45 protein-coding genes (1 of these 45 running past the window's edge) are annotated in these 57225 nt (G+C 72.9%); 18 read left to right on the plus strand and 27 right to left on the minus strand.

The genetic code is table 11. The annotated features are described in order from the left end of the window. From K7G61_RS05070 to K7G61_RS05085, 4 genes are all read right to left on the minus strand, one after another. A protein-coding gene (locus K7G61_RS05070; protein WP_225845371.1) for an ADP-ribosylglycohydrolase family protein crosses the window boundary here: on the minus strand, positions 1 to 801 show its 5' portion. 303 nt of this gene lie to the left of the window's left edge; 801 of the gene's 1104 nt are visible here — the first part of the coding sequence; its start codon is at positions 799 to 801; its stop codon lies beyond the left edge, outside the window. Positions 802 to 1081: 280 nt separating this feature from the next. After that, the gene (locus K7G61_RS05075) at positions 1082 to 2290 is read right to left on the minus strand and encodes a phosphodiester glycosidase family protein (RefSeq protein WP_374204057.1); all 1209 of its coding nucleotides are present in this window, start codon (positions 2288 to 2290) and stop codon (positions 1082 to 1084) included. Between the two features lie 384 nt (positions 2291 to 2674). Next, positions 2675 to 5260 carry a bifunctional FO biosynthesis protein CofGH gene (locus K7G61_RS05080; protein WP_225845372.1) on the minus strand — a complete coding sequence of 862 codons (2586 nt, stop codon included), beginning with the start codon at positions 5258 to 5260 and terminating at the stop codon, positions 2675 to 2677. Positions 5261 to 5393: 133 nt separating this feature from the next. Continuing rightward, positions 5394 to 6221 (minus strand): TIGR03619 family F420-dependent LLM class oxidoreductase, encoded by an 828-nt coding sequence (locus K7G61_RS05085; RefSeq protein ID WP_225845373.1) that lies wholly within the window; start codon positions 6219 to 6221, stop codon positions 5394 to 5396. Between the two features lie 222 nt (positions 6222 to 6443). Between K7G61_RS05085 and K7G61_RS05090 the strand changes: the two genes are divergently transcribed. Continuing rightward, positions 6444 to 8012 carry a CehA/McbA family metallohydrolase gene (locus K7G61_RS05090; protein WP_225845374.1) on the plus strand — a complete coding sequence of 523 codons (1569 nt, stop codon included), beginning with the start codon at positions 6444 to 6446 and terminating at the stop codon, positions 8010 to 8012. A 120-nt stretch (positions 8013 to 8132) separates the two neighbouring features. On the opposite strand, the gene K7G61_RS05095 is transcribed toward K7G61_RS05090, so the two are convergent. Beyond that, on the minus strand, positions 8133 to 8933 hold the full coding sequence (locus K7G61_RS05095; protein ID WP_225845375.1) for an AMP-binding protein: 801 nt from the start codon (positions 8931 to 8933) through the stop codon (positions 8133 to 8135). Between the two features lie 445 nt (positions 8934 to 9378). Between K7G61_RS05095 and K7G61_RS05100 the strand changes: the two genes are divergently transcribed. Together K7G61_RS05100 and K7G61_RS05105 are read left to right on the plus strand one after the other, a co-directional pair. Then, positions 9379 to 12312 carry a BTAD domain-containing putative transcriptional regulator gene (locus K7G61_RS05100; RefSeq protein ID WP_225845376.1) on the plus strand — a complete coding sequence of 978 codons (2934 nt, stop codon included), beginning with the start codon at positions 9379 to 9381 and terminating at the stop codon, positions 12310 to 12312. 158 nt (positions 12313 to 12470) lie between these two features. Beyond that, positions 12471 to 12671: a hypothetical protein gene (locus K7G61_RS05105; protein WP_225845377.1), complete on the plus strand. Its 201-nt coding sequence runs from the start codon at positions 12471 to 12473 to the stop codon at positions 12669 to 12671. A gap of 722 nt (positions 12672 to 13393) precedes the next feature. On the opposite strand, the gene K7G61_RS05110 is transcribed toward K7G61_RS05105, so the two are convergent. Further along, a complete protein-coding gene (locus tag K7G61_RS05110; RefSeq protein ID WP_225845378.1) occupies positions 13394 to 15919 on the minus strand; it encodes a PQQ-binding-like beta-propeller repeat protein in 2526 nt (841 codons plus the stop codon). A gap of 252 nt (positions 15920 to 16171) precedes the next feature. Further along, positions 16172 to 16966, minus strand: coding sequence for a VOC family protein (locus K7G61_RS05115; RefSeq protein WP_225845379.1), 795 nt, complete (start codon positions 16964 to 16966; stop codon positions 16172 to 16174). A gap of 318 nt (positions 16967 to 17284) precedes the next feature. Here K7G61_RS05115 and K7G61_RS05120 point away from each other — a divergent pair, with 318 nt between their 5' ends. From K7G61_RS05120 to K7G61_RS05130, 3 genes are all read left to right on the plus strand, one after another. After that, the gene (locus K7G61_RS05120) at positions 17285 to 17932 is read left to right on the plus strand and encodes a TetR family transcriptional regulator (protein ID WP_225845380.1); all 648 of its coding nucleotides are present in this window, start codon (positions 17285 to 17287) and stop codon (positions 17930 to 17932) included. An 826-nt stretch (positions 17933 to 18758) separates the two neighbouring features. Further along, entirely contained in the window at positions 18759 to 19679 is a 921-nt protein-coding gene (locus K7G61_RS05125) for a trypsin-like serine protease (RefSeq protein ID WP_225845381.1), read from the plus strand. Between the two features lie 79 nt (positions 19680 to 19758). Further along, complete coding sequence (locus K7G61_RS05130) at positions 19759 to 20928, plus strand: NAD(P)/FAD-dependent oxidoreductase (RefSeq protein WP_225845382.1); 1170 nt, start codon at positions 19759 to 19761, stop codon at positions 20926 to 20928. Positions 20929 to 21023: 95 nt separating this feature from the next. Here the strand turns inward: K7G61_RS05130 and K7G61_RS05135 are convergent, their stop codons facing one another. Further along, positions 21024 to 22352 carry an MFS transporter gene (locus K7G61_RS05135; protein ID WP_374204058.1) on the minus strand — a complete coding sequence of 443 codons (1329 nt, stop codon included), beginning with the start codon at positions 22350 to 22352 and terminating at the stop codon, positions 21024 to 21026. 71 nt (positions 22353 to 22423) lie between these two features. Between K7G61_RS05135 and K7G61_RS05140 the strand changes: the two genes are divergently transcribed. After that, complete coding sequence (locus K7G61_RS05140) at positions 22424 to 23566, plus strand: GlxA family transcriptional regulator (protein WP_225845384.1); 1143 nt, start codon at positions 22424 to 22426, stop codon at positions 23564 to 23566. A gap of 170 nt (positions 23567 to 23736) precedes the next feature. Here K7G61_RS05140 and K7G61_RS05145 read toward each other — a convergent pair whose 3' ends face one another. The 3 genes from K7G61_RS05145 to K7G61_RS05155 form a co-directional block, all read right to left on the minus strand. Continuing rightward, positions 23737 to 24147, minus strand: a complete 411-nt coding sequence (locus K7G61_RS05145) for an ATP-binding protein (protein WP_225845385.1) — start codon at positions 24145 to 24147, stop codon at positions 23737 to 23739. A 360-nt stretch (positions 24148 to 24507) separates the two neighbouring features. Continuing rightward, positions 24508 to 25014, minus strand: a complete 507-nt coding sequence (locus K7G61_RS05150; RefSeq protein ID WP_225845388.1) for an O-acetyl-ADP-ribose deacetylase — start codon at positions 25012 to 25014, stop codon at positions 24508 to 24510. 117 nt (positions 25015 to 25131) lie between these two features. Then, entirely contained in the window at positions 25132 to 25536 is a 405-nt protein-coding gene (locus tag K7G61_RS05155) for an STAS domain-containing protein (protein WP_225845573.1), read from the minus strand. Positions 25537 to 25843: 307 nt separating this feature from the next. Between K7G61_RS05155 and K7G61_RS05160 the strand changes: the two genes are divergently transcribed. Together K7G61_RS05160 and K7G61_RS05165 are read left to right on the plus strand one after the other, a co-directional pair. Continuing rightward, a complete protein-coding gene (locus K7G61_RS05160; RefSeq protein WP_225845390.1) occupies positions 25844 to 26419 on the plus strand; it encodes a sigma factor in 576 nt (191 codons plus the stop codon). Then, positions 26416 to 27813, plus strand: coding sequence for a maleylpyruvate isomerase N-terminal domain-containing protein (locus tag K7G61_RS05165; protein WP_225845391.1), 1398 nt, complete (start codon positions 26416 to 26418; stop codon positions 27811 to 27813). Before K7G61_RS05160 ends, K7G61_RS05165 begins: the two co-directional genes overlap by 4 nt. A 27-nt stretch (positions 27814 to 27840) precedes the next feature. Here the strand turns inward: K7G61_RS05165 and purU are convergent, their stop codons facing one another. Beyond that, the gene (purU, locus tag K7G61_RS05170) at positions 27841 to 28716 is read right to left on the minus strand and encodes a formyltetrahydrofolate deformylase (protein ID WP_225845396.1); all 876 of its coding nucleotides are present in this window, start codon (positions 28714 to 28716) and stop codon (positions 27841 to 27843) included. A 177-nt stretch (positions 28717 to 28893) separates the two neighbouring features. After that, positions 28894 to 29340 carry a hypothetical protein gene (locus K7G61_RS05175; RefSeq protein WP_225845397.1) on the minus strand — a complete coding sequence of 149 codons (447 nt, stop codon included), beginning with the start codon at positions 29338 to 29340 and terminating at the stop codon, positions 28894 to 28896. A 160-nt stretch (positions 29341 to 29500) separates the two neighbouring features. Here K7G61_RS05175 and K7G61_RS05180 point away from each other — a divergent pair, with 160 nt between their 5' ends. Then, positions 29501 to 30763, plus strand: coding sequence for an ABC transporter substrate-binding protein (locus K7G61_RS05180; protein ID WP_374204059.1), 1263 nt, complete (start codon positions 29501 to 29503; stop codon positions 30761 to 30763). A 235-nt stretch (positions 30764 to 30998) separates the two neighbouring features. Here the strand turns inward: K7G61_RS05180 and K7G61_RS05185 are convergent, their stop codons facing one another. After that, on the minus strand, positions 30999 to 32552 hold the full coding sequence (locus K7G61_RS05185) for a hypothetical protein (RefSeq protein WP_225845400.1): 1554 nt from the start codon (positions 32550 to 32552) through the stop codon (positions 30999 to 31001). A gap of 312 nt (positions 32553 to 32864) precedes the next feature. Beyond that, positions 32865 to 34244, minus strand: coding sequence for a transcriptional regulator (locus K7G61_RS05190; RefSeq protein WP_225845402.1), 1380 nt, complete (start codon positions 34242 to 34244; stop codon positions 32865 to 32867). A 348-nt stretch (positions 34245 to 34592) separates the two neighbouring features. On the opposite strand from K7G61_RS05190, the gene K7G61_RS05195 reads away from it, so the two are divergent. Beyond that, positions 34593 to 35207 (plus strand): bifunctional DNA primase/polymerase, encoded by a 615-nt coding sequence (locus K7G61_RS05195; RefSeq protein WP_225845574.1) that lies wholly within the window; start codon positions 34593 to 34595, stop codon positions 35205 to 35207. A gap of 285 nt (positions 35208 to 35492) precedes the next feature. Next, on the plus strand, positions 35493 to 35672 hold the full coding sequence (locus tag K7G61_RS05200) for a hypothetical protein (RefSeq protein WP_225845403.1): 180 nt from the start codon (positions 35493 to 35495) through the stop codon (positions 35670 to 35672). Between the two features lie 205 nt (positions 35673 to 35877). Here the strand turns inward: K7G61_RS05200 and K7G61_RS05205 are convergent, their stop codons facing one another. From K7G61_RS05205 to K7G61_RS05215, 3 genes are all read right to left on the minus strand, one after another. After that, on the minus strand, positions 35878 to 36366 hold the full coding sequence (locus tag K7G61_RS05205) for a hypothetical protein (RefSeq protein ID WP_225845404.1): 489 nt from the start codon (positions 36364 to 36366) through the stop codon (positions 35878 to 35880). 273 nt (positions 36367 to 36639) lie between these two features. Then, complete coding sequence (locus tag K7G61_RS05210) at positions 36640 to 37644, minus strand: alpha/beta fold hydrolase (protein WP_225845405.1); 1005 nt, start codon at positions 37642 to 37644, stop codon at positions 36640 to 36642. Between the two features lie 358 nt (positions 37645 to 38002). After that, the gene (locus K7G61_RS05215; RefSeq protein ID WP_225845406.1) at positions 38003 to 38695 is read right to left on the minus strand and encodes a metal-dependent transcriptional regulator; all 693 of its coding nucleotides are present in this window, start codon (positions 38693 to 38695) and stop codon (positions 38003 to 38005) included. Between the two features lie 140 nt (positions 38696 to 38835). Here K7G61_RS05215 and K7G61_RS05220 point away from each other — a divergent pair, with 140 nt between their 5' ends. Further along, positions 38836 to 39633 (plus strand): SIS domain-containing protein, encoded by a 798-nt coding sequence (locus K7G61_RS05220; protein WP_225845407.1) that lies wholly within the window; start codon positions 38836 to 38838, stop codon positions 39631 to 39633. Positions 39634 to 39699: 66 nt separating this feature from the next. On the opposite strand, the gene K7G61_RS05225 is transcribed toward K7G61_RS05220, so the two are convergent. Together K7G61_RS05225 and pdxH are read right to left on the minus strand one after the other, a co-directional pair. Further along, the gene (locus K7G61_RS05225; protein ID WP_225845409.1) at positions 39700 to 41067 is read right to left on the minus strand and encodes a PAS domain-containing protein; all 1368 of its coding nucleotides are present in this window, start codon (positions 41065 to 41067) and stop codon (positions 39700 to 39702) included. 418 nt (positions 41068 to 41485) lie between these two features. Then, the gene (gene pdxH / locus K7G61_RS05230; protein WP_225845575.1) at positions 41486 to 42121 is read right to left on the minus strand and encodes a pyridoxamine 5'-phosphate oxidase; all 636 of its coding nucleotides are present in this window, start codon (positions 42119 to 42121) and stop codon (positions 41486 to 41488) included. A 280-nt stretch (positions 42122 to 42401) separates the two neighbouring features. On the opposite strand from pdxH, the gene K7G61_RS05235 reads away from it, so the two are divergent. Next, positions 42402 to 43502, plus strand: a complete 1101-nt coding sequence (locus K7G61_RS05235; protein WP_225845410.1) for a citrate synthase 2 — start codon at positions 42402 to 42404, stop codon at positions 43500 to 43502. 55 nt (positions 43503 to 43557) lie between these two features. Here K7G61_RS05235 and K7G61_RS05240 read toward each other — a convergent pair whose 3' ends face one another. Further along, positions 43558 to 46392, minus strand: a complete 2835-nt coding sequence (locus K7G61_RS05240) for an FAD-binding and (Fe-S)-binding domain-containing protein (RefSeq protein WP_225845412.1) — start codon at positions 46390 to 46392, stop codon at positions 43558 to 43560. Positions 46393 to 46506: 114 nt separating this feature from the next. Here K7G61_RS05240 and serC point away from each other — a divergent pair, with 114 nt between their 5' ends. Then, a complete protein-coding gene (serC, locus tag K7G61_RS05245) occupies positions 46507 to 47625 on the plus strand; it encodes a phosphoserine transaminase (RefSeq protein WP_225845414.1) in 1119 nt (372 codons plus the stop codon). Between the two features lie 235 nt (positions 47626 to 47860). Here serC and K7G61_RS05250 read toward each other — a convergent pair whose 3' ends face one another. Beyond that, positions 47861 to 48898: an esterase-like activity of phytase family protein gene (locus K7G61_RS05250; RefSeq protein WP_225845415.1), complete on the minus strand. Its 1038-nt coding sequence runs from the start codon at positions 48896 to 48898 to the stop codon at positions 47861 to 47863. A gap of 47 nt (positions 48899 to 48945) precedes the next feature. Between K7G61_RS05250 and K7G61_RS05255 the strand changes: the two genes are divergently transcribed. Both K7G61_RS05255 and K7G61_RS05260 read left to right on the plus strand, forming a co-directional pair. Then, positions 48946 to 49626: an SGNH/GDSL hydrolase family protein gene (locus tag K7G61_RS05255; protein WP_225845416.1), complete on the plus strand. Its 681-nt coding sequence runs from the start codon at positions 48946 to 48948 to the stop codon at positions 49624 to 49626. Positions 49627 to 49807: 181 nt separating this feature from the next. Beyond that, positions 49808 to 50803: an aldo/keto reductase gene (locus K7G61_RS05260; RefSeq protein ID WP_225845417.1), complete on the plus strand. Its 996-nt coding sequence runs from the start codon at positions 49808 to 49810 to the stop codon at positions 50801 to 50803. 144 nt (positions 50804 to 50947) lie between these two features. Here the strand turns inward: K7G61_RS05260 and thpR are convergent, their stop codons facing one another. From thpR to K7G61_RS05275, 3 genes are all read right to left on the minus strand, one after another. Continuing rightward, complete coding sequence (gene thpR / locus K7G61_RS05265; RefSeq protein ID WP_225845418.1) at positions 50948 to 51544, minus strand: RNA 2',3'-cyclic phosphodiesterase; 597 nt, start codon at positions 51542 to 51544, stop codon at positions 50948 to 50950. Then, the gene (locus K7G61_RS05270; protein ID WP_225845419.1) at positions 51541 to 52911 is read right to left on the minus strand and encodes an MFS transporter; all 1371 of its coding nucleotides are present in this window, start codon (positions 52909 to 52911) and stop codon (positions 51541 to 51543) included. Before K7G61_RS05270 ends, thpR begins: the two co-directional genes overlap by 4 nt. Positions 52912 to 53107: 196 nt before the next feature. Then, a complete protein-coding gene (locus K7G61_RS05275; RefSeq protein ID WP_225845576.1) occupies positions 53108 to 53485 on the minus strand; it encodes a MarR family winged helix-turn-helix transcriptional regulator in 378 nt (125 codons plus the stop codon). A gap of 189 nt (positions 53486 to 53674) precedes the next feature. Here K7G61_RS05275 and K7G61_RS05280 point away from each other — a divergent pair, with 189 nt between their 5' ends. Then, positions 53675 to 53899, plus strand: coding sequence for a ribbon-helix-helix protein, CopG family (locus tag K7G61_RS05280; RefSeq protein WP_225845420.1), 225 nt, complete (start codon positions 53675 to 53677; stop codon positions 53897 to 53899). A gap of 73 nt (positions 53900 to 53972) precedes the next feature. Here the strand turns inward: K7G61_RS05280 and K7G61_RS05285 are convergent, their stop codons facing one another. Both K7G61_RS05285 and K7G61_RS05290 read right to left on the minus strand, forming a co-directional pair. Next, complete coding sequence (locus K7G61_RS05285) at positions 53973 to 55379, minus strand: hypothetical protein (protein ID WP_225845421.1); 1407 nt, start codon at positions 55377 to 55379, stop codon at positions 53973 to 53975. A 203-nt stretch (positions 55380 to 55582) separates the two neighbouring features. Next, complete coding sequence (locus K7G61_RS05290) at positions 55583 to 57037, minus strand: NCS2 family permease (RefSeq protein ID WP_225845422.1); 1455 nt, start codon at positions 57035 to 57037, stop codon at positions 55583 to 55585. Between the last annotated feature and the right edge of the window lie 188 nt (positions 57038 to 57225).

The following is a 57225-nucleotide window of genomic DNA, read 5'->3' on the forward strand; positions in this document are numbered from 1 at the left end:
CGTCCAGCCCTGGCCGAGCGCCTCGACGCGCTGCGGTGACGGCATCCCTTGGCGTACGGCGCCCAGCGCGCTCTGCAGCGCGTCGGTCGTCTCCTGGTGGCCGGGACGGGCGCCCAGCAGCGCCAGGGCGTGCTGCACCGAGCCGTCCAGCGCCTCGCCCCGGGCCAGGCCGTGCACGATCACGGCGAAGGCGCCTGCCGCGAGCTGGCCCGTAGGGTGTCCGTGGGTCTGCGCGGCGCACTCGACGGCGAGCTGGAAGACCAGGTGGGGCTCCCAGCCGACCAGCAGCCCGAAGGGGGCCGAGCGCATCACCGTGCCGCACCCTTTGGAGCCGGGGTTCTTCGGCTCGTCCAAAGTGCCCATGCGGTCGTCGGCGAGGCCGCTGAGGCAGGCGCCGCCCGGGGCGCGCCGCGCGTAGAGCCACTCCTCGCGGGAGAGCCAGCCGGCGTCCTTGCGGCGCTCGTCGGGCCCCCACTCGGTCTGGGTGGCCGCCCAGCGCCGGTAGGCGCGGTGGATGTCGGTCGGCGGGTGCCAGGCGCCGGTGTCCCGCCGGACCTGGGCCCGTATCAGCCCCTCCATCGTGAACAGGGTCATCTGCGTGTCGTCGGTGACCGCGCCGCGTCTGCCGTACGCCGGTACGTAGTCGGTCACGCCCTCGGGGCCGTGATCCCGCTGGATCGCCTCCAGCGACTCGAACTCCACCCCGGCGCCCAGTGCGTCCCCGATCGCGCCGCCGAGCAGACAGCCGCGTACGCGGCTGCGGAAATCCTGCTGCTGCGCGCGTCCCCAGACTGCGGTCAATGCGGTCCCCTTCGATCAGCCCCCGATCTGAACCCGTACTGCGCCTGCACGATATCCGACGTCAGCGGGGAGGGAAGGGGGGCCGCGGATAGGCGGGACTTGTCCGCGAATCCCCGCCATCGGGGGGATGGCGGGGATTCTCCCCGGCGTAAGAGGGGCGCGTATTCGGCGCTTTCCGGGGCGCGCTCACCGGGAATTACCCGGCGCGCTATTGCGGTGCCGCCGTGCGGAAGTCCTGTGGAGTTCCTGTGCAGATTTCCGCAACGTGCCCGGACGCCGGTCAGCGGGGCGCGAATACCCCGATCGCGTTGGCCACGGGGCGCTCGGCGCCGCCCGAAGGATGGTTGCGGACGGTCACGGAGGTGGCGCCGGGGTCGCGGGCCACCAGAGTGGTGGAGCCGCCGCCGTCCAGGTTGAGGGCGTCGTCCGCGCCCATCCTGTGCAGGACGGCGGCGAGTTCCGCGATGGTCAGGCCCGTGCCGGACTCGGTGGAGCCGTCCAGGGCGAGCAGGTAGAGGGTGTGGCCGTCGTCGCCGAATCCGGCCGCGGTCCTTGTCGCCGCCGTCTTGGTGTCCAGGCCTGGCAGCGGGGCGCCGTCGCGCAGCACCGGGAAGCCGCCGACCGCGAAGACGTAGGGGACTGCGGTCGCGGTCGGCGCCAAGTCCTCGTCGACGCCGACCGGGTCGCCGACCCGCAGGGTACGCAGCGTGTCGGCGCCCGCGTCCCGGCCGAGCAGCACGGTGGTGCCGCGCGGGATCGCCCCCGCGCCGGGGGTCGCTGCGGTGGCGGCCACCCGCCCTTGCCGCACCACGACCTCGTAGGTGTCCGTACTGCAGCCCGCGGCGCGCGAGGTGTCGCTGCCGCACACGGCCCGCTGCCGGGAGACGGCCCCCCAGTCGGCGGTGTACGCGCCGATGCCGCCGACGGGGAGGGCGTACTGGTTGAAGCCGCCCAGCGCATAGGTGCCGCGCGGGGTGCGCACCTGGCCCTTCAGCTTCAGCCGGTCCAGGCGCATCCGACGGTCGACGCCCATGCCGAGGACGTCCTCGGTGGTCTCGCCGGGCGGCATGGCGGGCCCGAACCGCTGGGCGTTCGGGACGGCGGCCTTCAGGGCGCGGCCGGAGGCGATCTCCGGGCCGTCCGAGGAGCCGGTCGGCGCGACGCCGGGGTGCTGGCTCTCGGTGATGTCGAAGAAGTCCCCGTTGACCGCGCCCACCGCTCCCTTTGCGCCGGCCATCCCAGAGACCGCCTCACGGGCGCCCACCGCGCCCGGGGTCAGCAGGTCGACCCGCACCTGGGGGTCGGTGAGGTCGGCGACCAGCACGTGCCCGTGCACGGTCCCCTGGGATCCCGTCACGGTGAACTGGCGGTAGTCCACGCCGTGCGCGAGACGCTCGGTGCGGTCGTACGGGAACGGGCTGTCGGCGCTCGCGGTGGTCGCCGCCGCCACTCCCCCGGCGGCCAGGGAGAGGACGGCCGCGGTGACCACCGCCGGCCGTGCCCGGTGACGGCCTCTGCCGCGGGACCGCCCGCCGTCAGCCGGCCGGGCCGCGGGCCGCACCGGGGGCCGCGGGGCTTGCGCCGGGCCGCGCGTGCCGCTCGCCGAGCCGGGGCCGCACGCCGAGCCGGGGCCGCACGCCGAGGACGCCGAAACCAATGAGGCGGGCGGACCCGCCGTTCCGCCCTCGGTCCGCCCGCTTCCGCCGCCGATCGCCATGTGTCCCCCAATGGGCGCGCCATGTCACCTCTGCCGTCCAGGACTTCATCACGTCCGGCCGGGCGCGGCCAAGGAACGCGGGCGTACGGCCTTGTGACGGTCCGCCGAATTCACCGGGTCGGCGGCGCGTGCCAATGGTCGGACCTGTGCGGGCCGTCAGTCTTCGAGCACGGGGAGGAGTTCGGGCAGATGGCCGTCGGAGGCGAGCGCGGCGGCGACGCGCTCGGCCGGCACCTCGCCGTAAAGGGTGGTGCGCGGACGTGCGGGCCGCCCGGCGGCCTCGGCTATCGCCACCAGGTCGCGAACGGAGCGGTAGGAGCCGTAACCGGAACCCGCCATCCGGGAGATGGTCTCCTCCATCAGGGTGCCGCCCAGGTCGTTGGCGCCCGAGCGCAGCATCTCGGCGGCGCCTTCGGTGCCGAGCTTGACCCAGCTCGTCTGGATGTTGGTGATGTGCGGGTGGAGCAGGAGGCGGGCCGCCGCGGTCACGGCGCGGTTGTCGCGGGCGGTGGGGCCGGGGCGGGCGATGCCGGCCAGGTAGACGGGCGCGTTGGTGTGGATGAACGGCAGGGTGACGAATTCGGTGAAGCCGCCGGTCTCCTGCTGGATGCGGGCCAGCAGCCGCAGGTGCCCGAGCCAGTGGTGGGGCTGGTCCACGTGCCCGTACATCATGGTCGACGAGGAGCGGATGCCCAGTTCGTGGGCGGTGGTGACCACCTCCACCCAAGTGGCGGTCGGCAGTTTGCCCTTGGTGAGGACCCAGCGCACCTCGTCGTCGAGGATCTCGGCCGCGGTGCCGGGGATGGAGTCCAGACCCGCCTCCTTGGCGGCGGCCAGCCAGTCGCGGACGGACATGCCGGTACGGGTGGCGCCGTTGACGACCTCCATCGGCGAGAAGGCGTGCACGTGCATGCCCGGGACGCGCTGCTTGACCGCCCGGGCGATGTCGAAGTAGGCGGTGCCCGGCAGGTCGGGGTGGATGCCGCCCTGCATGCACACCTCGGTCGCGCCGACCTGCCACGCCTGTTCGGCGCGGTCGGCGACCTGGTCGAGGGAGAGGGTGTACGCGTCGGCGTCCGTGCGGCGCTGGGCGAAGGCGCAGAAACGGCAGCCCGTGTAGCAGACGTTGGTGAAGTTGATGTTGCGGGTGACGACATAGGTGACGTCGTCGCCCACGGTCGCCGCGCGCAGGTCGTCGGCGATGCGGCACAAGGCGTCGAGGGCGGGCCCGTCGGCGTGCAGGAGGGCGAGCGCCTGGGCGTCCGTGAGGCGGGTGGGATCGTCGGCGGCGGTGGACAGCGCCTCCTTGACGTCGGCGTCCACCCGGTCGGGCACCAGTCCGGGCGCGGCCTGCTCGCGCAGCTCCGCCCAGTCGCCGTACACCTCGTCGAAGTCCTGGCGGCGGTCGCCGGTGCGGCCTTCGGTGTCGATGGTGCGGTGCAGGTCGGTACGGCCGGTGCCGCCGCCGGCCGCCGGGAAGGCGTCCTCGGGCTCCTGCCAGGGCAGGCCCCGCGGAACGACGCCTTCGCGGGCCAGTCCGGTGACGGGGTCGGCGAGGGCGCTCACGTGCGGCAGCAGCCGCGGGTCGAGCCAGGGTTCGCCGCGCTGCACGAACTCCGGGTAGATGGTGAGCCGTTCCTTCAGGGTGAAGCCGGCCCGGGCGGTCCGCGCGGCCAGGTCGTCGATCTGCGGCCAGGGGCGCTCGGGGTTGACGTGGTCCGGGGTGAGCGGGGAGACCCCGCCCCAGTCGTCGATGCCCGCTTCGATGAAGCGCTCGTACTCGCCGTCGACCAGGTTCGGCGGCGCCTGGATGCGGGCGGCGGGACCGAGCACCACCCTGGCGACGGCGATGGCGGCGGCCAGCTCCTCCAGTTCGGCGTCGGGCATGCCGCGCATGGCGGTGTCCGGCTTGGCCCGGAAGTTCTGCACGATGACTTCCTGGACGCCGTGGTAGCGGCGGGCGGCGCGGCGGATGGCGAACAGCGACTCGGCGCGCTCCTCGTAGGTCTCGCCGATGCCGATGAGGACGCCGGTGGTGAACGGCACGTTGGAGCGGCCGGCGTCCTCCAGGACGCGCAGCCTTACGGCGGGCTCCTTGTCGGGCGAGCCGTAGTGCGGCATCCCGGGCTGCGACCACAGGCGGGTGGCGGTGGTCTCCAGCATCATGCCCATGGAGGGCGCCACCGGCTTCAGCCGCTGCAGGTCGGTCCAGGACAGCACCCCTGGGTTGAGGTGCGGCAGCAGGCCGGTCTCCTCAAGGACGCGGATCGCCATGGCCCGCACATAGGCGAGCGTGTCGTCGTAGCCATGGGCGTCGAGCCACTCACGGGCCTCGGGCCAGCGGTCCTCGGGCCGGTCGCCGAGGGTGAAGAGCGCTTCCTTGCAGCCCATGGCGGCGCCGCGGCGGGCGATGTCCAGCACTTCGTCCGGCGACAGGTACAGGCCGTGCCCCTCGCGGCGCAGCTTGCCGGGCACGGTGACGAAGGTGCAGTAGTGGCACTTGTCCCGGCACAGCCGGGTGAGCGGCACGAAGACCTTGCGGGAGTACGTGATCACGCCCGGGCGGCGGGCGGCCTCCAGCCCGGCGTCCCGCACCCTCGCGGCGATGGCGGCCAGGCGGCTCAGGTCGCCGCCGCGCGCCTGGAGCAGCACCGCTGCCTCCGCGGTGTCGAGGGCGACGCCTGCCTCGGCGCGGTGCAGGGCGCGGCGCATGGCGTTGGCGGCGGGCGGCGGCGAGGTCATTCCCCGAGCATAGGTTGCCCCGCCGACAGTCCGTGGGCGGTACGGGGTTGTGGGCCCGCGGGGCGCTGTCGGCAATCTCACGCGTCCACGTGGCCGGCCGGGGAATAGACGGGGCGACAAGCGGGCGATCGCCTCACAGGTACCGCGCGTAGTCGTCGAGGACGCGCAGCACCTCCGGGGCGGGCCCGGCGGGCAGTTGGAGGAGGGCTTCCTCGACGCCGAGGTCGCGGAGGCGGGCCAGCTTTTCCGGGGTCGGGCGTACAGCGGTCGGCACCACCAGCGGTCCGTCCGGGCCGCGGCCGGCGTCCCGCCACGCCTCCCGCAGCCTGGGCAGCGACTCGGCCAGGCCGCTGCCTCCGATGGGCATCCAGCCGTCGCCGTAATCCGTAACATGGGCGAACGTCCGGGCGCCCGCGCCGCCTCCGACCAGGGTGCGCACCGTGCCGCCGGCCGGCTTGGGCCACGCGTGGCTGGCCTGCACCGAGGCGAGATCACCCGTATAGGCGGCTGGTTCGGACGACCACAGGGCGCGCATCACATGCATGTGGTCGCGCACCAGATCGCGTCTGCGGGCCCAGACGACTCCATGGTCCGCCGCCTCCTCCACGTTCCAGCCGAAGCCGACGCCCAGGGTGAAGCGCCCGCCGGACATGTGGTCCAAGGTGGCGATCTGCTTGGCCAGCACGATCGGGTCGTGCTGGGCCACCAAGGTGATCGCGGTGCCCAGTTCCAGCGTCCTGGTGACGGCCGCGGCCGCCGCAAGGGCGGCGAACGCGTCCAGGGTGCGGCCGTACTCCTCGGGCAGCGGCTCGCCCGCCGGATAAGGCGTCGCCCTGGAGACGGGGATGTGGGTGTGCTCAGGCAGGTACAGGCCGGCGAAGCCGCGCTGCTCCAACTCCTGCGCGACATGTACCGGTGTGATCGTCTGATCTGTCAGGAAGATGGTGGCTGCCAGGCGCAATTGCGGTCACTCCTCCGGGTGAGGGGCTGAGGGTCCGGCCGGGGGTGGTGGGCGGTGGACGTCGAAGGCAAGGGCGGGTGGGGGCGGAGGTAAGGGCGAGTGGGTGCCGTAGCGGATGGTACGGGTGGAACGGAGGGGACATCGGGTACTGGCCCACTTCCCGCAGCCTGCCGCACAGGGTGGCGCCACGCTCCCGTCACCCGCCGGGGTGACGGTGGCGGAATGGACCGACGCGACGTACTCAAGCTCTCCGCTCTCGCCGGCGCCGCCGGCGTCCTCACCCTGGCTCCCGTGGACTTCGCGGCGGCAGCCGGCCCCGGCTCCCCGTCCAGCGGCGACCGCACGCCGACCGCCGGCGGCGGCGACCTCACCCGTACCGTCACCGGTCATCTGCCCACCGGGACGGCGGACTTCGTGTACCTGCCGGTCGAGGTGCCGCCCGGGGTACGGCAGATCGCGGTGTCGTACACCTACGACCGGCCGGGCGTGCCGGCCGGGACGGTCGGGAACGCCTGCGACATCGGCGTCTTCGACCAGCGCGGGATCGAACTGGGCGGCCGGGGCTTCCGCGGCTGGTCGGGCGGGGCGCGCACCGAGTTCGCGATCAGCGGCGACCAGGCAACGCCCGGCTATCTCGCGGGACCGGTGGAGCCCGGCACCTGGCACGTCGTCCTCGGCCCGTACACCGTGGCCCCACAGGGGCTGGACTACTCGGTGACCGTCACCCTCACCCTCGGCCAGGCGGCGAAGCCGGTCGCGCCGGCGTACCCGCCGGACCACGCGCCGGGGCGCGGCCGCGCCTGGTACCGCGGCGACTGCCATCTGCACTCCGTCCACTCCGACGGCAAGCGCACCCTGGAGCAGCTCGCCGCCCTCGCCCGTGCCGCGAGGCTGGACTTCATCAATTCGAGCGACCACAACACCAATGGCGCGCACGCCTACCTGGGCCCGTACGCCGGCAGGGGCACGTCCCCCGGCGAAGGCGACGGGACGGACCTGCTCATCCTCACGGGTGAGGAGATCACCACCCGTAACGGTCATTTCCTGGCCATCGGTGTTGACGCCGGCGAGTGGATCGACTGGCGCTACCGGGCGCGCGACGACGCCTTCGACCGGTTCGCCCGGCAGATCCGGCGCGCGGGCGGCATCGTGGTGCCCGCCCACCCGTACGGCCTCAGCCTGGCCGGCCAGTGGAAGTTCGGCTACGACAACGTCGACGCGATCGAGGTCTGGAACGGCCCGTGGACGCCTGACGACGAGGCGACCCTGCAGACCTGGGACAACCTCCTCACCGGCGCCGCGCGCCGCGGCGACGGCCGCTGGATCCCCGCGATGGGCAACTCCGACGCCCACCGCGACCCCGACGTCGTCGGCCTGCCGCAGACGGTGGTGCTCGCCGACGGCCTGGACCGCCGATCGCTGCTGGCGGGCATCCGGGCCGGCCGCTCCTGGATCGCGGAGTCCGCGGACGTGCAACTGTCGCTCACCGCGGCCGGGCCGCACGGCGAGCACGCGGAGATCGGCGGGCGTCTGGAGGTCGCCCCCGAGGACGAGGTGACCGTGAGTCTGCGGGTCGACGGCGTGCCCGCGGACAGCGTGCTGCGACTGCTGACCGACGAGGGTCAGATGGTGGCCGAGCCGCTGCCCTCGTCGGGCCTCCTGGAGTGGCGGACGACCGCGTCCCTGGCGACGTACGTACGCGCCGAGGTGCGCCACCCGGCACCGGCCGGCAGCGTCCTGCCGGGGGCGCCGGCGGCGCTCACCAACCCGATCTGGCTCGGGCGGCCGTAACGGACGGGGGGCCGGCGGGTGAGCGGTCCGAGGGGCCGTTATGGGGCAAGGCCGTTCCCCACACCTCGGACGCCACCCGCCGGCCGGTCTGTGGCCGTGCGCGAGGGCTCGGCTCGCGTCTCAGCCGCCCACCCTGACGGGGAGCAGGATCCGCCACACCGCGTCCTCGACGCCGTGCACTGCCGCGATCCACCCGACGTTCTCCTCGTCGGTGCCCAGCCGCACCGCCTGGGCGAGTTCGCCCATCACGTCGGACAGGTCGCCGTGTGCCATGGCCGCCTCCAGACGGCCCCCGGCCGCCCCGTCGTCGTGGTAGCGGTAGTAAGCGGGGGCGCCGGGCAGAACGCCGACCGGCTTCCAGTTCTGCGCCAGTCGCCAGACCGGGTCGCCCGCCACCCGTACGCCGTCCGCTTCGAGCACCTGGGTGCGGCCGCGGTCCACGGCCAGGGGCGTCCACAGGTCCGACCCGGTGAGCACCAGGTCCGGCCGGCAGCGCCGCACCGCACGCGCCACGTTGTCGACGGCGCCGGGTGCGGGCAGCACCATGGGTATCGCGGCCATCCCGGCGTACAGGCAGCCGTACAAGGCACCGGCCAGGTCCGGCCCCTGGGGGTACACGAGCATCACGCGGCTGCCCGGCTGCAGCCGGCTGCCCAGGCACGAGGCGATCGCCCGAGCCCGGCGGTCGAGTTCGGCGTAGCTGCAGCCCGCCGTACCGGCGAACGCCGCGCTGGAGTAGGGCAGCGCGGGGACGGCGCCCGGGCGACGGCCGGCGCGGTGGCGCAGCAGAGGCCCCGGCAGCCGGACGACGTCCCCGGACCGTATTCGGGGGCCGCCATTGCCGCCGCCATTGCCGCCGCCGCGCCGACCGCCCGTCCGGCCCGCCCCCTGTTCGGGCCGGTCGTTCCCGTCGCGCGTCATCGCGGCCGTCCCGGCCGCGCTTTCGAAGAGGATCGCCGCCCCTGCGGCGGGATACCCGTCCGCGCCATAGGCGCCCTGCGGGCGGGGACGACCGTGTACGCCCCCCGAAGCGCCCCAAGGGCGCTCGCACCGTTCGCACATGACGCCTCCGTCACCCGCCCTGTCGCGGGCGACACACGGGTACGAACCATCCCCACACAGCACAACCTCCGCGCACGCACAGCCGGAACCTCTGATTCGGACCAAATTTGTCCGTGCGGCCGGATCAGGACCCGGCACGGGGTGACCTGGGCGGCCGGACACGGCAAACTGGCACGGACGGGGCCGGACTTCGGGCTCCACGTGCCATGCGGACACTGTTCCGTTCAGCGATGAACGATAGATATACGCGCGCGTAGCGGGAGCTGGGGGGATTCCGGTTCGCGGAGGCTCAGAGGGGCAGACGATGCAAACCAGGACGGAGCCGGGCAGTTGCCTGCGGTTCGCGGTCCTCGGCCCGGTACGTGCCTGGCGCGGCGACGAGCCGATCGGCACCGGCACACCGCAGCAGAAGGCGCTGCTGGCCGCTTTGCTGCTGCGCGGCGGCCGTACGGCGACCGCCGCGGAACTCGTGGACGCCGTGTGGGGCGAGGCTCCGCCGAACACCGCACTGGCGGCGCTGCGTTCGTACGCCTTCCGGTTGCGCAAGGCGCTGGGCGCCGGCGCCCTGGTCACCGACTCGGGCGGCTACGCGCTGCACGTCGAGACCGACTGTCTGGACCACGCGGTGGCCGAACGGCTGGCCGCAGAGGCCGACAAGGCGCGCGTGTCCGACCCCGAGCACGCCCGCGAACTGCTCACCCGCGCCCTGCAGCTGTGGCACGGCGAGCCTCTGGCGGGCCTTCCGGGCCCGTACGCCGAGACGCAGCGCACCCGGCTGGGCGAGTGGCGCCTGGGCATGCTGGAGACCCGCCTGGAGCTCGACCTGGAGCTGGGGGCGCACGCCGAGGCGGTCTCGGAGCTGACCGCGCTGTCGGCCGAGCACCCGCTGCGCGAACGGCTGCGCTACCTGCTGATGCTGGCCCTGTACCGCAGCGGACGGCAGGCCGAGGCGCTGGGTGTCTACGCCGACACCCGCCGACTGCTCGCCGACGATCTGGGCATCGACCCCTCGCCCGAACTGAGCGAGCTGCACCAGCGCATCCTGGAGGCCGATCCGGCGCTCGCCGCCCCGGCGTCCGCGCACTCCGGCCCGGCCGAGATCGCCCGCCCGGCCCAGCTGCCCGCCACCGTGGCCGACTTCACCGGCCGCGAGGCGTTCGTGCGCGAGCTGGGCCACCAACTGGCCGAGGCCTCGCAGGGCAGCGGCATCATGGCGGTCTCGGCGGTGGCCGGTATCGGGGGCGTGGGCAAGACGACGCTGGCGGTGCACGTGGCGCACGAGGCCCGCGAGCAGTTCCCCGACGGGCAGCTGTACGTGGACCTGCAGGGCACCGAGCCGCGGCCGGCCGAACCCGAGGCGGTGCTGGGCGCGTTCCTGCGGGCGCTGGGGGTGCCGAACCCGGCGATTCCCGAGACGCTGGCGGAGCGGGCGGCTCTGTACCGCTCGACGCTGGACGGGCGGCGGGTGCTGGCGCTGCTGGACAACGCCTATGACGCGGCCCAGATCCGGCAGTTGCTGCCGGGCACCCCTGGGTGCGCGGCCCTGGTGACCAGCCGGGTGAGGATGGTGGACCTGGCCGGCGCCCACCTGGTGGACCTCGACGTCATGTCGCCGGAAGAGGCACTGCAGCTGTTCACCAGGATCGTCGGTGAGGAGCGGGTGGCGTCCGAACGGCAGGCCGCCCTCGACGTGGTGGGCGCGTGCGGCTTCCTGCCGCTGGCCATCCGTATCGCCGCCGCGCGCCTGGCCGCGCGCCGCACCTGGACGGTGTCGGTGCTGGCCAGCAAGCTCGCCGACAACCGCCGCCGCCTGGACGAACTGCGGGCCGGCGACCTGGCGGTCAAGGCCACCTTCGCCCTGGGCTACGGACACCTGTCGGCGGCCCAGGCGCGCGCCTTCCGGCTGCTGTCCCTGCCCGACGGCCCGGACATCTCCCTGGAGGCGGCCGCGGCCGTCCTGGACCTCGACGCCTATGCTGCGGAGGAGCTGCTGGAGGCGCTGGTCGACATCAGCCTCATCGAGTCCGCGGCGCCCGCCCGCTACCGCTTCCACGACCTGCTGCGCCTGTACGCCCGCGAGTGCGCCGAGCGTGACGAGACGCCCGAGGAGCGCTGCGCCGCCTTGTCGCGGCTGCTGGACTTCTACCTGGCGTCGGCCGCGGGGGCGTACGAGCTGGAGAACCCCGGCGACCGCGTCCTGGAGCACCTGGCGCCGACCGCGCGGCCCGGCCTCTCCTTCACCACCCGCGAGAAGGCCCTGAACTGGCTGTTCTCCGAGGCGCAGGGGCTGCTGGCGGCCGTCGAGCAGGCCGCGGGCGGCGGCTGCGAGGGCCCCTCGCGACGGGCCGTCGACCTGCTGCTGGCCGCGTGGGACCTGATGGAGTCCGGCATCTACGCACGGCAGTACGAGCAGGCCGCCCGCGCCCTGGTGACCGCCGCCCATGACTGCGCCGACGCCTTGGTGGAGGGCCGCGCCCGCGTCCTGGTGGCGCAATTGCTGCGGATGACGGGACGGTTCACGGAATCCGACGAGGAGGCGCGCCGCGCCATGATCGTGGGGCTGGCCGCCGAGGACCCGCTGACGTGCAGTTACGCGCCCAATGTGCGCGGCCTGGTGGCACACAAGGACCGCCGTTACGAGGAATGCGCCGCCTACCACACCGCCGCGCTGGAGGCCTTCCGCGCCGACGGCAACCGGCACGGCGAGGCGTCGGCGCTTTCCAACCTGGGCTGGGCCCAGATGGCCCTGGGCAATCCCGACGACGCGGTGGCCACCGGCAGGCAGGTCCTCGCGATACTCCGCGCCCTCGGCTCCGGATTCCGGCTCGGCAACGGCCTGTACGCGATGAGCGTCGCACTGACCGCCACCGGCCGCCTGGACGAGGCGCTGTCCTGCCTCACCGAGGCGCTGCCGGTCTTCCAGGAGGCCCGGCAGCAGTTCTGGGAGGGCATGACGCTCTACCGGCTGGCCGAGGTGCACCTCACGGCGGGCCGCTGGCGGGAGTCGGCCTCCCACGTGGAGCAGGCCCTCGTCATCCTGCGGGAAGTGGGCGGCGAGTGGCGCACGGCCAACGCCCTCACGATGCTCGGTCGTGCCCTCGCGGGCATGGGCCAGTCGGTGCGCGCCCACGCCTGCTGGCACGACGCGCTGGGCGTCTATACGGCGTTGGGGTCGCCGGAGGCGCAGGAAGTGCGGCGGCTGCTCGGCGGCGAGACCTCGGCGTCCGTCGCCGTATAACCGCCCGATCGCCGCGCGGGACGGAACCGTATATCCGTTGATTATCGTCCCCTGCCACGATTCCATCACTGCACATGAGCTGCCCGCCCGGTGGTAAACGGGGGTTACCGCCGGGCGGGCTTGGCACCAGCACGTTCTCAGGAACACAGGAGCGCAGCATGACCATCGAGAACTCGCCGACCGAGCCGACCGAGCCCGTCGCGGCGGCGCCCAAGGGCGGCACTGCCAAGCCCAACAACCAGTACCAGGACATCATCGCGACCGACGTCACGGCCGAGGGCGCCGCGACCACCACGACGACCAAGTCGGGTGGGGCGCAGCCGGACAACCAGTACCAGGACTCCGCTCCCAAGGGCTGACCCGCTCCGGGGCCGCGCCCTGGGCGCTCGCACCTCGCCGTGGGGACGGCGGGGGAGGCGCACTTCCGGCAACTGTCCGGCACTTCAGGGGAGCACCGGGCAAAGCCATTCGTATCGGGGGAAACACACACAGACCATTGGGGAAGCACAGGGGGTCACGGGGGGCAAGGGGGACGAGAAGGACCACGGGGGGCATCGGGGGGAGCCCGGGGGGCCGGATGCGGCAGGGGGACTGAGCGCATCCGGGGGCTGCAGGAGGCTGACCGCGGCGCGGAGGGGGCGCCGCGGTCAGTCGCGTTCGCGGCACATGCCGGGCCGCGCCGGGCGGCGCCGAGGGGCGCTACGGTCAGCCGCGCAGGCGCGCTACCGGGGCATCGCCTGCGGGCGCCGGCCCGCCGCCGACCCGCCGGGCGAACACCGACGATGACGGGCTTTCGCGCCTGCGCGGCCCACGGTGCCGCGGGCTTACGGGGGCGCGCGGACGGCTCACGGAAGCTTTCGGGGAGCTCGCGGCGCTCGGCCCGGAGCTCGCGCCGGGCGCGGAACCGGTGGCCGGAAGCGGCACCGGGCCGGTTTCCCGGGGCGCGGCTCCCCGAGGCTCGGCTCCCGGGGCGCGGCCCGGGGCGCGCGGCGCCGACGGGAGATGCGCGGGACACAGGGGATGCGGGGGATGCGGGGATGCGGTCACGACCCGGGCAGGGCCGCCGACCGCGGGCCCGCGGTCATGCCCGGCGCGGAGCCGCCCCCGTACCTTTCGCCGCGTCCAGGGCGTACACGCAACGGTCCTTGGAGCAGGCGTAGACGACGTTTTCGGCGACCACCGGGGAGCCGGTGATCTCGCCGCCCGTCTCCAGCCGCCAGCGGAGCTGCCCGCCTTGGGCGTCGACCGTGTAGAGGCAGCGGTCCTTGGAGCCGAAGTGCACGCGGCCGTCGGCGACCGCGGGGGACCCCACGATCTCGCCCTGGGCCGCGAATCGCCACCGAGGCGTGCCGCTCACCGCGTCCAGCGTGTAAAGGGCGCTGCCCGCGCCGAGGTGCACCGCGCCCGCGGCGACCAGCACCGGCTCGACCGACTGTCTGGGCTCGGTGGCCACCCGCCACCGGTCGCGCCCGTCAACGGGGTCGAGCGCGTACACCGTGCCGAGGTGGTCGGTCACGTAAACGCCGCCGCCGGACGACGCCGGTCCCGGCACATGGGCGGGGGGCGCGAACATCACCACGGGCGCGTCGAAGTGCCACCGCTTCGCGCCGGTGCGCTCGTCCAGCGCGAGCACTCGCGTCCCCGCGGTCAGGTGGACGACGCCGTCCGCCACCACCGGCCGCGTCGGCACGGCGCCCGCCGCCGCCGGCTCACCCACCGGATACGCCCACAACTCGGCGCCGCTCAGAGCGTCCACGGCGTGCAGCCTGCCGCCGCCCTGGTAGTACACCGTGCGGCCCACGACGGTCGGCCCGGCGTCCGGCGACTCGTACTCCGCCTGACCGCCGGCACGCTGCCACCGCAACGCTCCGGTCGCCGCGTCCCACGCCTGCACGCCGCCGCCGCGCGTGCCGGTGACCACGGTGCCGGCGTCGGCCCGCACCGAGTACACCCAGCCGTCGGCGGCCGCCCGCCAGCGCTCGGCGCCGTCGGCCGCGTCGAGCGCGAACAGGCCGGGGCCGTCCGAGGCGTGGATCCGGCCACCTGCCACCGCCATCGTCCAGGCCACGTCCCGCGTCTTGAACTGCCGCCGCCCGCTGGCGACATCGAGGGCGTGCACCTCGAACGACGTCACGTACAGCAAGCCGCCCGACACCACCGGCGTTCCCCAGACGTCGTTGGACATCCGGAACCGCCACGGCCGCCACTCCCCCGCGCCCGCGCGCGCCCCCGGCGCACCGGTCGAGGGCTGCGCGTGCGACGGAGCCGGCACGGGTGCCTGCGCCTGGAGTACGGGGCCCGGCGGCGACGCGGACGGCCGTACGGGAGCGGGTCCGGCCGCCGGGCCGCCCGCCCGGTGCGCCCCCGCGCCGGCCGGGTGGCCGTCGGCGCGCGGGCGCACCCACTCCGTGCCGGGCGCCGGGCCGGCTGCCGCTCTGTGCTCGGCCGCGTCGGCCACCCGCAGTCCCGGGCCGATGGGCGCGGACCCGGCTAGCTGCACGGGAGCGCCGGTCAGGACGGATCTGCTCCGGGGAGCGCCGCCGGCCGGTTCCCGGTGGTCGGTGTCGTCCCGTGCGTGCGCGGGGACACCGCCGCGGGGCGGTTCCTGCGGACGGGGCGGCTCCTGCGGCGGGGGCGGGGCGCCGATCGGAGCCCGCGGGCCCGCCGCGTGCGCGCCGGCGCTCTTGCCGGGGCGCACGGGCACCGCGGACCGGCCGCTGCGGCGCTGCTCTATCAGCGCCACCGCGCCCGGCGGCAGCCAGGCGGAGGCGGTGCCGGTGTCGTCGCCGCCCGAGGAGAACAGGTGCGGGGCCAACTGCGCCTGGAGATCCGCCGGGGTGGGCCGGCGCTCGGCCTCCATCCGCATGCACGACTCGATCAGCGGCCGCAGCTCGTCGGGCAGGCCGGACAGGTCCGGGCCCTCACGCAGCAGCATGAAGACCGTCTCCACCGGATTGGCCCCGTGGAACGGCGCGTGCCCCGTGGCCGCGAACACCAGCGTCGAGCCGAGCGAGAAGATGTCGCTCGCGCCGCGCACGCTGCGGGAGTCACGGGCCTGCTCGGGAGACATGTAGGCGGGGGTGCCCACGGCCACGTTGGTCATCGTCAGCCGGGTGTTGGAGACGCCCGAGGCGATGCCGAAGTCGATGACCCGCGGCCCGTCCTCGACCACCAGGACGTTGGACGGCTTCATGTCCCGGTGCACCAGTCCGGCGGCGTGGATCGACTGCAGGGCCTCCGCGATGCCCGCGGCGAGCCACCGCACGGCCTGCGCGGGCAGCGGCCCCGACTCGTTGACGATCTCCTCCAGCGACGGCGCCGGGACATAGGCGGTGGCGAGCCAGGGCACGGCCGCGCGCGGGTCGGCGTCCACGACGGCGGCCGTGTAGAAGCCGGAGACGGCTCGGGCGGCCTCCACCTCGCGCGTGAAGCGGACCCGGAAGAGCTGGTCCTCGGCCAGCTCCGCCCGTACGGTCTTGATCGCCACGCGGCGGCCGGACGCCGAGCGGGCGAGATAGACCAGCCCCATGCCGCCGGCGCCGAGCCGTCCGAGCACCTCGAAAGGGCCGATCCGCCTCGGGTCGTGCTGCGTAAGCTGCTCCACCACTGCCCTGCCACCTCCCCGTGCCCCGCTGTCGCGGTTGTTCCCCGTGCTCCGCGGCACCATCCGCCCCGTCGCTGGCTCCCGCGCCAGGGTACGGGCCCGATTCTTCCTGGGATGGGCGCCGGTTGCGAACCCGGGGCCGCCGCGACACGCCCCGGGAGCGAACTCGCTATCATCCGCCCCCGGGAGGCCGGCGGTGGCGCGCCGCGCCGAACGGGCCGCCGGAAAGCCGGCCGCCGACCGCTCGGGCCGGGGCTACCGGCCGGGTATCCCGCCGCCCCTGCGCCGCACGTCCACGACCGCGAAGTGTGCGCCCTGGTCGTCGGCGACGACGGCCGTCCGGCCGTACGGGGAGTCCTCCGGGTCCATGACGACCTGCCCGCCGAGCCGGCGGACGGTGGCAGCCGCATCGTCGCAATCGGGGACGACGAAGTAGATCCGGAAGGCGGAGGGGACGCCCGCGGGAACCTCGTCGCCGCGCCGCAGACGACCGGCCGCCTGCGCCTCGGGATCTCCGGGCAGCGTCCACACCTTGTAGTCGAAGGTGCTGCCGTCGCCGATCTGCCGGGCGTCGTAGCCGAAGACCGCGGGATAGAAGGTGTCGACGGCGTCCGCGTCCCGCGTGTGGTTCTCGGTCCAGCAGAAGGCTCCCGGCTCGTTCACGACACCGAAGCCGGGGTGGCCGCCACCCTGCCAGACGCCGAAGAAGGAGCCGCCGGGGTCGATCGCGCCGAGCATGACCCCGGCGTCCCCGATCGCGTCCGGGCCGAAGGCCACCTGGCCGCCGGCCTCCCTTATCCTGGCCGCGGTCTTGGCCGCGTCGTCCGAGGCGATGTAGACGCTCCAGGCCGCGGGCATGGACGCGTCCGCCTTGCTCATCAGCGCCGCGACGGCCTTCCCGTCCCGCTCGGCCATCGTGTAGTGCCCGAACTCCTCGCCCTGGTCCCGGAAGGTCCAGCCGAACAGCTCCCCGTAGAAGCGCCTGCCCGCCTCCAGGTCCGGCAGGAACACGTCGGCCCAGCAGGGCGCACCTTCGCTGAATGCGGACATGGCCAGATCCTCTCCCCGTTCCTCGGGCCGTCGGCCCGTCGTGCTGTGGTGTTCGCCACGTTAATCAGTGATCTTCCCCGTCACGCGAGCCAAAAATCGAACGTATGGTCAATTTTTTCGAGGCGGGTGCGAAGAGGGGGGCCGAGGTGGCGACGATATCCCCACAAAACACCCATTCACGCCAATTCGACCACTCGGGCAAGGTTGCCCCGTGAGCGGAAAAACCGCCCTTGAGCTGCGGATTCACCGAGCGCGAGGCCCCTCCCCGTTTGCACCCTGTCAAATCGCGCGCTGATCACACGCCGGTAAACTGACGGCATGACAGGACAAGTTCGCACCGTCGACGGCCGTGTGGCGGGCCGCCGCGGGCAGGCGACGCGGCAGAAGCTGCTGGACTGCCTCGGCGAGATGCTCAGCACGTCGCCGTACCGCGACGTCAAAGTGATCGACGTCGCACGGATGGCGGGCACCTCCCCCGCAACCTTCTACCAGTACTTCCCCGACGTCGAGGGCGCCGTCCTGGAGCTCGCCGAGGAGATGGCCAAGGAGGGGGCCGGCCTGACCGACCTGGTCGCGGGCCGCTCCTGGGCCGGGAAGTCCGGCGCTCAGGCGGCGGACGAACTCGTCGACGGCTTCCTCTCCTTCTGGCGCAAGAACGACGCCATCCTGCGCGTCGTCGACCTGGGCGCGGCGGAGGGCGACAAGCGGTTCAACAAGATCCGCATCAGGATCCTCAACGCCGTCACCGGCTCCCTCACCGAGTCGATCAAGGACCTGCAGAGCAAGGGCAGGGTCGACAAGGACATCAGCGCTCCGGCCGTGGCCGGCTCACTGGTGGCCATGCTGGCCGCGGTCGCCGCGCACCAGAAAGGTTTCACCGGATCCGGCGTCAAGCAGGCCGACCTGAAGCCGAACCTGGCGCTCCTGGTCCACCTGGGAGTGACTGGGCGGAAGCCCCCGAAGTAACCGCGCCTCCCCGTCGGCCCGCGCCCGCGCGCCGCGTGTTCTGCTGAATCGTCACGCCGATCACAGGCTGCGACTCGGCCTCGGGGGAGGACGCAGCCCCCGCCCGTCTCTCCGCCCCGGGCCGCTCGGCCCATCCCGCTCGGCCCACCGCCTGGCGCCCGCCGACCGGGCGACCGACCGCCGCCCGAAGTCCGCCGACCGCCCGCCGCGTATGCCTACTGCGCCCCCGGCCCCGGTGCCATGGACTGCCCCTCCCGTACCCGCCGACGGCCACTGCCCGCCCGCGTCCCCTCCCGTCGCTCCCCGTCCGCGTCCCGGCGTCGTCGCGGCGGTCGCCGCCGGCCCGGCGGTCCCGCCCCGCCGACGGGCCACCCCGTCGTCGCGCTCGCGGCCCGAAGGCGGTCTCGTCGCCGGTTCCCCACCACCGCGGTCCGCGCTCACCGGTCGCGGTCGCCACCGCGACCAACCCGCTGACCACCGGTGGCCGCCATGCGCCTGACCCTCCGCCGTCCCGACCGCATCCATTGCGTCCGATTCGCCGATTCGACCGCGCCGCGCCGCGCACGCGCACCCCCCTCCCCCGTCCGAGAGGAGCATGATGTCCCGCATGACCGGCAGCCGCGGTCCTCGCGTGCCCGGGGCTCCGCGGCCCCCGAGTCGGCCGCCGCCCGGGCTGCGGCCCGCCCCACGGGAGCGCCCCTCCACGGGTGCACCGCTCCACGGGAGCACGCGCACGCAAGCACCTTCGGAAGGAGACCAGCCGCACCGACACCTCGCTGACCACCGACGCCCAGCCCGCTGATCGACACTGATCGAAAGGCCCCGCGTGCTCCGACGACTCCTGCTGCCGCTGGCCTGCACGGCCGCGCTGACACTGGCCGCGATGCTGCTGCCGGTGGCCGGGCACGCCCGGAGCGCGGACGAGTGGACCGGCGAGGCCGCGGCCCGCTTCTGGACACCGGAACGGATGGCCGACTCCATGCCCGCCTCCGGGAGGGTGCCGAACCCGCCTGCCCGGGCCCGGGCAGGCGCCCTGGGCGCGATGCCCACGGACAGCGCGGCCGCGCACTTCGGCGGCATCCCCACGGTCGGCATGCTCTTCTCCGTGGACGGCGACATGACCGCGCACTTCTGCTCGGCGAGCGTCGTCGACAGTCCCGGCCGCGACCTGATCCTCACCGCCGCGCACTGCGAGCTGGGCACGGACATCGGCTTCGTGCCCGGGTACCGCAGCGGCGCCGCCCGCCAGCCGTACGGGATCTGGGCGGTCAGCCAGGTCTTCACCGATCCGCGCTGGACCCCCGACGACGACTCCGCCTCGGACTACGACTTCGCCTTCGCCCGCGTGCGCCCCAGGTCGGACGGCCGACGGATCGAGGACGTCACGGGTGCGAACCGGCTGGCCCGCACCCCTGGCTACCAGAACCGCGTCACCGTCATCGGCTACCCGCACACCGCGGACAACCCGGCCGACGAAGCCGTCACCTGTACCACCACCACCGCACGGCTGGTGGGGACGCGTCAGCTCCAGATGGTGTGCGAGGGGTTCTACACCGGCACCTCCGGCAGTCCCTGGCTGATCGACTACAACGCCGGGACGAGGAGCGGGTCCGTCATCGGCATCATCGGCGGCCTGGACGGCGGCGGCCCCGACGACCGCATTTCGTACAGCCCCTTCTTCGACGACGCGGTGCTCGCCCTCTACCAGGCGGCGGTGCGGGCGCGGCCCGCTTCCCGGCACCGGTGATCGGCGCCCCGAAGACTGGTTAACTTCCGGTACCACCATCCCTTCTTCATATGGTCTTCACCGGTTCCGGGAGTTCCACATGTCCGACCCCACAACCGCCGGTCCGGGCGCCGGCGCCGCCGCGCCCGACGCCATCGTCATAGGCGCCGGTCCCGGAGGTCTGGCCGCGGCGGCGGCGCTGGCGCGACGGGGGCTGCGGCCGCTCGTCGTGGAACGCGCGGAGCGGCTGGGAGCGTCCTGGCGGGGCCACTACGACCGGCTGCACCTGCACACCACCCGCAGGCTTTCCGCCCTCCCCGGGCTGCCCATCCCCCGCGCCTATGGCCGCTGGGTAGGCCGCGACGACGTGGTGCGGTACCTGGAGCAGTACGCGGAGTACCACGGCCTCGACATCGCCACCGGCATCGAGGTCCACCGGGTGGAGAGGTCGGACACCACCGGGTGGGAACTGCCGGCGACGGGCGGGCGGGTGCTGACCTCCCCCGTGGTCGTGGTGGCGACCGGCCACAACCACACACCGTACGTACCCGACTGGCCCGGGCGGGACGCCTTCCGCGGTGATCTTGTGCACGCCTCCCGGTACCGTGACCCGGCGCCGTACAAGGGGCGTGACGTCCTGGTCGTCGGGGCCGGCAACACGGGCGCCGAGATCGCCGTCGACCTGGCCGACGGCGGCGCGGCCCGGGTGCGGCTCGCCGTGCGCACCGCGCCGCACATCCTGCGCCGCTCCACCTTGGGCTGGCCCGCGCAGGCCAGCGGCATCATCTGCCGCCGCCTGCCGACCCGGCTGGTGGACCGGGCGGCGTCGTACGTGGAGCGGCTCGCGGTGCCCGACCTGACCGAGTTCGGCCTGCCCAGGCCGCGGACGGGGCTGTACACGCGGGTACGGGAAGGGGCGATCCCGGTGCAGGACGTGGGCCTGATCGCGGCGGTACGGGCCGGGCGGGTCGAACCGGTCGCCGGCGTGGAGGGCTTCGCGGACGGGAAGGTGCGGCTGGCCGACGGCGGCGAGATCGAGCCGGAGGCGGTGATCGCCGCGACCGGCTACCGGCGCGGGCTGGAGCCTCTGGTGGGACACCTCGGTGTCCTGGACGAACGCGGCCGGCCGGTCGTGCACGGCGCCCGTACGCCGCTGGGCGCGCCCGGGCTGTACTTCACCGGTTTCACCAACCCGATCAGCGGGATGTTCCGGGAGATGGCCATCGACGCGCGGCGCATCGCCCGTTCGGTGGCGCGCGCCGCCCGCTGACCGGCCGCCCCGCCACCGGTCCCGGACAGCTCGCTCGGTTCACTCGGACGGGTGAAAGCGGCGGATGCCGGAACATCCGCCGCACAGCGGGGCGTTCACACAGCAACCGCCACCGGTGGGACGGCGACCGGGCGGTGGCGGATGACCAGGGACATCAGCGCGGCGATCGCGCACAGCGCACCGGAGGAGTACCAGACGACGTCGTAGGAACCGAGGGCGTCACGCGCCACACCGCCGAGGTAGGCGACCAGAGCCGCACCGATCTGGTGCGCGGCGAGGACCCAGCCGAAGACGATCGCGCCGTTCTCGCCGTAGTGCTCACGGCACAGGGCGATGGTCGGCGGCACGGTGGCCACCCAGTCCAGGCCGTAGAAGACGATGAACAGAACCATCGGGGGGTGGATGCTGTCCGCCAGCAGCATGGGGAGGAACATGAGCGACAGACCGCGAAGGCCGTAGTAGATCGCCAGCAGACGCCTGGGTGACAAGCGGTCGGTGAACCAGCCCGAGGCCACCGTGCCCGCGATGTCGAACAGGCCGATGACGGCGAGCAGGGAGGCGGCGGTGGTGACCGGCATGCCGTGGTCGTGCGCTGCGGGCACGAAGTGGGTCTTCACCAGCCCGTTGGTGGAGGCGCCGCAGATCGCGAACGATGCCGCCAGCAGCCAGAAGGTCCCGGTGCGCGAGGCGTCCCGCAGCGTCCGCAGCGCCCGGGCGGCGGCCCCGGTGACCGGCGGCGGCTTCGGAGTGAACTCCGCGGCCCCGTAGGCGGCAAGTCCCACGTCGGCGGGGTGGTCGCGCAGCAGGAACCACGCCAGTGGCACGACCGCGACGGCCGTGAGGGCCACCGTGGTGGCGGCGGGCCGCCACCCGTGGTGCTCGGTGATCCACGACAGCAGCGGCAGGAAGACCAGTTGGCCCGCCGCTCCGCCCGCGGTCAGGATTCCGGTGACCAGGCCGCGCCGGGCCACGAACCAGCGGTTGGTGACCGTCGCGGCGAAGGCCAGGGCCATGGACCCGCTGCCGAGCCCGACCAATACGCCCCAGCACAGCACCAGTTGCCAGCTCTGCGTCATGAAGACCGTGAGGCCGCTGCCGAGCGCGATCGTGAGCAGGGCGCAGCACACCACGCGCCGAATGCCGAAACGGTCCATCATCGCGGCCGCGAAGGGCGAGGTCAGGCCGTAGAGAGCCAGGTTGACGGAGACGGCGAGGCCGATCGTGCCACGGGACCAGCCGAACTCGGTGTGCAGCGGGTCGATCAGGAGTCCGGGCAGCGAGGCGAAGGCGGCGGCGCCGACGATGGTCACGAAGGTGACGGCGGCGACCGCCCAGGCACGGTGCACGCCGAGGGGCCGGGGGGCCCGGGGACCGGCGGGCACTGCCTCGGCGCCGGGCGCGGGAGCTTGAGATGTCTGCGTCACCCGGTCAGTGTCGGGGAGCCGTGCGAGCGCCATCGAGTGGCCCGAAGGCCATGATGTGAAAGGATCGGGCCATGGCCGTTACCGCGCAGCCCCTGCCGTCCGTCCCGCCGCGGTCCGCGCCCGCTCTGCGGATGCCCGAGCCGACCGCTCCACCGACGTCCACGCCCGCGCCGCCCGCCCCCGGGCAGCACGCGACCGTTCCGTCCGCGGCTCCGCCGACCGCTGTGTTCCGGCACCCCGACCGCCATCACGTCGCCGTCTTCGCCCTGGACGGTGTGATCCCCTTCGAACTCGGCATCCCCCTGCGGATCTTCGGTGCCGCCCAGGACCCCGAGGACGGCTCGCGGCTCTACGAGGTCGTCACCTGCAGTCTCCGGCCGGGGCCGGTCAGAACGGACGCCGACTTCACGATCATGGTGGAGCACGGCCAAGCCGCCCTGAGGGAGGCCGACACCGTGGTCGTCCCCGCCTCGTACGAGCCGAGCCCGGTCTTTACCGAGGGGGTCCTGCCGCCCGCGCTGGCCGAGGCGTTCGCCGCCTTCCGGCCGGGGGCGCGCGTCGTGTCCATCTGCACCGGGTCCTTCCTGCTGGCCGCCGCCGGGCTGCTGGACGGCCGCCCGGCGACCACCCACTGGTCGAGCGCGGAAGACCTCCAGCGACTCTTCCCCCGCGTCAAGGTCGACCCCGACGTCCTGTACGTCGACGACGGCGACGTCCTGACCTCGGCCGGGGTGGCCGCCGGGCTCGACCTGTGCCTGCACATCGTGCGCCGCGACTTCGGTACGGCCGTCGCCAACGCGGTCGCGCGCCGTACGGTCGTCCCCCCGCACCGCGACGGCGGCCAGGCCCAGTACATCCGCCGGCCGCTTCCGGAGCCGCAGTTGGCCAGTACGGAACGGGCCAGAGCCTGGGCGCTGGACCGTCTCGACCAGCCGCTGACCCTGCGGCAGATGGCCGACCGCGAGTCGATGAGCGTACGGACCTTCACCCGGCGGTTCCGCGAGGAGGTGGGGCTGAGCCCCGGCCAGTGGCTCACCCGGCAACGGGTGGAGCTCGCACGCCATTTGCTGGAGTCCACCGAGCTCGGAGTGGATCAGGTCGCGCGCCAGGCGGGTTTCGGCACGGGAGCGTCCATGCGCCAGCACCTGCAGGCGGCGCTGGGCGTCTCCCCGACCGTGTACCGCCGCACCTTCCAGGCCGAGACCCGCTCGTGACAACGGCCGCGGCCGGACCCTCGACCCCGGTCCCGACGCCGCCGCCGCACTCTTCCGTTCCGGTCCGCGGTCAGCCGTGCCCCTCAGGCGTGCCCTTCCGGTTCGCGGTCAGCCGTGCTCTTCCGGTTCAGGCCGGCGGCCGACCGTGCCCTTCCGGTGCCGGCCGGCGGTCACCCCAGCGCGGCCGCGGCCCGGTCGACCTCGCACCAGATCTGCTTGCCGGCGCCTTCGTGGTGCCAGCCCCAGCGGTCGGCGAGGCCGTCGACAAGTTCCAGGCCGCGGCCGCCGGTCTCCTCTCGGGAGGCGTGGCGCGGGGCCGGCGGCGCCTCGCTGGCGTCGGCCACCTCGACCCGCACCGGGGCGGCGGGCGCCATGGGGAACAGCATGCGCAGGACGGCGGGGCACCCGGTGTGCACCACCGCGTTGGTCACCAGCTCCGAGATGAGCAGGATGAGGGTCTCGGCCACCGGCTCGTCGGCTCCTATTCCGGAGCCCACCAGCCGCGACCGCGCCCACCGGCGGGCCCGCCCCACTTCCGCGGGGTCCGCCCCCACCTCCAGCTGCACCTGAAGCACCTGCACTGCTCACACCATCCGAACCGGCGGATACAACGCCTCACACCCGCCCAAGACCACCGAGCGTGACCTTGGCCTGACACAGCATGATTGACCCGCAGTCACCCCAACAAGCGCTTCGGGCATATTCCCGCGCGGCGCGGGGGGCGTACTGCATACTGTGCGGCGCATTCGGCGGGAGTCCGCGCGCCCTGCTCCGACACCGGTCCGGCCAGGCCGGACGGTGCTGCGAAGAGGCCGGGAACACACACGCACCCGATGGAGGGTACCCGAGGAGGGTCCCGACTCCGCCGTGTAACAAGTCACACATCGGCCACAACAAGGTGCGGACGCTCTGTAATCGGACCATCCATGGCGCCGTGCCCCTTACCGGTAGGCCGTAAAAGCCTCATAAGCCGCATCACTGAACAATACGAACCGGACCTCGCGCACCCTGGTCCCCGATTCCCGTACGGTGCGCACCGCGATACGGGCGCCGTCGTCCATCGGCCAGCCGTAGACCCCGGTGGAGACGGCGGGGAAGGCGACGGTGGCGGCGCCGAGTTCGTCGGCCACCCGCAGGGATTCGCGGTAGCAGGAGGCGAGGAGCCCGGAGCGGTCCTCGTCGGGCCGCCAGACCGGCCCGACCGTGTGGATCACCCAACGCGCGGGCAGCCGCCCGGCAGTGGTCGCGACCGCCTGCCCCGTCGGCAATCCCTTGCCGTAATGGGAGGCGCGCAGCGCCCGGCACGCGTCGAGGATCTCCGGGCCGCCCTTGCGGTGGATGGCGCCGTCCACTCCCCCGCCCCCGAGCAAGGAGGAATTGGCGGCGTTGACGACCGCGTCAACGTGCTGCTCGGTGATGTCACCTTGTACGAAATCGATGTGGACCATGAGGCCATGGTGGCGCGGCCGCGGGAGAGAGGCCCGCGGAACGAGGAGTCGGGGACCGCGCGTCGCCGCCGCACTGGCGGGCCCCAGGTCGACGGCGCCCCGGCCCCGAGGTGGATCTCAGGCCGACAGCGGCCGGGCGGTGTCGTCCGTGGCCGCGTCGAGATCCGGATAGACCTCGAACAGCCGGCGAACGCCGAGAGCGGCCAGAACGCGGTTGACATGCGCCTCGCCACCGACGGCGGCCCCGGCCGAGCCCGCCGTCACCCCGCCGCCGACGGGTACCTCCTCGGGAAGGACGATCCGCAGCCGCCCGGCGCACGAACGCATCAGACGCCGCGCGCCGATCAGCACACCCACTCCGCTGGAGTCGCAGAAGCGCACGTCGGCGAGGTCGAGCACCACGCTGCGCCGCCCCTCGGCGACCGCGTCGTGCACCTTCTGGCGGACCGCGGGGGACGAGATCAGGTCCATTTCGCCCGCGACCGTCACCACCACCCAACCGTCCCGCTCGGCCTGGGTCACCAGCACTTGGTCCCCACCTCGCCTCGCCGTGGGCCTCGGAGTCGTCTTCACATCGAGCCTATGCCCGTTCTCAGTCGTAACCCTGCAATGTTCCGGTCACACCCGCATAACGGACTACCAAAAGTGGTCGCTCCGGACAGCAGGTTGCGGCAAAGCACCGTGCGTACCACCGGCCGGCCGGTACCGTCGGGGCAGGCACCGGGACGAGACGGACACGAGCCGGAGACGACCGGCCGCGGTGGTGTCGGGCCGGGGGCCGAGCGCATGCCGGAACGCGACGGGCAGGGCAGGGCAAGGGGGCCAGGAGATGGCGACACCCGCACCACCGCGCTGGGACCGCAAGATGCAACAGCGGCTGGCGCGGGGCGAGGAGGCCGCGCTCGGCGAGCTGTACGACCGCTACGCCTCCCTCGTGCACAGCCTGGCGCACCGGGTGATGGACGACGACGACGCGGCGGACCTGATCACCCGCGAGGTGTTCGGCTACATATGGGAGAACCCGGACGCGTACGAACCCAAGCACGGCTCGCTGCGGTCGTGGATCGCCGCGCTCACCCAGCGGCAGGCGGTGCACAGGCTGCGCCAGTCCGCGGGCCGGGGCCGCTCCGATCCGGCCGAGGTGGAAGCCCGGGTACGCGAGGCGAACACGGCCGCCCGCGCCGACTTCATCGTCACCTCGATGCCGGCGCCCCTGCGCGCAGCACTGGAACTCGCCTACCGGGAGCGGCTCGACTACCGCGCGGCGGCGGCCGGTCTCGGGGTGAGCGCGGACGAGGCACGCCGAAGGCTGCGGCTGGGCCTGCAGTTGCTGTCCACCGCCATGGAACCGGACAACGCCATGGGCAATCCCCCCGATCCCCGTCTGCGCCGGGGCCCGCGATGAAGGGCCCGGCCTTCCGCGACGGCGGCGGACACGAAGGCGGCGGCGACGGTGTGCCGCGCGTCCCGCACCAGCGCGACCAGGGCGGCACTCCCGACGACGAGCCGCGCCGGCCGCCGCACGATCCGCCGCTTCACCGCGACCCGTACGACGCCTCGTACGAGACCCCGCACGACGCGCCGCCCCAGGAGCCGCCCGGCGAACCGACCGGCGAGCCGACCTCGCGGGCCGGCCGGTCGCCGCAGTACGACCACTACGTCCTGAAATCCCTTCTCGGCGCCTGGGCGCTGGCGGCGTGCTCGCGCGACGAGGCGCTGGCGGTCGAGGTGCACCTGACGGACTGCGCGCCCTGCGCGGAAGAGGCGCTGAGGCTGCGGGACGCGGTGGGGCTGCTGCACCAGGAGGAGTCGCTGGACCTCGATCCGCTGCTGCGGGCGCGGGTGCTGGAGGGCTGCCTGGGCCGGCGCCCGGCGCGCATTCCCGTACCGGAGTGGGCCGGACCGTACGACGCGGAGGCCGCGCGGCTCGACGCCTTGCTGCGCGACCTCGGGGACTCGGACTGGGCGGCGCCGGTGGAGATGCGCTGGTTCGACGGCGCGCCGGTCTCGCGGCGCTTCTCGCTGCGCCAGGTCATCGCGCATCTGACCGCGGTGGACAGCCTGCCCGGGCGGGCGCTGGGGCTTCCGCCGCCGGGCGCGGATCCGGCGGCGCGCTCCGGACGTCTGGGGCGGGGCCGTCTGCGCAGGCCCCACGCCGAGCCCGAGTTGCCGGTCGTTCCGTGGGAGCGCACGGCCGCGTACTGGGAGGAGTGCGGGCACCTGCCGGGCGCCGGCTTGCGTGCGCTGTGGCGGGAGCAGACGCACAGCCTGGTCCGCACCGTCTCGTTCGCGGGCGGCGGCGTGGCCGGACTGACCGTGGAGTACGGCGACTTCGCCCTGCCGCTGCGCGACTCCTTCGTGGACCGGGCCTTCGAGTGCTGGATCCACGCCGGCGACATCGCCGAGGCGGTGGACTACCCGTACGAGCCGCCGGCCCCGCACAGTCTCAACATGATGATCGATCTGGCCGCGCGGATGCTGCCGAACGCGCTCGCCGACCGGCGCAGGGCCGGGCTGACCACCTCACCTTCCCGCCTCGTCGCGGCGGGCGCGCCCGGGCGGTCGCTGCTGCTGGAGATCGAGGGGCCCGGCGGCGGCAAGTGGTACCTGCCGCTCGACTCGCCGGGCGCACTGGCGTCGGAGGACGAGACGGTGGCGCACGTGGCGATGGACGGCGTCGAGTTCTGCCAGCTCGCCGCCGGCCATATCGAGCCGGAACGGATCGCGGCCGGTCAACTCGGTGATCGCGCGGTGATCAGGGATGTGCTCTTCGCGACCGCTTCGCTCTCCCGGCTGTGACCTTGGCCGCGGTGGCGGGCCGGGCGGTCAGGCGAAGACGACCGTACGCCGCCCGTTGAGCAGCACCCGGTGTTCGCTGTGCCATTTCACCGCCCGGGCCAGCGCCTGGCACTCCACGTCCCGGCCGATGGCGACGAGCTGCTCCGGGTTGACCTCGTGCCCGACCCGCTCGACCTCCTGCTCGATGATCGGACCCTCGTCGAGGTCGGCCGTCACGTAGTGGGCCGTCGCGCCGATGAGTTTCACGCCCCGGGCGTGCGCCTGGTGGTACGGCTTGGCGCCCTTGAAACTCGGCAGGAAGGAGTGGTGGATGTTGATGATCCGGCCGGACAGTTTCCGGCACAGGTCGTCGGACAGCACCTGCATGTAGCGGGCCAGGACGACGAGTTCCACGCCCTCCTTCTCCACGATCCGCAGCAACTCCGCCTCGGCCTCGGGTTTGTTGTCCCTGGTCACGGGAATGTGGTGGAAGGGCACCCCGTAGGAACCGGCCAGCTCGCGGAAGTCCGTGTGGTTGGAGACGACCGCCGCGATCTCCACCGGCAGGGCGCCGATGCTGGTTCGGAACAGAAGGTCGTTGAGGCAGTGCCCGAATTTGCTCACCATGAGCACGACCCGCATCCGCTCGTCGGACGGGTGGATCGCCCAGTCCATGTGGTACGCGTCGGCCACCGCCGCGAAGCTCGCCCGCAGCTTGTCGGCGCTCACCGGCGGCTCGGCCGAGAAGTGCACCCGCATGAAGAACAGCCCGGTGTCCTGGTCGCCGAACTGCTGGCTGTCCACGATGTTGCAGCCGGTCATGAACAGATAGCTGGACACGGCGTGCACGATGCCCTGCTTGTCCGGGCAGGACAGCGTCAGGACGTACTGCGGGTCGGCGGTCTTCGACTGCGCTTCGCTCACGACGCCAGCCTTACACACCGACGCGGGGTCCGGCGCCCCTGTCCGCCGTATGGAATGCCGCAAGGAACGGTGCAGGGAACGCCGTAGGGAGCGGTGCAGGGAACGCCGTATGGAAGGCCGTAGGGAACCCAACGGGAAACCCCGTCGGGAACGCCGTACGAAGCGCCGCGGGAGTCCTCAGGCGGACCGGGTGTAGATCGCCAGCACCTCGAGCGAGCGCGGCTGGGCGTCCGGGTCGTCGCCGTCCGCGGTGGCCAGGCGGACGTGCGCCTCGCGCGCGGCGCGCACCGCCTCCGGCCAGCCGTGGTGGTCCAGATACGCCTCGGCCGGCGCGTCCGCGCCCACCTGGTGCAGGATCTTCAGCACGCGCAGCACCGCCACGTCGACCAGCGCGGCCTCCTGCGAGTCGCGGAAGATCGTCCCCACGTACTTCTCGGCCGACCAGTTGTCGAGCCAGGTGTCCTCGACCAGGCGGTACACGGCGTCGGTGACGTCCCCGTACCCTTGGCGGCCGGTCCGCCAGACCTCCTGCTGGAACACCGGATCGCTGATCATGTGCAGCGCGGAGCGCACATTGCTGCGCCAGCGCCACCACGGCATGTCATTGAGCGGCATACCTCCCATCGTGGAGGAGGGGCGGCCACGACGGGAAGCTTTCTCCGAACCTTGCACAGCGCCCGATCGTACGCAATCGAACGCCGCCACCCGCAATTCACCTGAATGTGACTCTCCGTTTCCGTTCGCGCACCCCCGCGTTGGGGGTGGACCGGAATCTTCCCGGTACATGACCGAACGGCGAGGGCGCAGGACACGTTACGTCGCCGCCTCCTTCTTGACCGTCGCATTAGCGCTGGTGAGCGGCTGCGGAATGCTTCCGGGGAGCGCGGGGGGCTCCCCGGACACCATTACGGTGATGACCTGGGCACCGGTCAACACCAAGGCGACGAACATGCCGGGCATGCCGGCGATGGCGGAGGCGTACGCGCGCTACATCAATGACCAGGGAGGCCTGAACGGGCACAAGCTCAAGGTCCTCACCTGCAACGAGCGCAACGACTCCGTCGCGGTCACCGACTGCGCCCAGCAGGCCGCCGCCGCGCACGCCGTGGCGGTGGTCGGCTCGTACAGCGAGGAGGGCGGCAGCTTCACCACCGCCCTGGAAACGGAGGGCATCCCGTACATCGGCGGCTACGGCATCACCCAGGACGAGTTCCAGAGCCTGATGTCCTACCCGGTGAACGGGGGCCTGCCCGCGCTGCTGGCGGGCAGCGGACGGCAGTTGGCCGCGCTGTGCAAGAAGGTCGCGCTCGTCCGACCCGATTCGATCACCGGCGATCAGTTCCCGCTCTTCCTCGACCAGGGCCTGAAGATGGCCGGGCGGTCGGCGGCGACCGACATCCTCGCCGCCGACGACGCCACGGACTACAACGCCGCCGCGGAGCGGGCCGTCGGCAACAACAAGTCCTCGACCTGCGTCTCCGCGGTGCTCGGCGATCACACCAGCACCTTCTTCGACGCCTTGCGGCGGGTCGGCCCGGACGGCGACCGGCCCAAGGTGCGGCTGTCCTCGGTGATCGGCAGTGTGCAGCAGTCCATGATCGACGCGACCGGCAGCACCGACAGTCCGCTGGAGAACGCCTACATCACCGGTTGGTACCCGCCCACCTCGGACCCCAAGTGGAACGAGATGAAGTCGGTGATCAACAAGTACGCCTTCGGGGACGACCGGATCGACGTCGGCGACCCCGGTGTGCAGACCACCTGGATCGCGTACACCGTCTTCGCCAAGGTGGTGCGGTCGATGGACGCCAAGACCCGCGTCACCGCCGACACCGTGCGGCATGCCATGGACCACACCAGCCACCTGTCCACCGGCGGTCTGACCCCCGACCTCGGCTGGACCGACAGCGACGTGCTCCACGTCCCGAACCACACGCGGATGGTGAACGCCAAGGTCACCTACCAGGTGATCCGGCAGGGCCGATTGACCTCCGCTCACCCGGGCTTCGTCGACCTTACCGCGACGCTGCGCAGCCAGGACTTCTGACCGCATCGGGCCGCCGCCATTGCGGCGGCCACGACGGCGCGGGGTACGACGCCTCTTCCCGACGCCCTGGCCGCCGCAATGGGCGCGGTCGCGGTCGCGCCGCGCTGGCGTCGCACTTGTCGCGGCCGCGCCCGTCGCAATGGCCGCGCCCGCGCTCGTCGTATGGGTTGCGAACGGCCGGGCCGCGGCAATTGCCGCGGCCCGGCCGGTTGTACCGAACTGTCCGCCGAACGCCTCAGAGCTGACTGAACTGCCGCTGTGTGAGCCCGTACTGACGGGCGATCGCGTTCCAGAGCCGCACCGCGCGCTTCTTCTCCTGGGTGGCGGTGCCGCTCTCGCGGTTGGCGGCCAGTGTCTCGTCGGTGGAACGGGCGTGGCCGCCCTTGCAGACCTTGTGGTCGTGCTCCGCCTGGCCGGCCCAGTTCGCGTAGTGGCTGTCGGCGGCGGACGAGGCCTGCCACGCCTTGGTGAGGGCGGCGGTCAGGTCGCCGTGGTTGGGCAGCTTGTCCACGGACAGCGAGCCGAGCTGGGTGATCAGGCCGTTGCGCTGGCCGGAGGCGGACCGCAGCGCGGAGGCGGCACCGGGCAGGTCCCCGCAGTTCTTGATCGACTCGACCGCGTTGACCACCGAGGCTCGGCTGTTGCCACTGGTCTTCAGCAGCGAGTCGAGTGCCTTCGCCTGCTGCTCGGCCGCATTGTCACCGTTGGAGCCCGTGGTGCCCGCCGTGCCGCTCGCCGACGCGCTCGCGCCGGCCGACGGGGTGGACGACTTGTCGCCGGCGTTGTCCGCGCTGGCCTTGCCGCCGCTGTTGAGCAGGCCACCGACGACGAGGCCGGCCACCACGCACCCGGCCACAACGATCCCGATCAGCACCTTGGGCGACAGGCGGCGACGGCCGCCGGCCGCCGGCTCGTCGTCGTACGCGTACCCGTTGTCGTACCCCTGCTGTCCGTACGGCGGACCCTGCTGTCCGAACTGCTGCGGTCCGCCGGCGGGTATGCCGCCGGGCACCCCCGGGTGCTGCTGCTGGGACGGCGGCTGGATGATGCGCTGACGTATCGGCGCCGGGCCAGGGACATCACTGCGGAACAGGTGGTCGTAGTCGCTGTCGTGCTGCGGTCCGGCCTGCTGCTGCGGCTGTCCGTCGCCGTACTCCTGGCCGTAGCCCTGCTGCGGGTACTGCTGCTCGTACGGCTTCGACTCCTCGAAGATCGACAGCGGCAGCGCCTGGGTGGCGTCGGCGGCGCCCGGCGGCTGCGCGGCGGCCTGCGGCACGTACGGTCCGCCCGGATGGGCACCGGGCGCCGGCGCCTGCGGGATCTGCTGGGTCTCGGGGACCTGGTAGGGCCCCGGCTGCCCGGCGGCCTGGTGAGCGGTCGGCGGCATAGGGGGCGCCTGCGGAGGCAGGGGCGGCAGCGGCGGTACGGGAGCCGCGCCCGGGCCCTGCTGCGGCCCGGTGCCGGGGTACGGCGGCAGCATCTGCGTGGCGTCAGCGACCGGCGGGGGCCCTCCTGGGCCGGCCATGGGTGCGGACGCCGGGCCGGGCCCGGTGCCCGGGTACGGCGGCAGCATCTGCGTCGCGTCCGCGGTCTCCGGCGCCTGCTGCCCCGGCTGCGCCTGGAAGGCGGGTGGGTCCGCCGGGGCGCCGCCCCACGGGCTTCCGCCGGCGGGGCGTACCTGCTCCCCGTACGGCCCCTGCACCGGCTGCTCGGACTGGTGCTGAGCCGAAGGGAGCACGACGCCCCGGTACGGTTCGGGCGAGTCCTCGCCGCGTCCGCTGCTGTGCATCGCCGCTTACTCCCTCTACCCCTGCCGTCTGAACCGTCCGCCAACGCTACCGGGTTGTCCCCTGCCTGGACCACGTACCCGAACGAGTGAGCGCTACGGCACATCATGGGGCAGCGACCGCCGCGGCCCCTTGGACCGTTGCTCCGGGGCCTGCCCAGCGCTTTGGCCCGCCTCGTGGGCGAACGGTGACGGTCAGGTAACGATTCCGTGCGGACGCCCGGCGTCACCCGATGATTCCCCGGATGACGCCTCGCGCTCGCCTGTACGACGACTGGTGCTCGCCCCTGCGGCGGCTGGGGTCCCCATTTCCGGTCAGGCCGCCTCCTGTTCCTCCAGCCGGGCACCGAAGTCCCGTACGACCGGCTCCGATTCGTACGGCGCCAGGCGGCGGCGGAAATCGTCCAGGTACTCGGCGCCCCGGTTGGAACGCAGACCGGACAGCAAGGTGACGGCCTGGGTGCCGGTGTGGCAGGCGAGTTCGAGCTCCCGCTGCTGCACCTGGGCGTCCGCCAGCAGCAGCAGATCTATCGCGCGGCGCCGGGTTCGCCCTGCCGGGTGGGCGTCGAGGGCCTCCTCCGCACTGCGGGCGGCGGGGCCGGCCTGGCCCAGGTCGCGGTGGCAGTGGGCGAGTTCGTCGGCGAGGTACGCGCGGTCGAAGTGGGCGATCCAGTCAGGGTCCTGCTCCGGGTCGGACCGCTCCATGGCATCGGACGCCTGTGCGGCGACCGCGGCGAACGCCCGGGCGTCGCCGAGCAGCGCGTGGCCGCGGGCCTCGGCCGCGTAGAACATCGCCTCGACGGTGGGCGTGACCTGGCCGCGGGCGCCTTCCTGGGCGGCGCGGGCGAGTTGGGTGATCTCGCGCGGGTTGCCGAGGGATGCGGCGAGGTGGCTCATGCTCGCCGCCAGGATGTAGCCGCCGTATCCGCGGTCGCCCGCCGCCTGGGCGAGCCGCAGCGCCTGGATGTAGTAGCGCTGGGCCAGGCCGGGCTGCCCGGTGTCGACCGCCATGTACCCGGCCAGCTCGGTCAGCCGCGAGACTGCCGAGAACAGCTCGCGGCCCACCTGTTCGCGATAACTGCCGGCGAGCAGGCCGGACACCACGCTGTTGAGGTAGTGGACGACGACCGGTCGGACGTGGCCGCTGCCGAAGCGGTGGTCGAGGTCGGTGAGGGCGACGGTGGTGGCCTTGACCGCCTCGACGTCCGCCATTCCCACCCTTGCGCCGCCGTTGCGGGCCACGCCCTGGTCCGGGCGCGTGATCAGCCAGTCGCGGCTGGGCTCGACCAGGGCGGAGGCGGCGACGGTCGAGCCGGTGAGGAAGTCCCGGCGGCCGACGTCGCTGCGCCACAGCTCGCAGACCTGCTCGATCGCTCCCAGCACGGTCGGGGCGAAGTGCAGTCCGATGCCGGTGGCGAGGTTCTTGCCGTTGGCCATGCCGATCTCGTCTATCGACACGGCGCGGCCGAGCTTGCGGCCGAGTGCCTCCGCGATGATGGCCGGGGCACGGCCGCGCGGCTGCTGGCCGCGCAGCCAGCGCGCCACGGACGTCTTGTCGTACCGCAGGTCGAGGCCGTGTTCGGCCCCGCACATGTTGACCCTGCGGGCCAGCCCCGCGTTGGAGCAGGCGGCCTCCTGAATGAGTGCTTGAAGCCTCTCGTTCGGCTGCCGCGCCACAAGCGGTCTTGCGGCCATCGGATCCCCCCTCCTCGTCCTCGACCTGTCCTTTCCCACCTGGAGCACAACGAACGCCCCTTATGCGGCAATTCACTCGCAGGTGGCAGTGACTCACTGGTGATTACCCCTGTACGGGCCGCGTCCTCGCGCGCGCCCCCGTCCGTGCTCCCGTGCGCCCGCCGTGAACCGCGACGCGACCCCGGCCCGTAACCCCTGTGGTGCGAGGGAGTTGTGCAGCACGTGGAAGACACCCTCGGAGTTCCGCGGCAGCTCACCGGCCATGGAACCGGCCGCGGCCCGGTGACCGGGCCCCCGCTCACCGACCGCCGGGCACTCACCGAACGGCAGTTCCTCACCGATCACCGACTGCTGGACGCGGCGGTCCGGTACGCGGAGGAGCGGCACTGGGACGTGCTGGCCGGCTGCTGGCTGGAGGCGGGACCCGACGGCGCCCCGCGCTGCTCCTGCGGCGCGCCCGGCTGCCCGGCTCCGGGCGCCCACCCGGCCGGACCGGACTGGGCGACGCAGGCGAGCGGCAACGCGGCGGCGGTGCGGCGTATGTGGCAGCGGCAGCCGCGTTCATCCGTGCTGCTGCCGACCGGTCGCGCCTTCGACGCGATCGACGTCTCCGAGAGCGCCGGCCTCCACGCCCTGGCGCGGATGGAGCGGCTGGACCTGCCGCTCGGACCGGTCATCTCCACCCCGACCCGCCGGCTGTTGTTCCTCGTCCTGCCCGGATCCGCCGCCAAGGCCCTCGTTCCTTCGGCCCGGACGGGCCGACGGGCCGCCGCTCTCGACTTGGCGGTGCGCGGCGACGGCGACTGGGTGATCGCCCCGCCGACCAGGATGGGCGGAGGAGGCGTCGGCCAGTGGGCCCGCGAGCCCACCACCCTCAACCGCTGGCTGCCGGACGCCGGGGAACTCCTCGGGCCGCTGGCGTACGCGTGCGGGCGGGAGGCGGCCGGGGCGCGCGGCCGCTGACGGTAACCGGACGGGCGGACGACCGACGAAGACGGTTGGCGCGCGTCCCCGGGACGGCCTCGGGACGGCCTCGGAGCGGCTCGGGCCGTCGCCGGCTCCGAGCGGCTCAGATCTGCTCCGAGCGGCTCGGAGCGGCTCGGTCCCGCGAGGTTCCGCAAGCGCCACCGGCACCTTCGCCGGGGTCCGCTACCCGTACGCGGTGTCGAGGGACAACCCGTTCGCCAACGCCGCGCCGGGCCAGAGCGGGCTGGCCGCGCTCAACCTCCTGCGGGCACGCCGAGCGGCATGGCGCCGTGCCTGGCGGTGCTGGGACTCACCCTCTCGCTCCACCTCACCGGTCACCTCGGACCGCTGTGGACGGTGCTGCCGGTCGAAGCGGCATACGGGGTGGCGGTCGCGGCGGCGTCCCTGTGGTTCACGGCACCGAGGCTGCCGGAGATCCTGGCTGTGGTCGCGGCGTCCTGACACGTGGCGGGTCGACGCATCGTGTGCGGCGGACCGCCGGCGGCGAGCCGCCACAGGGCGTACGGCGGACCGGCAGCGGCCGGAGGGAGCGCCGGCAGGGGACCGCCTTCGACCACGCCGAAGAAGGCGGGGCTGCTGGCCCGGACCCCGAGCCGCCGCCGACGGCAGCCTGCCTGCCGGGGACGTCCTCCCTCGGCGACACGCGTCAGTCGCCCGGCAGTCCGGTACGGGTGAATGTGTCGCTGAGGCCGCCGGACCACTTCACGGTGAGCGTCCTGCCGTCGCTCGAAAGATCACCGTGGCCCGCGGTCCGGTCCTTGTCGCCACCCACACAGGTCAGCACCAGGTCGATGCCGTTGTGCTCGGTGTACGTGCCCGCGCACAGCGAGGTGCTGGTCAGGCCGGCCTTGCCCTTGCCCAGGACCAACTGGACCTTGGTGCCGCCCCGTACGGCCAGCCACACTCCGCCGACCCCTTGGGCCGCGCCGCCGCCCTTGGTCGGGGAAGCGGTACCTGTGGCAGTTCCCGTCGGGGACGACGTCGCACTGGGCTGGTCGGCCGACGCGGTGGCGCTCCGGGTCGGCTCCTTCCCCTGGCCGTCGCCGCCACCGCTGCAGCCGCTGAGCGTCAGCGAGCCGACGGCGGCGACCGCGGCGAAGCCCGCTCCCGTGAAAGTCCGACTACGCCAACGCACCTGTTCTCCCCCCATGTCGTGAAGCGGAACCAGCGCACCGCAAGTTACCAGCCGGTCGTCCGCGCGGGCCCCGGTGGAATGCACTTGCGCCACACCTGTCGCAGGACCGTGACGACCGTGATGCCCGGCGTACCGTCGGCGGCCGCGCGCCGGCCGTCTCGGCTCGGTCCCGCCGCCGGCCGCCCGCCCCGCATCTCGGCACCGCTGCTCGCCGGCCTCGCCGCCCGCGCCGTCAGCCATGACCGCCATCCGCCAGTCGTCGGCCGCCGACCATCAGCCGTCACCACCGCTCGCCACGGCGCCCGAACCCGAGCTCTGCCGCTCCGCCTGCGCACCGCTCAGGAAGCGTTCGACCGCGTCGTACCAGAGTTCCGGCTGGTCCCACGGCACCAGGTGGCCCGCGTCGGCGATCTCGGCGTACTGGCCACGCGGCAGGACGCGGACCATCTCCTGCGCCTCCGCGCGGCCCAGCTCGCCGTCGAGCCCGCGAACCACCAGGGCGGGACAGTCCACTTGGGCGAGGTCGTCCCAATGGGCGTCGCGTATCCAGGGATCGCGCGAACGCAGCAGGTGGTGCGGGGAACTCAGCGGACGCCAGCCGTCCTCGCCCTCCTCCATGACCTCGGCGAAGAAGTCGCCGCGGACCGGATTCGGCGCGTCGGCCCACGGGTCGTCCGCGCCGAACCACTGCCGTACGTCGCCGAGCGTGGCGAACGGCAGCGGCCATGACCGCAGCCAGTCCTCCCATTCGCGCTGTCCGGCCTCGCCCACGGCCGAGGCCCGCATGTCGCAGATCACGACCGCCGCGACGAGGTCGGGCCGGCGCACCGCCGCCTTCCAGGCCGTCAGCGCACCCATGGAGTGGCCGATGAGTGTGACCGGGGCCAGCCCCAACTGTTCAACCGCGGCGATGGCGTCCGCCGCGTACGCGTCCGGCCCGTACGGTCCCTCCGGCTTGGCGCTGCGGCCGTGGCCCCGCTGGTCGAGGGCGATGGCGCGATAGCGCGGGGCGAGACGCCGGGCGGTGGCGGCCCAGTGCGAGGCGCGGCCCAGCAGCCCGTGGAGCAGCAGGACACCCGGCCGGTCGTCGGCCGTGCCCGCCGCTTCGGCCGGCTCCGCGGCACCTGCCGCGCCCAGCTCACCGGCGGTTCGTGGTCCGGACGGGCCGGACGACCCGGACCGTCGGGCCCCGCCGCCGCGATCCGCGCCCTCCCCCGCGTAGTCCCAGGCCGCGAGCCGGATGCCGCCCGCTCCCCTCACCTCATACCGCCGGATCATCTGCCACACCTCCTTCCATCGGCGTTCCGGAGGTCCACGCTATCGAACTTCTATTCGAACAAGGGGTGGGCGCGACCAACACCGCTCGTTCGAGTGACAACGCTCAAGGATTGGCAGGCCGGACCGAGGGGAGGACTTCTCCGGGACGCGGCGCGAAGGGGAAGCGGGTCGCGGGGAGCACTCGGGAAGCTCGGGGTCCCGGGTCCTCCAAGGGGGACATCAGGGGAGGGACAGGGAGGGATGGGCCCCGGCGCCGTCATTGCGGCGCCGGGGCCGAAGAAGGTGCGCACGGCGGAGCGGCGCTGGTCCATGTGGCGCGGGTCCACGCGGGGCGGAGCCGGGCGGGTGCGGAACGCGCCTACCGCTTGGCGACGAACACGTGGGAGGCGATCTCGGCGTCCAGCTCGGCGGCCTCCCCGCCACTGCCGACGAGCACCCCGCCGGGAGATTCGGTGACGCTCACCACGGCGCCCGGCTGCACGCCTGCCCGCCGCAGCGTGTACATCACCTGGGCGTCGGTCTGGATCGGCTCGCCGATCCGCCGCACCACCACGCTCGCCCCCGCGGGCCCGGGCTGCAACTCGGTGAGGCTGACCATGCCCTCCTCCAGGAAGGGGTCGGGCTCCCCCTTCTGGCCCAGCTCCTCCAGGCCGGGGATCGGGTTGCCGTACGGCGACTCGGTGGGGTGGCGCAGGAGCTCCAGCACCCGCCGCTCCACCGCCTCGCTCATGACGTGCTCCCAGCGGCAGGCCTCGGCGTGCACCTGTTCCCACTCCAGGCCGATCACGTCGACCAGCAGGCACTCGGCGATGCGGTGCTTGCGCATCACCCGGGTCGCGGTGCGGCGGCCCTCCTCGGTCAGCTCCAGGTGCCGGTCGCCCGCCACGTGCAGCAGCCCGTCCCGCTCCATCCGCGCCACCGTCTGGGAAACGGTGGGACCGCTCTGGTCGAGCCGCTCGGCGATTCGGGCGCGCATCGGGACCACACCCTCCTCCTCCAGCTCCAGGATGGTGCGGAGATACATCTCCGTCGTGTCGATCAGTCCGGACATGCGCGCCCCTCGTGTACTCGTGCGTGGCCCTGCGACAATTCTGACCCATGCCGCTGACAACGGATCCCGGCGCGAGAACCCCGCACCCTCGCCGGGCCTTTTCTTGACACCGGACACGGCCGGGCCGCACGGTGATCGCCATGACCGATCCCGCCGACGGCCCCGCCGGCCCCGGGGGCTCCGCGCCCCCTGACGACCCCACCGACCGGTACTTCGGCGCCGCCATTGCCCTGCTGGGCCGAGTGCGGGACGAGGAGCGCGCCGGGATCCGGGCCGCCGCGACCGCTGTGGCGGACGCCATTGCTGCGGGTGGCCGGGTGTTCACCTTCGGCGCGGGCCACTCCTCGCTGCCCGCGCAGGACGTCGTCTACCGCGCCGGCGGCCTGGCGCTGATCAACCTGCTCCCGGTGCCGGGCGCGGTCGGCGTCGACGTGGTGCCCGCCACCCTGGGCAGCGCCCTGGAGCGGGTCGAGGGCCTGGCCACGGCCGTGCTGGACACCAGTCCGGCCCGCGGCGGCGACGTCCTTTTCGTGATCTCCCTGTCCGGACGCAACACCCTTCCGGTGGAGATGGCACGGCACGCCCGCACCCTGGGCCTGACGGTGATCGCGGTGACCTCGGTCGCGTACGCGAAGGACACCCGCTCGCGGCATTCCTCGGGCACGTTCCTGAAGGACAACTGCGACATCCTGCTCGACTCCAAGATCCCGGTCGGCGACGCCGAGCTGTCCGACGCCCGGGTGCCCGCCCCCTTCGGCCCCGCCTCCACCGTCGTGACCAGTGCCTTGATGCAGGCGGTCATGGCCACGGCGGCCACGGACCTGGGGGCCCGCGGCATCACCCCGCCGATGATCCGCTCGGGCAACGTGGACGGCGGCCTCGACTGGAACGCCCGGGTCTTCGAGGAGTACCGGGACCGGATCTTCTTCCACCGCTGAGCCGTCGGCACGCGCCGAACCCCGGGTTCCCTGGCCCCCGCCGTCCGGTCGGCGTCCGGAACCCGCTCAGCGCCCCTCCGGGCGGCCGCCCAGCGGTCCGCGGGCGGCCTCCGCGAGGTCCAGCGCGGCGGCCACCCTGGCGGCGACGTCCTCCGCATAGGCGGCGTCCGACCGGTCGAACTGGCCGCGCCCGGGCCGGCGCAGGAAGGTGAGCGCCCCGACCGTACGGCCGCGGCTGCGCAGCACCGTCGCAAGCCCGTGCACGCTCCCGGCCGGCCACCGCCTGGCCGCGGCCCACTGGTCCGCGCGAGCCCGCGCCGACGGGCCGTCCGCGTCCTTTGCCGCGAAGCTGGTGCGTACGGTGCCCAGGCGCTCGACGGCTTGGAGAACGGGATGTGCCGCGGGGTAACCGACCGGGATCCCGCTGCCGGCGACCGGCTCACCGGGGCCCGGCTCGCCGTCGGGCGTGGCCGCGGCACGGGTCAGCCGGCCCGCCTCGTCCGCCAGGTCCAGCAGGGCGTGGTCGGCGAACCCGGCGAGCGCGAAGTCCAGGTGCAGCGCGGCGGCCTCCAGCGGGTCCTCGCACTCCGCGGCGGCCCGGTCGGCACGGTGCAGTTGCTGGTAGCGGAACCGAAGCCGGGACCCCTCCTTCTCGGCCGCCTTCTGCCTGGTGACGTCCGAGAACAGCCAGCCCACGCCCAGCGGCACCGGCTCCTCGCCCAGCGGCGACCCGAGCCGCACGAAGCCGCTGCGCCAGCAGTGCAGGGTGCCGCTGTCGTCGCCGCGCAGGCTCACCCACAGCTCGCTCGCGGCAGGCGGCGCCCCTTCGGCGAGCACGTGCTGCAGCGTGTTCTCCAGTTCCTCGACGCCTTGGCCGAGAAGTTCGCCGAGCGGGCGGCCCAGCAGCGCCTCACGGCCGGCCCGCAGCATACGGGCGGCCTGGGCGTTGGCCAGCGCGGGCCGAAGATCGGCGTCGATCAGCACCACGCCCCAGGAGGCGTCGTCGAACAGGGACTCGCTGAGCGCGATCGACCGCTCCAGGTCGATCTGCGCGTGCACCTCGGAGAAGGCGCAATAGACGCCGCCGGGCCGACCGTCGGGTCCCGGTACGGCCGCGGACTGGGTGCGTACCAGGACGCGGCGACCGTCCTTGGTCAGCAGCGCGAAGTCGTGCACCTGGCGGCCGGGCGCGTCCATGGCGCCCATCAGCCGCTCCTCGACCTCCTTGGCGTCGGCCGGGCGCGCCGCCCATCCTTCGAAGCCGCGGCGGCCCACCGCCTCGTCGGCGCTCCAGCCGAGTATCCGCGCCGCCTCCGCGTTCCAGTGCGTGACGACGCCGTCGCGGTCGAAGGCGCACAGACCCGCCTCCATACCGTCGAGCAACGCGGCCAGCAGCTGCTCGTCACCCTTGGGTTGCGCGTCGAAAGGCTGCACGTCACCACATTCAACCCTCGTGTGCGGTGAGTCACACGAGATTTCCGTAAATAACTTGTCCCACCCCCGAATCGCTTCTTACTGTGGCGGCACACAGAAGGGAGGTGGTTCGAAGCATGAGTTGCACTCGGACACGTGAGGTGACTGCGGGCTAGCTCCGCGCACTCGGTGCGCGAGGCGCGCCAAATCCCACGCAGTACACCCGACCCGCGGGCTCGTCGGATTTGTCCGGCCGGTGCTCGAAGTCACCAGGCTTCGAGGAGCAGTCCGCGGGTCGTTTCTTTGCCCGCCGCCTTGACGCGGGCCCACCCGCCACCTGGATGCGAGTGATCAGCCGCCACCTGGATGCGAGCGGTCGGCCGCACCCCGGGACGCGGCCACCCCGGGGCGGCCGCATCGGACGCGGCTTCCACACCCGTCACGGCGCCAGGCGCTCGACCGTCCACCCGCCGTCGACGCGTACGTACCGGAGCCGGTCGTGGAGGCGGTTCTCCCGGCCCTGCCAGAACTCGACGCTGAGGGCGGTGACGCGGAACCCGCCCCAGAACGGCGGCACCGGTACCTGGCCGCCCTCCGGCCAGCGTGCGGCCACCTCCGCGTACCGCTCCTCGATCACGGTCCGGGACGGGACGACCGCGGACTGTTCGCTGGCCCAGGCACCGAGCTGGGAGCCGTGCGGGCGGCTGTGGAAGTAGGCGGCGGTCTCCTGCGGCGGCACCCGCTCCACGATCCCGTTCACGATGACCTGGCGCGCCACGGGGTGCCAGGGGAAGAGCAGCGAGGCGCGCGGGTTGGCGGCGAGCTCGCGGCCCTTGCGGGAGCCGTAATTACTGAAAAAGACGAATCCGCGCTGGTCGTAGCCCTTGAGCAGGACCGTGCGGGAGCTGGGTACGCCGTCGGCGTCCGCCGTGGAGACGACCATGGCGTTGGGTTCGGTGATCGCGCCCGTGCCGGTGGCCTTCACCGCGTCCGCGAACCAGCGGGCGAACTGCTCGTAAGGGTCGTCGGCCAGGTCCGCCTCCGCCAGCCCGGCCGCCCGGTACTGCCGGCGCATGGCCGCCGGGTCGTCCTGGGGTACCGTCCGCGCCGCCGCCTCTTCGGGTTCTCGCACCCGCACATCTTGCCCGCCGGTCCGCAACCATGGCGGCGGCCGGGATGTGCCACATCTCACTGTGGCCGTCACCAGGCGCCTGCCGGGACAATTGCGGGTCGTGGATGCGCCGGTCCGGCCTGGTCGGCGGGAACCTGTTGGACCGGATGGAGCGGCGTGACAGTCGCTCGAACGGGGCACACCGCAGTCAGCGCACTGTCGAGATCGTCAAGAGGAGCCGTCCATGTCCGAATTCGTCCCCGGGCTCGAAGGAGTCGTCGCGTTCGAAACGGAGATCGCCGAGCCGGACAAGGAAGGCGGCGCGCTCCGGTACCGGGGAGTCGACATCGAGGAGCTGGTCGGCCACATAGGTTTCGGCAACGTGTGGGGGCTGCTGGTCGACGGCAGGTTCGCGCCCGGCCTGCCGCCCGCCGAGCCGTTCCCCATCCCGGTGCACTCCGGCGACATCCGGGTGGACGTGCAGTCCGCGCTGGCCATGCTGGCACCGGTGTGGGGGCTCAAACCGCTGCTCGACATCGACGAACAGGAGGCCAGGGACAATCTCGCGCGCGCCGCCGTGATGGCGCTGTCGTACGTCGCCCAGTCCGCGCGCGGGCAGGGGCTGCCCATGGTGCCGCAGCGGGAGATCGACAAGGCGCGGTCCATCACCGAGCGTTTCATGATCCGCTGGCGCGGGGAGCCCGACCCGAAGCACGTCGCGGCCGTGGACGCGTACTGGACGTCGGCCGCCGAGCACGGCATGAACGCGTCAACGTTTACCGCCCGGGTCATCGCCTCGACCGGAGCGGACGTGGCCGCGGCCCTGTCCGGCGCGGTCGGCGCGATGTCGGGGCCGCTGCACGGCGGGGCGCCGTCCCGGGTGCTCGGCATGATCGAGGAGATCGAGCGCACGGGTGACGCGGAGGGTTACGTGAAGGCCGCGCTCGACAGGGGCGAGCGGCTGATGGGCTTCGGCCACCGCGTCTACCGCGCCGAGGACCCGCGGGCACGCGTGCTGCGCCGTACCGCCCGTGAGCTGGGCGCGCCGCGGTTCGAAGTGGCCGAGGCGCTGGAGAAGGCGGCGCTGGCGGAGCTGCACGCGCGGCGCCCCGACCGGGTCCTCGCCACCAACGTGGAGTTCTGGGCCGCCATCGTGCTGGACTTCGCACAGGTGCCGGCGCACATGTTCACGTCGATGTTCACCTGCGCGCGGACGGCCGGCTGGTCGGCGCACATCCTGGAGCAGAAACGTACCGGCAGGCTGGTGCGCCCCTCCGCCCGCTACGTCGGCCCCGCCTCGCGCGCCGTGCGGGACGTGGAAGGGTACGAGGGCATCGCGCACTGAGACGCGGCGGCCCGGTCACCCCGGGTCCCCGTCGAGGTCGCTGGTCGAGATGCGCCTAGGTGTTCGTCTCGTGATCGGCGAGAACTTCGGCGAGGTGGCGGGCGCGGACGCCGCCGAGCTGGGCCAGCTGGGTCCGGCAGGAGAAACCGTCCGCCAGGACGGCGGTGCCGGGGCCGGCCGACCGTACGGCGGGCAGCAGCGCTTCTTCCGCGCAGGCCGCCGACACCTCGAAGTGCCCGGTCTCGAAGCCGAAGTTGCCCGCCAGACCGCAGCAGCCGCCGACCAGCTCCCCGGTCAGCCCCGCCTTCTCCCGCATCCGGCGGTCGGCGGCGTCGCCGAGCACGGCGTGCTGGTGGCAGTGGGTCTGGCCGGTGACCGCGGTGTCCAGCCGGGGCGGCGTCCAGTCCGGCGCGAACTCCTCCAGCGCCTCGGCGAAGGTCCGCACCGACGCGGCCAGGCGGGCGGCCCCGGAGGCGGCGGGTCCGAGCAGTTCCGGCAGGTCGGCGCGGAGGGCCGCGGCGCAGCTCGGTTCGAGCACGACGGTCGGGAGGCCCTCGTCGAGTACGGGGGCGAGCCGTGCCAGGGTGCGGCGCGCGACGGCCTTCGCTTTGGTGAGCTGGCCGGTGGACACCCAGGTCAGGCCGCAGCACACAGGGGCGGGCGGGGTCCGTACGGTGATCCCCGCCGCTTCGAGCACGCGCACGGCCGCGCGGCCGACGTCGGGGGCGAAGTGGTTGGTGAAGGTGTCGGGCCACAGGACCACCGTCGGGCCGGCCTGTCCCTCTTTCGTGGCTCTCCTATCCCACCATCGAGTGAATGTCTCGGACGCGAGTTCGGGCAATTCGCGTTCCCGTGCGATCCCGCCAAGCCGCTTCACCGTCCAAGCGGTTGACGGGTGTCGTGCGAGGCGGTTGAGGATTTCGGCGAAGGGCGCGGCGGCCCGCAGCCACACCGGAAGCCACCCCATCGCGTAGTGCGCGCGGGGCCTGGGCCGCCCTCGGTAGTGGTGGTGCAGGAACTCCGCTTTGTACGTGGCCATGTCGACTTCCACGGGGCAGTCGCTTCGGCACCCTTTGCAGGAAAGACACAGGTCAAGAGCCTCGCGCACCTCGGTGGAACGCCAGCCTCCGGTGATGACGCGACCGGACAGCATCTCGTGCAGCAGGCGTGCCCTGCCGCGCGTGGAGTGCCGTTCCTCGCCGGTGACCCGGAATGACGGGCACATGACGTCCGAGCCACCCGGCGGAAGCGTCGCGGTGCGGCACTTGGCGACTCCGACGCAGCGGCGGACGGCGGCGGGAAAGTCACCTCCATCACCCGGATAGGTGAATTCCACGTCGACGGGTCGGGCCTTCGCGGAGGGAAGCACCGTGAAGCGCAAGTTGCTATCAATGGCATTGGGACGCACGAGCATCCCCGGGTTCAGTCCGCCGTCCGGATCCCAGAGGTCCTTGAAATCTGAAAAGAGTGCGATCATCTCCGGGCCGTACATCTTCGGCAGGAGTTCGGCACGCGCCTGCCCGTCGCCGTGCTCTCCGGAGAGCGAGCCGCCGTGCGACACCACCAGTTCCGCGGCGGCCTCGGAGAAGCGGCGGAAGCGTGCGAGGCCGGCCTGGTCCATGAGGTCGAAGTCCACCCGCACATGGACGCAGCCGTCGCCGAAATGGCCGTAGGGCGCGCCGCGCAGCCCGAACTCGGCCAGCAGCGCCCGGAAGTCCCGCAGATAGCCGCCCAGACGGGCGGGTGGAACCGCGCAGTCCTCCCAGCCCGGCCATGCCTCGCTGCCATCGGGCATGCGGGTCGCGGTCCCCGCCGCGTCCTCCCGGATCCGCCACAGGTCCCGCTGCCTGGCGGGTTCAGCGACGACGACGGTTCCCGACGTGCCGTCGGCCGTACGGCACAATTCGCGCGCGCGGGACAGGGCGTCGTCCGGGTCGTCGCCGCCGACCTCGACGAACAGCCACGCGCCACCGGCGGGCAGCGCCCGCCCGGCCGGTCCGACGAGATCCGCCGCCATTCCCTCCACGGTCAACGGCCGCCGCGGCAGCAGGTGATGCGCGGCTTGCGCGGCCGCGCTCTCGTCGGGATAGCCGAGCACGGTGAGCACCCGTGCCGCCGGCAGGGGCACGAGGCTCACGGTCGCCTCGGTGAGCACCCCCAGCGTGCCCTCGCTGCCGGTGAACGCCCGCACGGCGTCCCGCCCGTGCTCGGGCAGCAGCCGGTCGAGGGCGTAGCCGGAGATGCGGCGCGGCAGTTGCGGGAAGCCGGTCCGCAGCAGGGCGAGATGCCCGTCCGCCAGCGCGCGCATGCCGTCGCGCAGCCGGGGTGGGCCGTCCGCCGCAAAACCGGGGTCCAGCCGGACCCGCTCGCCCCGGTACGTGAGCACGTCCAGGGCGCGCACGTTGTCCGCCGTGGTGCCCCAGGCCACCGAGTGCGAGCCGCAGGCGTTGTTGCCGATCATGCCACCGAGGGTGCAGCGGCTGTGCGTGGACGGGTCGGGTCCGAACGTGAGGCCGTGCGCGGCGGCGGCCGACCGCAGGTCGTCGAGGACCACCCCGGGCTGTACCCGTGCGGTCCGAGTCTCGGGATCCAGGCCGAGGACGCGGTTCATACGGCGGGTGAAGTCCAGGACGACCCCCGTGCCGGTCGCCTGGCCGGCGATGGAAGTGCCGCCTCCGCGCGGCACCACCGGCACCCCGTGCTCGCGGCACACGGCCAGCGCTGCGGCCACGTCGTCGGCGTCCGCGGGCGCGACCACCCCGAGGGGCACCCGCCGGTAGTTCGAGGCGTCCATGGTCACCAGGGCTCGGGCCCCGGCGTCGAAGGCGACGTCACCGCGTACCGCGGCGCGCAGCGCCCGCTCCAGGTCAAGTGCCGGATCCACCGTCATGTGCCCAGCTTGCCCGGCCGGCCGCCCGCTCTCACCGGTACCCGGCCGCGGGGCACTCGTCTCACCGGGTGGAACACTGGCGGAAACCTTCCGGTTACGCACTACGCTGCGAGCGTGGCCGACATTCAGATCCCCGCTGACATCAAGCCCGCCGACGGACGCTTCGGATCGGGCCCCTCCAAGGTGCGGACGGAGGCGCTCGACGCCCTGGCCGCGACCGGCACGGCTCTGCTCGGCACCTCTCACCGGCAGGCGCCGGTGAAGAACCTGGTGGGGCAGGTCCGCGACGGCGTCCGGCAGCTCTTCTCGCTTCCCGAGGGCTACGAGGTGGTGCTCGGCAACGGCGGCTCCACGGCCTTCTGGGACATCGCCACCCATGGTCTGATCAGCGAGAAGTCCCAGCATCTGTCGTTCGGTGAGTTCTCCTCCAAGTTCGCGAAGGCGGCGAAGCTGGCCCCGTGGCTGGCCGACCCCACCGTGATCTCGTCCGACCCCGGCACTCACCCGCTGCCGGTGGCCGAGGCGGGCGTGGACGTCTACGCCTTCACGCACAACGAGACGTCGACCGGCGTCGCCGCCCCGCTGCGCCGGGTCGCGGGCGCGGACGAGGGGGCGCTGGTCCTGGTGGACGCCACCTCCGGCGCGGGCGGCCTTCCGGTGGACATCACCGAGACGGATGTCTACTACTTCGCGCCGCAGAAGTCCTTCGCGGCCGACGGCGGTCTGTGGCTGGCGGTGTTCTCCCCGGCGGCCCTGGAGCGGGTCGAGGCGATCTCGGCCTCGGGCCGGCACATCCCGGCGTTCTTCGACCTGCCGACCGCGATCGACAACTCGCTGAAGAACCAGACGTACAACACGCCCGCGCTGGCCACTCTCTTCCTGCTGAACCAGCAACTGGAGTGGATCAACGGGCAGGGCGGCCTGTCGTGGGCGGTCGAGCGCACCGCCGACTCCTCCTCGCGGCTGTACGGCTGGGCGGAGAAGTCCTCGTACGCCACGCCGTTCGTGACCGACCCGGCGCAGCGTTCGCAGGTCGTCGGCACGATCGACTTCCAGGACGGTGTCGACGCGGCCGCCGTCGCGAAGGTGCTGCGGGCCAACGGCATCGTTGACACCGAGCCCTACCGCAAGCTGGGCCGCAACCAGTTGCGGATCGCGATGTTCCCCGCCGTGGACCCGGCCGACGTCGAGGCGCTGACCGCCTGCATCGACCACGTCATCGGCCGGCTCTGACCGCCTGGCACAACGCTGGAGGGCCTGTGCCGCCGCCGGACAGCGACCGGCGGCGGCAGCCCGTTTCCCGTCTGTCGTATCCAGGCGTCGTGCCCACCGGTCGTGCGTGCCGCCGGCGGCAACCCGCGGCGCGCGGCGGGCCACCGACGCCCTGGACCGGAGCCCGGCGCTCCGGCTGCCCAGCGGCCCGTCAATCCGTGGACCGACATTCCCCCGACCGACATCCCGCCGACCGTCACTGCGCCGACTGGCGGCGCCTGCGCCGGGCAGCGTTGCGGACGCTCATCGCGATGACGCCGATGCCGACCACCACGGCCACGCCCACGACCTTGCCGCCGGACTTGGTCGTCTTGGTGTCCTTGGCCGAGTTCTCGGCCGGTCCCCGCGTCCCGTTGTGACCGCCGGCGGTCGCGGGGGACTGCCGTGCGACGTCGTCCGGCAGGTCGGCGCCCTTGAGGGGCTCGCGCCAGACCTCGCTGTCCGATCCCTCGCTGCCGAACATCAGGGCCCGGCCGTCGGTGGTGTAGGTGACGGACTCCCCCTGGGGCTGGAGGGGGACGTCGAGGCTGCCGATCTTCTGAGGGCGGCCGTTCACCCAGCGGTAGTCGGTGGCCCAGAGGTAGCCGCGCAGCACCAGGCGGGAGCCGTCGGGCGAGAAGGCGCCGTCGGTCACCCAGGGCACGTCGGCGATGCGCCGGAAGACGTTCACGCCCTTGCTGCTCAGCCTGGTGGGGCCGGCGTAGAGGTGCCCGCCGTCCTCGTTCTTGCTGGCGATGTAGACCCGGCCGGTCCTGGGATGGACCATCAGGGCCTCGGCATTGCGGGGGCCGTCCTGGTAGCGGACGGTGTAGCGGGTGACGTCGACGGTCCGGTCACGCAACTGCCGGGGCTCGGGGAAGCGGTAGATCCAGACCTCGGACCAGGCGCCGTCGAGGTTGTCGCCGATGTCGCCGACGTAAAGGTCCCCGTCGGGGCCCAGCGAGATGGCCTCCACGTCGCGGGCGTGGATGCCCCGCATGGTCACCTTGGCGACGGTCTTCCCGGTGGCGGAGTCGACGGCGTAGACGTAGGGCCCGTCGCCGCTGTCGTCGTGTGTCCAGTACACCCCCGGGTGGATCCTGCTGGCGGCCAGGCCGCTGGACTCCTTGATCCGAGGGTCGGTCAGGGAGAAGGCCACCGAGGGCCCGCTGTCGGCGACGGCTTGGACGACCGGTCCGGCACAGGCCAGGGCGAGTGCCGCACAGGCGACCGCCGCGGGAGGATACGCACGCATGTACCCCAGTCTCCCCGGTCGGGTGCGGATCGTGGATGATGCCCCGCATGCGTTACCTCTTCGTCGGCGACTCGATGACCGTCGGTTCGGCCGGCGACTACACCTGGCGCTATCGGATGTGGCGGCACCTGTGTGCGCTCGGTGAGCCGTTCCAGGTGGTGGGGCCGCGGGTCACGCTCTACGACAAGGCAGCGGACGCGGCGGTGTCGGCGGAATACGCCGACCCGGGATTTCCCCCGCACGCGCGACGCCATCTGGCGGGCTGGGGAGAGGGCTGGCTGCACATGGCACCGCTGATCGGTGACACGGTGCGCGAGCACCGGCCGGACGTGCTGCTGGTGTCGCTCGGCCTGATCGATCTCGGCTTCTACACCGACGCCGAGCAGACGGCGGTGAACGTCGAGCGCTTCATAGCCGAGGCGCGGGCGGCCGCCCCACGGGTGCGCATGGCGCTGCTGCCGGTGATCCCCAACACCAGGGCGGACCTCGACCCCGGGTTCGCCGACGAGTGCGCGCGGTTCAACACCGAGTTGGCGAAGGTGGTCGCCGACCACGACTCCCCCGCGTCGCCGCTGCTCCTCGCCTCCCGCCCCGAGGGCTACGACATCCTCCTCGACACCTATGACGGCACCCACCCCAACTCCTCGGGGGAGCACAAGCTGGCGGCGGCGTTCGCGGACGCCATGCACCAGGCCTGGGGTATGGGGGCACCGTACGCGGGCGGCTGACGAGCGGCCCCTCCCGGCCCTTCCCGGCCCTTCCCGGCCCTTCCCGGGGCCGCCGGGCCGGCCCTGGCAGGGGCGGCGGCGAGGCCGGCCGGTCCCCGTCGATATCGTCCGGCACGGCACGGGCCGACGCCGGACGGGAGCCCTTGATTCGAGCGCACTCGAAGAGCTTGGCTTGGGTGCCATGGAGTACACACAGTTGGGCCGCACGGGCCTCAAGGTGAGCCGTCTGGTGCTGGGCACCATGAACTTCGGCCCGCAGACCGACGAGGCGGACAGCCACGCGATCATGGACGCGGCGCTCGCCGCGGGGATCAACTTCTTCGACACCGCCAACGTGTACGGCTGGGGCCCGAACCGGGGCCGTACCGAGGAGATCATCGGCAGCTGGTTCGCCAAGGGTGGTGGGCGGCGCGACAAGACGGTGCTGGCCACGAAGGTCTACGCCGACATGGCCCCCGAGGGCGAGGCGTGGCCGAACTACGACCGGCTGTCCGCGGTGAACATCCGCCGGGCGGTCGAGGCGAGCCTGAAGCGGCTGGGCACGGACCACATCGACCTGTACCAGTTCCACCACGTGGACCGGGCCACCCCGTGGGAGGAGATCTGGCAGGCGATCGACGTCCTGGTACAGCAGGGCAAGATCCTTTACGCCGGGTCGAGCAACTTCGCCGGCTGGCACATCGCCCGGGCCAACGAGGCGGCCGCACGGCGCGGCTCCCTCGGGCTGGTCTCCGAGCAGTGCCTGTACAACCTGGTCGAGCGGCGGGCGGAGATGGAGGTGATCCCGGCGGCGCAGGGCTACGGCCTCGGAGTGATCCCCTGGTCGCCGCTGCACGGGGGCCTGCTCGGCGGGGCGCTGCGCAAGCAGCGCGAGGGCGGCGGAGCCCGCTCGACCAGCGGCCGGTCGGCGGACTCCCTGAACTCGCAGGAGCAGCGCGACCAGATCCAGGCGTACGAGGACCTGTGCGACAAGCACGGTCTGCAGCCGGGTGACGTGGGCCTGGCCTGGCTGCTGACCCGGCCGGGGGTGACGGGGCCGATCGTGGGCCCGCGTACCCAGGAGCAGCTCGACTCGGCGCTGCGGGCGGTCGAGCTGGAGCTGTCGGCGGAGTTCCTGGCAGCGCTGGACGAGATCTTCCCCGGCCCGGGTCCCTCGCCGGAGGCGTTCGCCTGGTGACGCGGGGGACCGCGGTCCCGTCTCGCCGCCGCGGTCAGCGGATCGCGGCGGCGACGACCACCACCACGATCATGAGTACGAAGGCGGCGGTCATCACGCGGGTACGGGTCTTGGGGTCCACGCTTCGAGGTTAACCGGCCCCGGTCACCGCTCCGGCAGGCGGGCCGCGGTGGCCGGCCCCAGCGGCCAGGACACGGCGCTCCGGTAGTGGGGCTGCTCGCCGGGGACGCCGGAGCGCGGCGGAATGCTGGCGACCAGGCTGAGGGTGCCGGCCGTCCAGGATGAGCCGCGGAAGTCCGCGAGGGCGTCGGCGAAAGGGCGCAGGCGGACGCGGGCGCCCTGCCGGGCCCGGGCCAGGGTCAGGTGGGCGTGGAAACCGTGCTCCTCGGCGGCGGGAGCGCCGGCCCGGCGAGCGGCGGCCCGTACCGAGTCGGCGAGGTGGCCCACGGCCGTGAGGTCGCCCTCGGCCCCCGCCCACAGCGTGCGGTCGCCGAACCGGCCGCCGCCGGCCAGCCGCAGCTCGTACGGGCCGTGCCGGCGGGCTGCCCTGGCCAGTCGCTCGTCGAGGTCGGGCCGGGTCTCCTCGGGAACCTCGCCGAGAAAGGCGAGGGTCAGGTGCCACCCCTCGCGCGCGGTCCAGCGCAGCGCGTCGGCGTCCGGAAGGCCGCGGACGCGCGTGAGCCCCGCGTCCAGTTCGGCGAGGGCGGCGGGGGGCGGCAGCAGGGCGACGAAGAGTCTCATGCGGCGGGGGTCAGCCGGGGGGCGGTGTCGTCGGGCGGCGTCGGGGTCGGATGGCGGGGCACAAAGGAGATCATCGGCTGGTCCTTGGTCCTGCGCAGGTTGACCTTGACGCGCAGGTCCCCCGTCCGGGCCAGCACCACGCCGACGCCGACGGCCGCGGCGGCGGCGATCAGGCCGCCGGACAGGAAGCCGATCCGGGCACCGTAGGTGTCGGTGACCCAGCCCATGATCGGGCCGCCGATGGGGGTGCCACCGACGAAGACCATCATGTACAGGCTCATCACCCGGCCGCGCATGGCGGGGTCGCTGGCGAGCTGGACGGTGGCGTTGGCGGTGGTGTTGAAGGTCAGGCCGAAGATGCCGATCGGCACCAGCAGGGCCGCGAACATCCAGAACGCGGGAACGAGGGAGGCGGTGGCCTCCAGCAGGCCGAACAGCAGCGCGCCGCCGACCAGGACGCGCAGCCGGGTGCGGCTGCGGCGGGCGGCGAGCAGGGCGCCGAGCAGCGAGCCGGCCGCCATGAGGGTGTTGAGCAGGCCGTAGGTGCCCGCGCCGCTGTGGAAGACCTTGTTCACGAACGCGGACAGCCAGATCGGGAAGTTGAAGCCGAAGGTGCCGATGAAGCCGACGAGGACGATCGGCCAGATGAGTTCCGGCCTGGCTGCCACGTAGCGCAGTCCCTCGCGCAGTTGGCCCTTGGACCGCGGGGCGCGCTCGATGCGGTGCAGTTCCGAGGTGCGCATCAGCAGCAGGCCGGTGAGGGGGGCCAGGAAGGACAGGCCGTTGAGCAGGAAGGCCCAGCCGCTTCCCACGGCCGTGATCAGCACACCGGCGATGGCGGGGCCGACCAGGCGGGCGGCCTGGAAGTTGGCGGAGTTCAGGGAGACCGCGTTGCGGACGGAGGCGGGGCCGACCATCTCCACCACGAAGGTCTGCCGGGTGGGGTTGTCCACGACGGTGACGACGCCGAGCAGGAAGGCGACGGCGTAGACGTGCCAGACCTGGACGACACCGCTGAGGGTGAGGCCGGCCAGGCCCAGCCCGAGGACGCCGAGGGCGGACTGGGTGCACAGCAGGATCTGCCGCTTGGGGTAGCGGTCGGCTATGACGCCGCCGTACAGGCCGAAGAGCAGCATCGGCAGGAACTGCAGGGCGGTGGTGATGCCCACGGCGAAGGAGGAGCCGGTGAGGCTGAGCACCAGCCAGTCCTGGGCTATTCGCGACATCCAGGTGCCGGTGTTGGACACGACGGCGCCGGTCGCGAAGAGCCGGTAGTTACGGAACCGGAGGGAGCTGAAGGTGCCCGCTCTCTGTTCCGCGGGGCGGTCAGGTTCGGTTGCGGCGGGTTTTCCGGCTGCCGAACTCAATCGGGTCTCGCCTCCTTGTCATCGGGGGTCACCGAGGGTCATCGGAGTCAACGGGGGTTATGAGGGCTTGCGGGCTCCGGGGTTCCAGGGCTTCGGGGTTTGGGGGTTGCGGGGCCTCGGGGTTTCGGGGCGGTTCGCCGGGCTTCCGGGACGCGGGCCCGCGGGGCCCAGCCGGGTGCGTCCGGTCGCGGGCCGGTCACAAGTGGGCGAGCCTCTCCAGGACGGGCGCTGCCTGGCGCAGTACGGCGAGATCGTCCTCCCCGAGGCCTTCGGCGAGGTGGGCCAGCCAGGCGTTGCGCTTCTCCCGGCTCTCGTCGAGCATCGCGGCGGCCTGCTCGGTGCTGCTCACCACGACCTGGCGCCGGTCGTCGGGATGCGGTTCCCGGCGGACCAGGCCCTTCGCCTCCAGCATCGCCACGATGCGGGTCATCGACGGGGGCTGGACGTGCTCTTTGCGAGCCAGCTCCCCCGGGGTGGCGGAGCCGCAGCGGGCCAGGGTGGCCAGCACCGACATCTCGGTCGGGCTGAGCGACTCGTCGACGCGCTGGTGGCGCAGCCGCCGCGACAGGCGCATCACGGCGCCCCGTAGCTCGCTGACGGCCGCGCGGTCGTCCTCGGACAGTTCGGTCACGATCTTTAGAATACCTTATTACTTAGACTAAGGACAATTGGCCAAACGCGGACCGCCCGGATCTCACCCTTACGTGTGAGGCGGGCGCGGAAAGCGGCACGCGCGGCCATCAGATGCGGAGACCGTGGGCTCATGGCATCGAGAGTGCTCAGCCTCCGCATAGACGGAGATCTGTGGGACCGGATCCGCGAGCATGCCGCCAGGCGCGGGATGAGCGCGCAGGACTACGTGATCGGGACACTCGTGCGCGACGACTTCGACGAGCGGTTCAAGGCCGCCGTCGACGAGACCGAGCGGTTCTACGGCGGCCGGTACGACGACGAGGCCGCGGACCCACTGGAGCCCCGGCTGGGCTGACGCCGGGCCCGGCCGGAGGCCGATACCGGACCGGCCGATACCGGGCCCGAGCAGGTCCCCGTAGGCGCGGACCTCAGCCGGTGAGACGGTCGTCGCGGCCTTCGGCCCGGGCGGAAGCGGCGGGCCAGGGCGAAGGGCGGTCCTCCCGGCGGCGTCGGCGATGGTTCGCCGGCCGGCACGTACCCGCCTCGTCGGCCTGAGCGTCCGCGCCGCAGCCCGCGAGGGCGGCCAGGTGGTAGTGCTCGGGCAGCCGCAGTCCGGACAGGTCACGGCGGGCGCCTCGCCCGTCGGGCCCCGGCACCACATCGTGGACCGGCGCATCGGGGCCCGGCGCATCGCGGACCGGCGCATCGCGGACCGGCGCATCGGGGCCCGGCGCAGCGAAGCCCGGCGCATCGGGGCGCGGCGTGTCGGCGGTCAGCGCATCGAGACCGTCGAGCAGGGCTTCGCGCAGGTGGTTGCCGGTGACCAGGTGGGTCCGGTGGCCGGCGGCGTCGCGGACGTGGACGGCATGCGTGTTCTTGTAGTCCTGACCGGTCTGGTAGTGCGGCTCGAACACCAGGGTGACGCGGGTGCCGGAGGTCAGGACGACGTCGGCGAACCGGTAGCGCAGCTCGGAGCCGTACGGGATGTGCCCGCGGGCGATGCGGCGCCTGGCCAGGGGATAACGGAAGGAATCCCCGGCGATCCGGGGGAAGCCGATGCGGCCGCGTACGGACGAGTACAGCTCGATCTCCGGCAGCCGCGGGCCTCCGCCGCCCACGACGCGCATTTCCGGGGTGACGAGAACGGGCGGAGTGCGCAGATAGCTCTCGTATTCGCCGGGCGGAAGGATGGCGCGGACAACGGCCAGCATATGCGGCCATTCATAGCCGGCGACTCCGTAATGGCTGTCGACGAAGCGGCCGCGGGCGATGTCGCGTTCGCGGTTCTTGGTGAATTCCACCGTGACGCGCGCGATACGGCCACCGGGTTCGGAATCCGACACATCGCGCAGAACACGGGCGAAAAGGCGGACGGCGGGGCTGTGCGCGTATATGTCGTTGACCAGCACACGGGCCCGCGGGTGGGCGGTAAGGAGGCGGAGCAGGACCGGCAGGTCGCCCGGCGGGCAGGCGGGTTGCTCCAGCAGGACGCGCGCGGCCGGGTCCAGCCGCAGCAGGCGCCGTACCAGCGCGAGGCGAAGGGGCGTGGGTACGGCCACGATCCAGGCGTCCACACCGGCGGGGTCGTCCACCGCCGCGAGCCCGCCCACCGCGGCGGGATCCCCCACCTCGTCGGGCTCCCCCGCCGTCGCGCGATGGCCGGGCCGCGGCGGGCCGAACCCCGCGATCGGGACGGAGCCCGTGGGCGTGCCGGCGGTGGTGGGGACGGGAGGGTCGGCGGCCGAGCGGACCGTCAGGACGTCGTGGCCCTCGGCACGTAACAGCGCGGAACAGCGGGCACCGGCCGCGTCCAGCCCGACAACAGCGACTCTCATCGCGAATCACTTCCCCCGTGGAAGCAGGGGGAAGGATTCCGGGGATGTCGCCCCGGGCCCCGTTCCCCCGCACTGCGCGCCGCGATCAGCGCGTTCAAGATGCGCCGCGCACATTACCAACCGGGCTCGGCGAAGAGGAGCCGGTCGTGATCCGAATCACAGCAGTGCGGAGGACTCGGGGTATTCCGACAGATAAATGCGGCTCAGACGAGCCCGAGGGACGGCATCAGGTAGTAGAAGGCGAAGACGGCTCCCACCGCATAGAGGGCGACCGGCACCTCGCGCCAGCGGCCGGCGAGCACGCGCAGGACGCAGAACGTGAGGAATCCGATGCCGATCCCATTGGTGATGGAGTAGGTGAACGGCATCAGCACCATGGTCAGGAACGCCGGGACGGCGATGGTGTAGTCGCTCCAGTCGATCTCACGGACCGACCCGGCCAGAATCAGGAACCCGACCGCGACCAGGGCCGGGGTGGCGGCCTGGGCGGGCACCATGGTGGCCAGCGGCGTGAGGAAGAGCGCGAGGACGAACATCAGCCCGGTGACGACCGATGCCAGACCCGTCCTGGCGCCTTCGCCGACGCCTGCGGTGGACTCCACGAAGCAGGTGTTGGCCGAGGAGGAGGTGGCACCGCCGGCGGCGGTGGCCAGGCCGTCGATCATCAGCACCTTGTTCATGCCGGGCAGGTCGCCCTTCGCGTCGAGCAGGCCGGCCTCGTCGCTGACGCCCAGGATGGTTCCCATCGCGTCGAAGAAGCACGACAGCAGCACCGTGAAGACGAACAGCAGTCCGGTCAGAACGCCGACCTGCCGGAAGCCGCCGAACAGGCTGACGTGACCGATCAGGCCGAAGTCGGGGGTGGAGACCGGGTTGCCGGGCCACTTGGGAACGGTCAGGCCCCAGGAAGCCGCCGGGACGTTGCCGACGGCGTCCACGAGCACCGCGACCACGGTCATCGCGATGATGGAGATCAGGATCGCCCCGGACACCTTGCGGATGATCAGGCCGAGCGTGAGCAGGGTGCCGACGATGAAGATCGCCACCGGCCAGCCGTGCAGGTGGCCGTCGGTGCCCAGTTGCAGCGGCACCGTGGTGTGGGCGGCGTCGGGGATGCGGGTGACGAACCCGGAGTCGACCAGCCCGATGAGCATGATGAACAGGCCGATGCCGATCGCGATGCCCTTGCGCAGGCCGAGCGGTACGGCGCTCATGACCCGTTCGCGCAGGCCGGTCGCGACAAGGATCATGATCGCCACACCGGCGAGGACGACCATGCCCATTGCGTCCGGCCAGCTCATCTTGGGGGCGAGCTGGAGGGCGACCACGGTGTTGACGCCGAGTCCCGCGGCGAGGGCGACCGGCACGTTGCCGATCACGCCCATCAGCAGCGTGGTGAAGGCCGCGGTGATGACGGTGGCGGTGACGAGCTGGCCACCGGCCAGGTGATGGCCGTACTTGTCCACCGCGGACCCGAGGATGATCGGGTTCAGCACGATGATGTACGCCATCGCGAAGAAAGTGGCGAGGCCGCCCCGGATCTCCCGGGGGATGGAGGAGCCGCGCTCGGATATGTGGAAGAAGCGGTCCAGGCCAGAGGCGGATCGGCGGCCGGGGGGCTGCCGCGTGCCGACCGGAGCGGGGGCCGTGAGGGGCATGCGAAAGGTCCTCGGGGTGGTACGGGAGGTGCAGGGTGGGGACGGTTTGTGCGATCGTACGAATACTTCAGGCCATCGCCTGACCGTTTCAGTATGAACAGACGATGAACCGAAACGCTATCTCCGCGCGTAGACATCAAGGTGGGAGGGCGCGGAGGAGTTTTCCACAGGTATCGACAGGTATCCAC

Origin of the sequence: Streptomyces sp. HPF1205 (genome assembly GCF_020400825.1) — a bacterium.
Classification (GTDB): domain Bacteria; phylum Actinomycetota; class Actinomycetes; order Streptomycetales; family Streptomycetaceae; genus Actinacidiphila.

Excerpts from the sequence above, each read along its gene's own strand:
- K7G61_RS05180 (WP_374204059.1), top strand. The coding sequence starts at position 29,501 with ATGACCGAACGGCGAGGGCGCAGGACACGTTACGTCGCCGCCTCCTTC.
- K7G61_RS05260 (WP_225845417.1), top strand. The coding sequence starts at position 49,808 with ATGGAGTACACACAGTTGGGCCGCACGGGCCTCAAGGTGAGCCGTCTG.
- K7G61_RS05185 (WP_225845400.1), bottom strand. The coding sequence starts at position 32,552 with ATGCACAGCAGCGGACGCGGCGAGGACTCGCCCGAACCGTACCGGGGC.
- K7G61_RS05240 (WP_225845412.1), bottom strand. The coding sequence starts at position 46,392 with ATGACGGTGGATCCGGCACTTGACCTGGAGCGGGCGCTGCGCGCCGCG.
- pdxH (WP_225845575.1), bottom strand. The coding sequence starts at position 42,121 with ATGCGCCGGCAGTACCGGGCGGCCGGGCTGGCGGAGGCGGACCTGGCC.
- K7G61_RS05220 (WP_225845407.1), top strand. The coding sequence starts at position 38,836 with ATGACCGATCCCGCCGACGGCCCCGCCGGCCCCGGGGGCTCCGCGCCC.
- K7G61_RS05160 (WP_225845390.1), top strand. The coding sequence starts at position 25,844 with ATGGCGACACCCGCACCACCGCGCTGGGACCGCAAGATGCAACAGCGG.
- K7G61_RS05290 (WP_225845422.1), bottom strand. The coding sequence starts at position 57,037 with ATGCCCCTCACGGCCCCCGCTCCGGTCGGCACGCGGCAGCCCCCCGGC.
- K7G61_RS05175 (WP_225845397.1), bottom strand. The coding sequence starts at position 29,340 with ATGGGAGGTATGCCGCTCAATGACATGCCGTGGTGGCGCTGGCGCAGC.
- K7G61_RS05100 (WP_225845376.1), top strand. The coding sequence starts at position 9,379 with ATGCAAACCAGGACGGAGCCGGGCAGTTGCCTGCGGTTCGCGGTCCTC.
- K7G61_RS05140 (WP_225845384.1), top strand. The coding sequence starts at position 22,424 with ATGGCCGTTACCGCGCAGCCCCTGCCGTCCGTCCCGCCGCGGTCCGCG.
- K7G61_RS05080 (WP_225845372.1), bottom strand. The coding sequence starts at position 5,260 with ATGACCTCGCCGCCGCCCGCCGCCAACGCCATGCGCCGCGCCCTGCAC.
- K7G61_RS05285 (WP_225845421.1), bottom strand. The coding sequence starts at position 55,379 with ATGAGAGTCGCTGTTGTCGGGCTGGACGCGGCCGGTGCCCGCTGTTCC.
- K7G61_RS05200 (WP_225845403.1), top strand. The coding sequence starts at position 35,493 with ATGGCGCCGTGCCTGGCGGTGCTGGGACTCACCCTCTCGCTCCACCTC.
- K7G61_RS05190 (WP_225845402.1), bottom strand. The coding sequence starts at position 34,244 with ATGGCCGCAAGACCGCTTGTGGCGCGGCAGCCGAACGAGAGGCTTCAA.
- K7G61_RS05165 (WP_225845391.1), top strand. The coding sequence starts at position 26,416 with ATGAAGGGCCCGGCCTTCCGCGACGGCGGCGGACACGAAGGCGGCGGC.
- K7G61_RS05215 (WP_225845406.1), bottom strand. The coding sequence starts at position 38,695 with ATGTCCGGACTGATCGACACGACGGAGATGTATCTCCGCACCATCCTG.
- K7G61_RS05095 (WP_225845375.1), bottom strand. The coding sequence starts at position 8,933 with ATGACGCGCGACGGGAACGACCGGCCCGAACAGGGGGCGGGCCGGACG.
- thpR (WP_225845418.1), bottom strand. The coding sequence starts at position 51,544 with ATGAGACTCTTCGTCGCCCTGCTGCCGCCCCCCGCCGCCCTCGCCGAA.
- K7G61_RS05105 (WP_225845377.1), top strand. The coding sequence starts at position 12,471 with ATGACCATCGAGAACTCGCCGACCGAGCCGACCGAGCCCGTCGCGGCG.
- K7G61_RS05115 (WP_225845379.1), bottom strand. The coding sequence starts at position 16,966 with ATGTCCGCATTCAGCGAAGGTGCGCCCTGCTGGGCCGACGTGTTCCTG.
- K7G61_RS05150 (WP_225845388.1), bottom strand. The coding sequence starts at position 25,014 with ATGGTCCACATCGATTTCGTACAAGGTGACATCACCGAGCAGCACGTT.
- K7G61_RS05250 (WP_225845415.1), bottom strand. The coding sequence starts at position 48,898 with ATGCGTGCGTATCCTCCCGCGGCGGTCGCCTGTGCGGCACTCGCCCTG.
- K7G61_RS05090 (WP_225845374.1), top strand. The coding sequence starts at position 6,444 with ATGGACCGACGCGACGTACTCAAGCTCTCCGCTCTCGCCGGCGCCGCC.
- K7G61_RS05120 (WP_225845380.1), top strand. The coding sequence starts at position 17,285 with ATGACAGGACAAGTTCGCACCGTCGACGGCCGTGTGGCGGGCCGCCGC.
- K7G61_RS05275 (WP_225845576.1), bottom strand. The coding sequence starts at position 53,485 with ATGCGCCTGTCGCGGCGGCTGCGCCACCAGCGCGTCGACGAGTCGCTC.
- K7G61_RS05130 (WP_225845382.1), top strand. The coding sequence starts at position 19,759 with ATGTCCGACCCCACAACCGCCGGTCCGGGCGCCGGCGCCGCCGCGCCC.
- K7G61_RS05280 (WP_225845420.1), top strand. The coding sequence starts at position 53,675 with ATGGCATCGAGAGTGCTCAGCCTCCGCATAGACGGAGATCTGTGGGAC.
- K7G61_RS05255 (WP_225845416.1), top strand. The coding sequence starts at position 48,946 with ATGCGTTACCTCTTCGTCGGCGACTCGATGACCGTCGGTTCGGCCGGC.
- K7G61_RS05235 (WP_225845410.1), top strand. The coding sequence starts at position 42,402 with ATGTCCGAATTCGTCCCCGGGCTCGAAGGAGTCGTCGCGTTCGAAACG.
- K7G61_RS05210 (WP_225845405.1), bottom strand. The coding sequence starts at position 37,644 with ATGATCCGGCGGTATGAGGTGAGGGGAGCGGGCGGCATCCGGCTCGCG.